This window comes from Streptomyces sp. SID14515, from assembly GCF_010548505.1.
Taxonomy (GTDB): Bacteria; Actinomycetota; Actinomycetes; order Streptomycetales; family Streptomycetaceae; genus Streptomyces; species Streptomyces caviscabies.
The window spans coordinates 113,801-170,325 of record NZ_JAAGMH010000134.1 but is presented as its reverse complement, the minus strand read 5'-3'; the positions used below and the strand labels follow the sequence as shown (position 1 = coordinate 170,325).

Below are 56,525 nucleotides of genomic sequence, written 5' to 3'. Positions count from 1 at the left end.
TCCCGCTTCCCGTCGGCGCGGAGCACGGACACCGCGCTCGATCCGTCGGGGGCCGAGACCAGAGCGGTGACCGGCACGGCGAAGACCTTCCCCCCGCTCTGTGCGGCGGCGACGGTGACGCGCACCTCCCGGCCCGACAGGGCGTCGTCGAGCGGGCGTCGCGCCTCGACCCGGACCAGGTAGCCGGGTGGACCGGTACGGGGGTCCGGCCCCTCCGGCTCCTCCTCCGCGCCCGTCGTCGTCTTCGTCTCCGCCCGGTCCAGCGCGTCCGCCACGAAGGAGATCCCGGCCGGAATCGGCTCCCGGGCCTGCTCCGAGTGGATCTCGGCTCCCTGGCCGACCTTGAGCAGTCCCACCTGGGACTCGGGGATACGGGCCGTCACGACGAGTTCGCCGCTGGACAGCGTCATCGCACCGCCGGACACCGCCGAGCCCACCGCGACGGACACCGACTCCACCCGGGCCGGGAATTCCGCGACGTACACGACCTCGGAGACGGGCAGCAGAGGCCCCTGCCGCCGTTCTTCCTCGGCCAGCGCCTCACGGGCCTCGGCCAGATCCCGGGCAGCTCGTGCGGCGGCTGTTCCGAGCTCCGCGAGCGGGTCGTCGTCCGTGGCCCCGGGGCCGCCCGGGGTGCCTGCGCCGCCCTCGGTGCCCGGCGCGGGAAGACGGTCGGCGGACGGTGCGGGCCGGGGCGTCGACGGAAGCCGGGGCACGGGCGCGGACGTGGGCCGGGCCGCTCGGGCCGCCGCGGCAGCGGTGTCCTGCGCCAGACGCTCCGCTTCGGTGACGGCCCGGCGGGCCGCCGCCACGGCCTCCTCGCCGTCCGGTCGCGCCGCTCGCGGTTCGTAGCCGCGCTTGCCGTAGAAGCCGGACAGGGCCTTGCCGGTACCGGGGCCGAAGGTGCCGGGCCGATCGGGAGCGGTGCTGTGGCCGAGGTCCCGCAGCGCCTGCTGGAGCTGCCCGACGTCCTTGCCCCGGGCTCCCGGCTTCAGGTCCCGGTAGGCGGGGATCCTCCCCGGCAACGCGAGGACAGGCCTGCCGGAGACCTCCAACAGGACGTCACCGGCCCGGACGCCGTCCCCGACGCCCTTGGTCATGCCGGTCACCACGGACCGGCCCGACGCCCCGCCGGACTCCGCAGGAGCGACCTCGACGACCTGGGTCGCCGCCACCGTGCCGCGAATGATCACGGTGTCCTTGAGGACACGCCTCTCCACCGGGGCCGTCAGGACGTCCGGGGGCGGTGCCTCGGCTGCCGCGGCGGCCTCGGCCGGAGAGGTGATCCGGGCGGCGGCGACCACGCCGGAGGCCGATACGACGACGGCCGCGACGGCTGTCGCCAGCGCCCAACGCCGGCGGCGGGCCAGCGCGGAGGCGGTGGCCGTACGCTCGCGAGGTGCGGAGGCGGCGGCCCGGCCCTCGCCCGGTCCGACGCCTTCGGCGTCGGCTCCTTCGTCGACCGGCGTGGTCCCGCCCTTGCCGGGGCGCAACTCGTCCACGTACGTGACCTCCCCGAGTACTCAGCTGGTCCGGACGCCGGCGGCCCGGTCCATCCAGCCGGCTATCGCTTTCCTGACCTCGGCGAAGGTCTCCGGCTTCGCCTCGATGTACTGCTTCTGATAGGCGACGTCCACGGCGTTCCAGACGCCGACGACGTTGTACTGCTTCTTGCAGCGGACATCGGCCACCGCCACCGCGATCTCTTCCTGAGACGCCGTGACATTGCGGTCCCACGCGGGATCGTTCAGCGGTTCGAGGGGCGTGGCGTACGCGAAGCCCTCCTTCTTCATGCACGCCGACCACTGCTTGAACACGGCAGTCACCCGGGGGTCCTCGGCGGCCTTGAACACGGAGTCGATGTTGGCGTTGACCACGGTCTCGGAGTCGTCGGCCACCCGCTCGGCCGACCCGGTGAGCGCCTTGTTCGCCTCGCCGAAGCAACCGTGCTTCGGGACCTTCTTCCCGTTGACCGTCTGACCACCCGGCCCGAACTTCTCGCTGCCCTCCGACCCCGTCAGCACGGTCAGCGACCCGGCGCTGGGCTCCTGCCCCTTGTCGGCGGCCCGCGGAACCCTCTTGTTGCCCCGCGTATAGCCGTTGATCTCCACGTCGGCGGGGTCATTGGCTCCGTAGCGCCACAGCGCGAGCCGGTCCGGGATGCCGGGGTCCTTCTGCCGTACGGGCCTCGGGTGGTCGAAGCCGAACCGTTCCATGCACCGTACGGTCAACACGTCGTGGGCCTTGAGGAGTTGCAGCCGCTGATCGGGGGAGAGCAGGTAGGGCTCGACGGGCAGGGACACCTGGTCGGTGGCGAGCAGCTTCTGCACCCTGCCGACCGGAGGAGCCTTGGTCCCGCTCTCATCGCTCCGCCCGGCCCCGTCGCCCCCGCATCCGGCGACGAGCAGGAGAGGCAGGCAGACCAGTGCGGGTCCGGCGAGACGTGCGGTGCGCATGACTGAGGACTCCCGAGGAAGGAAGGGGCGACGCGGCCGGGGGAACGACGGCATGTGAACGGTGGCCGGTGGGCGGCGCACGGCGCGCGCCGCCCACCGGCCGAACCCGTCAGAGACCCGTGGGCCTGCCGGAGGCGTTGTTGTTCTTCAACGACGCGTTGAGGTTCTGTGCCCCGGCGACGCCGATCGTCTGGCAGGCGACCTCACAGTTGAAGTTGCGGTTGTAGTACACGGTGAACTCGTAGTTGTAGTCGAAGCTGTTGACCGAGGCGGCGTTGTTCTTGACCGCCTGGCCTGCGCCCGCGCTGCCGTTCGTGCTGGCGACGTAGGTCTTCCCCGCGTAGTCGGCGACCTGGCCCCACTGCTTGTAGATTCCACCCTGGTAGTTGGAGTTGTAGTGGAGACAGGTGTAACCGGCCGTGCACTGCGCGGCGGCCATCGCCGGCGGGGCGAACGCGATCCCCGATCCAAGAGCAGCCGCGAGAGCGGCCGCTGCGGCAAAGCGTCGAGACGTGGACATGACTCTCCCTGAGCTGATGCGGACACAGAGACATAGCGGCTCAAACAGGAGGAAACCTCTCCTCCCGGGCCACCAACGCAGGCTAGGCAGCAGCTTCAGGCGGAAGAAATCATTCCAGGATTGGTCTCGACCAATGAGATAACAGACCGGCACGAAAAAGTTGAATCCTCGCAACTGACACAGAAGGAGACATCATGGCATCAGGCCCTCAACTCGGCAGCGCCGCACCTGACTTCACCCTCCCCGGCGGAGTCCTCTCCAGCTCGGGCGACACCTTCGAACGCGCCGACTACCAGCTGTCGTCCGCCCGCGGCCGGTCCGTGGTGCTGGCGTTCTACCCGGGGGACAACACCAGCGTCTGCACGAAGCAGCTGTGCTCGTACTCCTCGGGCATGGAGGCCTTCGAGGGGCTCGACGCCGACGTCTGGGGAATCAGTCCACAGGGTGTGGACAGCCATGAGTCGTTCGCCCGCGCCTTCGACCTGCGCATGCCGCTGCTGGCGGACGAGGGCCGGGAGATCGCCAAGGCGTACGGGGTTTCCGCGCCGGGCATCGGGGTGCGGCGGGCGGTGTTCCTCATCGGCCCGGACGGAGTCCTGCGCTGGAAGCACGTGGCGCTGCTCGGAGCGACGTTCCAGTCACTCTCCACCCTCACCGACCGCCTGTCCGGCATCAAAGAAGCGTAAAGATTGCCGGAACCCGGCAGTGACCGAAGCGGGTGGTGTATGGGATCATCCAGCCAGATCGACGGAAAACACTCGGGGGAAGTCGACAACAGGGGAGTGATCGCGTGACCTTCTTTCTCGGTCTCGGCATTGCGGGGATCGTGCTGCTCGCGCTCTCCCTGATCTTCGGCGGGGTCCTCGAAGGACTCTTCGACGGCGCGCTCGACGGCCTCTTCGACGGGCTGCTCTCACTCCCGGTGATCGCCGGCTTCATCTCGATGCTCGGCTTCGGCGGAGCGATCGTGCTCGGCGCGACCGGTGCGGGAACGTTCGTGGCCACCGTCGTCGGCGTCTCCGCCGGTCTGGTGGCGGGCTGGCTGACCTGGAAACTCAGCAAAGCCCTGATGCGCGACCAGACGCACGCCACTCCGCGCGACAGCGACCTGGTCGGCACCTCGGGATCCGTCGTGACGGCCATCCCGGCCGAGGGCTACGGCGAGGTGCTGCTGCGGCTGGGAGACCAGCCCGTGAAGTACGCGGCGAAGTCGGCCACGCCCGTGGCGCGCGGGACCGAGATCTGGGTGGAAGAGGCACTGTCGACCACATCGGTCGCGGTCCGCCCGGTGGAGCGCTGACCACGCACCGCCGTACACATCCGCCCTCCTGACAACCCACCGTCACACAACACACCCCGCACCGATCAACTCCCTTCCCATTCCCTTTCTCTTTCCCATTCCCTGGCACCACCCCGCTCCACAACAATCTGCCGTCCCCCCACGGGAGGCAGGGGGGACACGTCTCATGAGTCCAGTAGTCATCGCCGTCATCGGCATCGTCGTACTTCTCGTCCTGCTCGGCCTCGTCGTCATCACGCGCTACAAGGTGGCCGGGCCCAGCGAGGCGTTCATCATCACCGGCCGCCGCGGCAAGAAGTCGACGGATCCGGTCACCGGACGCACCAGCATCGACAACAGCGGCCAGAAGGTCGTCGTCGGCGGCGGCGTCTTCGTCGTGCCGTTCGTCCAGCAGAAGTTCACCCTGGACCTCTCCAGCCGGCACATCCCGATCGCCGTGCGCGGCGCGGTGACGCTGCGCGGCGTCAAGTCGAACCTCGAAGGCGTCGCGATCGTCAAGGTCGGCGGCAGCGAGGACGCGATCCGGGCCGCCGCCCAGCGCTTCCTCCAGCAGCAGGACGGCATCGTCGGCTTCACCCAGGAAGTGCTCTCCGGCGCGCTCCGCGCGATCGTCGGCCGTATGTCGGTCGAGGACATCATCCGGGACCGGGCCGCGTTCGCCGGGCAGGTCGCCGAGGAGGCAGAGGCGAGCCTCTCCGGCCAGGGCCTGATCCTGGACGCCTTCCAGATCCAGGACATCACCACCGAGGGCTCCTACCTGGAGGACCTCGGCCGCCCGGAGGCCGCCCGCGCCAAGCAGGAGGCGGACATCGCCGAGGCCATCGCGAAGCGGGCCTCGGAGCAGGCCCGGCTGAAGGCGGCCGAGGAGATCGCCATCGCCGAGCGGACGTACTACCTGAAGCAGGCCGAGATCAAGGCCGAGACGGAAGCCGCGGCCGCCAAGGCCAACGCCGCCGGCCCGCTCGCCGAGGCCGCACGCCAGCAGGAAGTCCTCCAGGAGCAGGAGAAGGTCGCCGAGCGCCAGGCCGCGCTGACCGACCGCGAGCTGGACACGAAGGTCCGTAAGCCCGCCGACGCCGCCCGTTACCAGGCCGAGCAGGAGGCGGAGGCCCGCCGCATCGCCCAGGTCAAGGAGGCCGAGGCCGACGCGGAGCGCTCGCGCCTGACCGGTCAGGGCGAGAAGCTGCACCGTTCGGCGCTGGCCGACGCGGTCCGCATCGAGGGTGAGGCGGACGCCGCGGCGATCGCCGCCAAGGGTGCGGCCGAGGCCGAGGCCATGCAGAAGAAGGCCGACGCGTTCGCGCAGTACGGCGACGCGGCCGTCCTCCAGATGCTGGTCGAGGTCCTCCCGAGCGTCGTGGCCAAGGCCTCCGAGCCGCTGAGCGCCATCGACAAGATGACGGTCATCTCCACGGACGGCGCGAGCCAGCTGGCCCGCACGGTCACCGACAACGTCGCGCAGGGCATGGAACTGCTCACCTCGACGACCGGCGTGGACATGACGTCCCTCCTCCAGAACCTGAAGAGCCGCGTGGGCACGGTGCCCGCACCCGCGACCTCGGACGCTCCGGAGACGGACTCCTCGACGTCGAAGAACGGCGAGATCGAGATCAAGGGCTGATCCGCGGGGCCTCCACGAGGGGCTGAGCCCGTTCACCCGTCACCCGTGCCCGGCAGCGACCTGTTCGCCGCCGGGCACGGGCGCGTTCGTGCGGCGCCGAGAAGGCGCGAGCACCGGACAGCGGAACACCCCACCCGCCCGGGCGACTTACCGATTCCGGAGCCGCATGCGCAGGACGGACCACGCACCGACGCCGTTGGTGACGACGGACCCGGCGCAGGGCCTGACGAAGGAGCAGGTGGAGGAACCGCTGACCTGACGGCACGCGTAATCCGCATGCGGTCGCCCGGGGCACAGTGATAGACATCCGGCGTGCACACCACTCTGGACTTCCCTGACCTGCTGCGACTCATCGACGAACGGTCAGCCGCCTTCCGCGCCGCGGTCGCCGCCGCACCCAGCCTCGATGTTCGGGTACCGACCTGTCCCGAGTGGACGCTGTTCGATCTGGTGCAGCACCTGGGCCAGGGGCGCCGCGCCTGGGCCGCCACCATCGCCGCAGGACCTGACGCCACGGCCAAGTCCGCCCCGCAGGGCGACCCGTCCGCGCCCCGGGACCGCGAGGCCCTGCTCGCCTGGCTGGCCGCGTCGACGCAGGAGATGCTGGACGCCCTGCGGGAGGCCGGCCCCGACCGGGGTTGCTGGACCTGGTGGGGCAAGTCGCAGTCGCCGCGGACCTGCGGTGCCGTCGCCCGGCACCAGCTCCACGAGATAGCGGTGCACACCTACGACGCCCAACTCACCGTGGGCGCCCCGCAGCCGCTGCCGGACGAGGTGGCACTCGACGGCGTCGAGGAGTTCCTGACCACCATCTGCACGACGACGGTCGCCTGGCCGCACGACCCGGCCCATGTCGATTACCACGCCACCGAGGGCCGCTCCTGGCGCAACGGGCTCTCCGCCGACGGCGCACGGCTCGACCGCCTGCCCGAACCGGGCACAGCGCCCACTGCCGACGAGCAGCCCGACGCGGCCGACGCCTCCGCCCGGGGCACGGCCAACGAACTGGTCCTCGGCTTCTACGGCCGCATTCCGTTCGACTCCTTGAAGATCGACGGCAACGGCCGCATCTTCGATCAGCTGGTGGCCTGGGACCCGGAGCAGTAGCCTGCCCCGTCGACGGACGCCACGGCACACGCCAGGTCCACCAGTTGCGTGGCCAGATCCAACCGGCGCTTCTCCCCCGTGGCCGGAGAGCGCACACCATGGCCGGCGACATCCTCGATGTCGCCCAACGCGCCCCTGACGGTGGCACTGTCGATCACATCGCCGATCCGGAGTTTCTCCGCTGATTGGCATGGAAGCGTGCCTTCTTCTGACGATTCCCGCACGTGTTCATGTCGCACCACTTACGGGTGCGGCTCTGGCTGGTGTCGAAGAAGGCGGCTCGGCAGGTCGGCGACGCGCACAGGGCCAACTTTCCGTCGCGCTCACCCGCGATGATGCTGATCGCGTCGGCGGCGATCACGCCGAGGGCGTCTTCCACGCCGGAGGCCGAGCCGAGTCGCCAACGCCGCTCGCCCTCGGGCGTGAGGATCGCCGCTGCCCGACCCCGAGCGCTGAAGTCGTTGATGACCTGGACGGCAGGCGCGGGCAGAGCGTCCTGGAGCGCGGCCGCGGTCGCAGCGGCGTGGATCGACTCCCTCAGCTCCCGGGCGCGGTCGAGCTGGGCAGAGGTGCAGGAGTCCACGGCGAGGCCGTTCACCGCCAGCCAGTCGACGAGTCGCTGCGGCACAGGGATCCGCTCGACAGGGTCGCCACGCCGCTCCGACAGAGTCCCCGTGAAGCTGGTCGCCAGCACGCTGCCGAGGCGGAAATCAGGAAACCGATCACGCATGGAACCACCTTAGGTGGTTGCAGCGCGGCGGGGGCCACTGCTAGAACCGTCTTAGACGGTTCCAAGACGCGGTTCCACGATGGCAGGAGGTCTCATGACCCGTCCAACCAGCGACGTGCACGCATTCGAAGCCCACGCAACCGACGCCGACCTCGACGATCTGCGCGCACGACTGGCCGCGGCACGATTGCCGGAGACGGAAACGGTCCACCGCGCCGGACCGGGCCCCCTCCGATGGGAACAGGGCGTACCCCTCACCGACCTGATCGCCGTCGTGAACTACTGGCGCACCGAATACAACTGGCGATCGTTCGAGGAGCGCCTCCACCAGATCGGCCAGTTCCGCACGACCATCGATGATCTGGGAATCCACTTCCTGCACCGCCGGTCCGCCCGCGCAGATGCCACTCCTCTGATCCTGACGCACGGCTGGCCGGGCAGCATTGCCGAGTTCATCGACGTAGTGGACGAACTCGCAGATCCGAAGGGCGCAGACACACCGGCCTTCCACGTCGTGGTTCCGTCCCTTCCAGGCTTCGGCTACAGCGACAGACCGGCCACCACCGGGTGGGGAACGGAAAAGATCGCGGCCGCCTGGGTGGAGCTGATGAAAAGGCTCGGCTACGACAAGTTCGTTGCCCACGGCGGCGATTGGGGAGGCGTGATCACCACGATCCTCGGCGGCAGGTTCCCGGAGCACGTGCTCGGCATCCACACGACGACCGCGCAGGCACCACCCGGGCTGACCACGGACGGGCTGACGGCGGTAGAGCGCAGGTGGACCGAGGAAACCCGAGACTTCTGGCTCCACCGCGCGGCGTACGCGAAGCAGCAGGCGGCCCGCCCGCAGACCATCGGCTACTCGCTCGTCGACTCACCGGTGGGACTACTCGCCTGGATCCTCGACAAGTTCGCGGAATGGTCGGACACCGAGGACAGCCCGTTCGAGAAAATCTCCCTCGACAGAATCCTCGACGACGTCACCCTGTACTGGCTGACACGCACCGGCGCGTCGGCAGCCCGTATCTACTACGAAAGCCACAACTCACTCGACCCCGAACTCCGGGTCGACGTACCGTCGGCCATCACGGTGTACCCCCGCGACATCGAGAAGAGCCCACGCCCCTGGGCACAGGAGCGGTTCCGCCGGATCGTCCACTGGAGGTCGCCCGAAGCCGGGGGCCATTTCCCGTCGCTGGAGGTTCCCGAGTACTTCGTCGAAGACCTGCGGGAGGGCCTGGCGGCAGTACTGGCGGCGGCAGCCGATCGGTGAACGCGGCCGGCCGGGAGGAACGGCGACTCCCCGCGCGCTCACCCCACCAACACCTGAAACCCCCTGCTGTTCGCGCTAGTTGACCGCCTCCGCAGCCCATCCGTACCGTGCCGTTCATGGGACCCGACACCGCTCGCATCCACCACGTGGGCCACATCGTCGAGGACATGACGGAGGCGATCGGCCTCTACGAGCGGCTCGGTTTCCTCGTACCCCCGCCCAGCTGCCCGGCGATGTCCCGGCACGAGGGCGGCGAGCCCGAACCCTTCGGCGCGGCCAACACCCATGCGGACTTCCCGCGTTCGTTCCTGGAACTCGCGACCCGCGTGAAGGACGGCGACACCGGACGCCTGCCGACCGACACCCGCCTCGTTCCTCTGCAGGCCCCGCCCGAGGTGCTGCCCCTGCTCATGGAACGGATCGGCGAGACCAGCGCCAACCTGGCCGCGTGCCTGGACCGTTTCCAGGGCCTGCACATCCTCATGTTCTCCTCGCCCGCCATCGACGAGGCAGCCGCGCGTCTGACCGCCGCCGGTGTACGGCACGGCGGAGTCAACACGGTGCGGCGAGCGGCACCCGAGGGCGCCAAAACCCCTGTGGAGACGGTCCGTTACCTGGAGATCGACGCCCAGGAGCCAGGTGGCCGCCCGGGCACGGCCCCGGAAGGCCGGGTCGGCCTCGTGGCCGACCTCGACCCGGACATCCAGGGCGCCCGCCTCCTCGACCACCCCAACGGCGCTGCCGACCTCGTCGAAGCGATGCTCTGCGTCGAGGACCAGGACCTGCCGACAGCGCAACACCGGTACGAGACCTACCTCGGCCGCCCGGCACGCCAGGAGGGCCCTGCTCGGGTCTTCGACCTCGACGGCGCCGCGCTGACCCTCGTACCAGGCTCGGCCCTGGCGACGGCCCTACCGGGCGAACACCCTCCGGCGCTCCCCGCACTCGTCGGCTACACCGTCGCCGTACACGACCTCGCCCTCACCCGCGACCTGCTGCGCCGCAACGGGCTCCCGGTGCGGGAGACACCGTCGGGCGACACGTTCGTACCGGCGGATGCGGCCCTCGGCGCAGCCGTCATCTTCCGTTCGGCATAACTCGATATGCGTCCGTGGACGACCTGCGAGTCGAGGAGAAGCAGAAGCACCCGCTCCCGTACGGCACCGACGCCGGCACGTACGCTGCGATCATGGACGACCCCGTACTCACAGCCCGCGAACTGGTGCGGGACCGGTTTCCCGCCGCCCGGGCGGCCTTCCTTGCCGGCAGCGTATTGACCGACCGCCGAACACCCACGTCCGATCTGGACATCGTGGTTCTCTTGGACGACCCGTCCGCCGCCGGCCGGGAGAACCTCGTATATCGCGGCTGGCCGGTGGAGCTGTTCGTACAGACAGAGGCCCGCTGGCACAGCTTCGCCGACCAGGAGACCGCGAAGCGGAGTTCACCGCTGCTCGCCATGTGCGCCGAGGGCCTGCTCCTGGTGGACACGGACGGGCTGGGCGCCGCGCTCCAGGACGAGGCACGCACGCGCTGGGCCGCGGGCCCGCCGCCGCTCTCGGAGCACGAGCACAACTACCAGCGGTACATCCTGACCGACCTGCTCGACGACCTACGGGGCTGCACGGATCCCGCGGAGCGGGTGTACCTGGTCACGCACATGCTGCAGCGCGCCTCGGAGCTGGTCCTACTGGCCGGCGGGCACTGGCTCGGCAAAGGCAAATGGCTCTCACGGCGGCTGGCCGCAGCCGCCCCCGAGGTACACCGCGCGCTGTCAGAAGCCGCCGCGCAGGCGATCACCGGGGACACGAAGGCCTTCGCGGAGGTCGTGGCGGGGGTGTTGGACCGGTCCGGTGGCGCCCTGTGGGACGGGTACGCCATCCGGTGAGCCGGTAAACCCGGGTCTCCTTCGACGTCAGCCGAGCGCCTTCTCGATGGCGTCGAAGATATCGGCGTCGGTCTCCTGCTGCCAGACCGGGAGACCGGGCCAGTCCGCGACGTAGCCCGGCTTCGGCTCATCGAAGTGCTTGAACATCTGGGCTGTCCAGCAGATCGCGACGAAGCGCCCGCGCTGTTCACGCGAAAGCCGGGAAGCACTGCCACCGCTGATCTTCGCCTCCAGCTCCGCCATCCGGTGGTCGCGGCTCAAGTGGCCGAACTCGTGGCACAGGCCCAGGGGTTCACGGGCGACATACCCGGATCCGGAGGCTCGGGCCAGGGTGACGGCCTCCTCGCCCGGAAGAGGCTGGTGGCCACCGGCGCCCCGCCATCGGGCCCCGGGTCGTGCACGGTGTCGGAATCAACCAGGTCGAACCCGTGCTCGTCCAACAACTTCCCCCATACCGAGGCCCCCAGAACCCACCGTTGCATCGTGCCGGGACCGCCATCAGGCATACGGGTCGCGATGTCGGCGGGTCGACACTGCGTCTCGGGTGGCGCGCCCGTTCGGTAGCGCGCGAGCGTGGAGAACACCAGGAACCCACCGGGCCGGAGCGCCGCCGCAGCGGCCGGGAGCAAGGCCCGTGGGTCGGTGAAGTCGAGTGCGCCGAAGACGCTGTAAGCGACGTCGAGGCTGCCCGGGTGGGCCCGGAGGTAGGCGGCAGCGTCGTCGAGGACGAAGTCCAGGCCGCACACGTCTCCGTAGACGTTGTTGCTGCGGGCATGCTGAGCGGCTGAGCTGTCGATCGCGACGACCCGCGCAGCTCCCAACTCGGCCGCCACATAAGCAGCCTGATGACCGGCTCCGGCGCCCAGCTCCGCGACGGTGCGACCGGTGAGGTCGCCCAGCAGTTCGTCCCCGGGTCCGATCCGTTGGTACCAGTCCCAGTAGAAGCGGCCGACGGAACGGCTTTTGTTCGAGGCTGCAGCTCCGTAGTGGTGCCAGCGGTCAGGCCCCGTGGTCGGGGAAGTCGAGGTCACAGCCGACAGACTGGCCCAACCATGGTGATCAGTACGGGACTCTCGCCGTATTCACCCGTACGCGATCGAACCTGGTCTCCTGTTCTTGGAGGCCCGGCACCCCGCCCCTCAGCACTCCCCCCGGTCCCGCCCCGCCGAGTACAGATAGCTGTCCCGGAACTGCTCCGACCCCAGTGTCCGCCCCACCATGATGACCGCCGTCCGGATCACCCCCGCCGCCTTCACCTGCTCCGCGATCGAGTCCAGCGGGCCGCGCAGGACGAGCTCGTCCGGGCGGGACGCCATCGCCACCACCGCCGTCGGGCAGTCCGCCCCGTAGTGCGGGAGCAGTTCCTCGACCACCCGGTCCACGTAGCGCGCCGCCAGGTGCAGGACGATCAGGGCGCCGCTGCGGCCCAGCGTGGCCAGGTCCTCGCCCTCCGGCATCGCCGTGGCGCGCTGCGCGATGCGGGTCAGGATCACCGTCTGGCCGACCGTCGGGACCGTCAGTTCGCGCTTCAGGGCCGCGGCCGCCGCCGCGAACGCGGGGACGCCGGGGACCACCTCGTACGGCACGCCCGCCTCGTCCAGGCGCTTCATCTGTTCGTTCACCGCGCTGAACACCGACGGGTCGCCCGAGTGCAGCCGCGCCACGTCGTGGCCGTCCTCGTGGGCCCGGATCAGCTCCGCCGTGATCCGGCCGATGTCCAGGTTCGCCGTGTCGATCAGGCGGGCGTCCTTCGGGCACTCGGCCAGGAGTTCCACCGGGACCAGGCTGCCCGCGTACAGGCAGACCGGGCTGGCGGCGAGGATCCGGGCGCCGCGCACCGTGATCAGGTCGGCAGCGCCCGGGCCCGCGCCGATGAAGTACACCGTCATGATCGATCTCCCTTGTCCGAACGTGCCCCGGAGCCCGAGGGCTTGGTTACCGACCACTGCGTCACGGGCATGGCCTGTCGCCAGCCGGTGAAGCCACCGACCGGGACGGCGTGGGCGACCGCCAGGCGGACCAGCTCGCCGCCGTACGCCTTGTGCCGTTCGGCCAGCAGCGCCTCCGACTCCAGCGTCACCGTGTTCGCGACCAGCCGGCCCCCCGGCCGCAGCGCCTCCCAGCACGCGTCCAGCAGGCCCGGCGCGGTCAGCCCGCCGCCGATGAACACCGCGTCCGGCGCCTCCAGTTCGGCCAGTTCGGACAGTGCCGCCGGGGCCGGGCCGGTGACGACCTTCAGCGCCGGGACCCCCAGGCGCTCCGCGTTACGGGTGATCCGCTCCGCCCGTACGGGGTCCCGCTCCACGCTCACCGCCCGGCAGGACGGATGGGCCCGCAGCCACTCGATCGCGATCGAGCCGGAGCCGCCGCCCACGTCCCACAGCAGCTCTCCGGGCGCGGGCGCCAAGGTCGCGAGCGTGGCCGCCCGGATGTGGCGCTTGGTGAGCTGGCCGTCGTGCTCGTACGCCTCGTCCGGCAGACCCGGGACCGTGCCGAGCCGCAGCGCTTCCGCCGCCGCCCGGCAGTCGATGGCGATGACGTTCAGGCGGTCCCCGGGCGCGTGCGCCCAGCTCTCCGCGATGCCGTCCGCGTGCGCCTCCGCCTCGCTGCCCAGCTGTTCCAGGACCCGCATGACGCTCGGGCCGAAGCCGTGGGCCGTGAGGAGGGCGGCTACCGTGGCGGGCGTGCTCGCGTCCGCGCTGAGGACCAGCAGCCTGCGGCCCTCGTACAGCGAAGCCGCCAGTCGTGCCGCCGGGCGGCCCACCAGCGTCACGACCTCCGTGTCCTCCAGCGGCCAGCCGAGGCGCGCGCAGGCGTACGAGACGGAGGACGGGTGCGGCAGCACGCGCAGCCCCTCCGGCCCCAGCTCCTCCGCCAGCGCCCGCCCGATCCCGTAGAACATCGGGTCCCCGCTCGCCAGCACCGCGATCCGGCGCTCCCGGTGCTCGGCGAGCAGCCGGGGGACGGCCGGCCTCAGCGGGGACGGCCAGCCCACCCGTACACCGGCGCACTCCGGCGGAAGCAGGTCCAGCTGGCGCGCCCCGCCGATCAGCACCTCCGCCTCCCGCAGCGCCTCCCGCGCCGTACCGGACAGGCCCGGCCAACCGTCCGCACCGATCCCCACGACGGAGACGGGGACGGAGACGGGGTGCGGAAGCGCGGCCGGGGACGCGGGTGCGGGTGCGGGCGGGGGCGAAGGTGTGGGCGGGGGCGGAGGTGTGGGTGGGGGCACGGGCCGGGACCTCAGTGGTTCGGAGCGGGGAAAACGGGTCTGACGAGCGGGAACGAGGCGCAGCCGAACTTTACTGAACGCCCCGTTCCGACCCCTCCAGCGGGTGAATCCGGCGACGCATCCGGAGTGAATCCGAAAAAGAACCGCGCGTGGTGTCGAGAAACCCGCCCCGGCCCCGACGTCCCCTGTGCAAGAGGAAGAAAGACCACGGAGCGAACGAGCGACCAGGAGGCGACGGTCATGAAGTATCTGGTGATGGTCCAGGGCAGCCAGAAGGACTACGACGCGCAGGCCGGCAAAGGGAACCCCGACAGTCCGGCCTGGGACGAGAAGGCCATGCAGGAGATGTTCGCCTACATGGGCAGCATCAACGACGACCTCGCCGAGTCGGGCGAGCTGGTGACCGGCTACGGGCTCACGGAGCCCGCGCAGGGGCGGGCCGTGAGCGTCGACGCCGAGGGGCGGCCGGTGGTCTCGGACGGGCCGTACAGCGAGACGAAGGAGCTGCTCGCCGGGTTCTGGATCCTCGAATGCGAGAGCCTGGAAAGGGTGACCGAGATCGCCGCCCGCGTGGCACGCTGTCCGCAGCCGGCCGGTGCGCCCGAGTACCCGGTGCTCATCCGGACCATCGGTGGCGGGATCGACTGATTCGACAGGAGCGACCACTGAGGGCGGACCGTACGACCGACGACCGCATCGAGGACCTGCTGCGCCGCCACGCGCCGCAGGTCCTCGGCGCGCTCGTACGCCGGTACGGGCACTTCGACCCGGCCGAGGACTCCGTCCAGGAGGCCCTGATCGCGGCCGCCGAGCAGTGGCCGAAGGACGGGATCCCCGACAACCCGCGCGGCTGGCTCATCCGGGTCGCCTCCCGCCGCCTCACCGACCGGCTGCGCAGCGACGAGGCCCGGCGGCGGCGCGAGGAGACGGCGGCCGCCCTCACCCCGGCCGACGCGTTCGTCGCCCCGCCGCCCGGCGAAGGCCCCTCCGGTCAGGGCCGGGCGCCCTCCGAGGACGACACGCTCACCCTCCTCTTCCTCTGCTGCCACCCCGCGCTCTCCCCCGCCGCGCAGATCGCGCTGACTCTCCGCGCGGTCGGCGGCCTCACCACGGCGGAGATCGCCCGCGCCCATCTCGTGCCGGAGGCGACGATGGCGCAGCGGATCAGCCGGGCCAAGCGGACGGTGCGCGGTACGCAGTTCCGGCAGCCGGACGCCCAGGACCGCGACCAGCGGCTCGCCGCCGCCCTCCAGGTCCTCTACCTGATCTTCAACGAGGGCTACACCGCCACCGCGGGCCCCGACCTCCACCGCACGGACCTGGCGCGCGAGGCGATCCGGCTCACCCGGGCCGTACGTAGGCTCCTCCCCCATGAGGGGCGCGTAACCGGGCTGCTGGCGCTCATGGTCCTCACCGAGGCGCGCACCCCGGCGCGCACCGGGCCCGACGGCGAGCTGATCCCGCTCGACGAACAGGACCGCGGCCTCTGGGACCGTACGGCCATCGCCGAGGGCACCGCGCTCGCCGAGGAGGCGCTCGCCCAGGGGCCCGCCGGGGACTACCAGCTGCAGGCCGCCGTCGCCGCCCTGCACGACGAGGCGGAACGCGCCGAGGACACCGACTGGCCGCAGATCCTCGCCCTCTACGACCTCCTCGTGCGCCGCACCCCCGACCCCGCCGCCGCGCTGGGCCGTGCGGTGGCCGTGGCCATGGTGCACGGGCCCCGGGCGGGCCTGGCGGCGGTCGACGCGCTGGCGGGAACGGTGGAGCCTCCCTACCGCCTCGACGCCGTACGCGGACATCTCCTGGAACGGGCCGGGGAGCCGGCCGCCGCCCGCACCGCGTACCACGCGGCCGCCGACGCCACCCTCAGCGAACCCGAGGCCCGCTATCTGCGGATGCGGGCGGGGCGGCTGCCCACATAAGGACCACCCCGGCAAACGGAGTTCACTCCCGCCGCCCGAAGAACTCGATCTCCGCCACCGCCGTACGCCGGTCCTCCCCGGAGCCGGAGCCGGAGCCGTACGCCGCGTCGACCGTGAGCCGGGCCCGTACGGTGTCCGAACCCCGTACTTCTTCGAACGTCTGCTGGCGCGCCGACGTCCCGGAGAACACCTCGGTATTCATCATCCGTACCGGCGGCACGGACGGCACCCCTCTCACTCCCGTCGACTACTCCCGTCGCCCGCTCCCGTACGCCACACCCTCCGGCTACTCCCTTCGGCCGACAGGGAAGAGGCCATCGGCCCAGCCCCGGTCGCCGTCGTCCGCCGGGCTCGCGATGATCGGCAGCATGACCACGAGCGACAGCGGCAAGGACATCACCCTGCGGATCGCCCAGAATCCGGAGGCCGACGAGCTCCTCGGCCGCAGCCCGCTGGCCGCTCTGGTCGGCATGCTGCTGGACCAACAGGTGCCGATGGAGTGGGCGTTCACCGGCCCGTACACCCTCGCGGAACGGATGGGCACCGACGACCTGGACGCGGGGCGGATCGCCGCGTACGACCCGGACGCCTTCACCGAACTGTTCACCGCCAAACCGGCCCTGCACCGCTACCCCGGCTCCATGGCCCAGCGGGTGCAGCAGCTGTGCCAGTTCCTGGTGGCGGAGTACGACGGCGACGCGAGCGCGGTGTGGCGGACCGCCACGACCGGCGACGAGCTGCTGAAACGGCTCAAGGCGCTGCCCGGCTTCGGCGAGCAGAAGGCCAGGATCTTCCTCGCGCTGCTCGGCAAACAGCTCGGCGTACGTCCGACGGGGTGGCGGGAGGCGGCGGGCCCGTACGGGGAGGCCGGATCGCATCGGTCGGTCGCCGACATCACGGGCCCGGAGTCGCTCGTCGAGGTGCGCGCGTACAAGCAGGAGGCCAAGGCGGCAGCCAAGAAGGCGAAGTCGGCCAAAGCGGCGAAGAAGACCGGACCCGCGCGGAAGAAGTGACGCGTACATGCGCAGGAACAGGCCGACGCCCCCGTCCGACCGATCAGAACCGGCCACACCGGTTCACAGGCGTCACGCCACTCGCTAGCTTTCGCAGCACATTCGTTCAGCCGTTTCGGACCGGAAGGACTCCTGTGCACGCAACACGTCGCAGAGCCATGGCTGTCGTGGCCGCCACCGCTCTGGCCACACCGCTCCTCCTGGCCGCGTCCCCGCACCCCGGACGCCCCGCACCGCACGACCCCGGCAAGGAAGCGGCCAAGCTGTCACGGGAGTTGGTGAGGAACGCGTCCGCGCGCGACGCCCACCGCCACCTCCGGCAGTTCCAGGCGATAGCCGACTCCGCCGAAGGTCACCGCGCCGCGGGCTCGCTGGGCCACGACGCCTCGGCGGCGTACGTCTACCGCCAGCTCCAGCGGGCCGGGTACAAGGTCTCTTACGAGAGCTTCCGCTTCACCTACACGGAGACGCTGGCCGAAAAGCTCTCCGTGGTGACGCCGACGCCCCGCGACGTCACGATCAAGGCCATGACGTACACGCCGTCGACGAAGGTGGGCGGCCTGACAGCAGAGCTCCTCGCCGTGCCCGACGACGAGACCCCGGGCTGCGAGGCCGCCGACTACGCCTCCGCGAACTTCACCGGCAAGATCGCGCTGATCAAGCGCGGCGCCTGCTCCTTCGCCGAGAAGCAGGCGGCCGCCGCCGAGGCGGGCGCGGCCGGAGCGGTCATCTACAACAACGTCGAGGGCGCCCTGTCCGGCACCCTCGGCGAGGTCGCCGCCGGCAGGATCCCGACCGGCGGCCTCACCCAGGAGGAGGGCGAGAAGCTCGTCGCCGACCTCGCGGGCGGCGAGGTCACGGTCTCCTTCGAGATCCGCGAGCTCCAGGAGGACCGCCCCACCCGCAACGTCATCGCGGAGACGCCCGGCGGCAACGCGGCGCGGACCGTGATGCTCGGCGCCCACCTCGACTCGGTGACCGAGGGCCCCGGCATCAACGACAACGGCTCCGGATCCGCCGGTCTGCTCGAAGTCGCCCTGCAACTGGCGAAGTCGAAGAGCAACCCCGCCAACAAGGTGCGGTTCGCCTGGTGGTCGGCCGAGGAGAACGGTCTGATCGGCTCGGAGAAGTACGTCGAGGCGCTCTCCGAGAAGCAGCGCGAGCAGATCCAGCTCTATCTGAACTTCGACATGATCGCCTCGCCGAACGGCGTCCAGTTCGTCTTCGACGGCGACGACTCCGACGAGGTCGGCGAGGGTCCCGGCCCGGAGGGCTCGGCCCAACTGGAGCGTGACATCAACGAGTTCCTCGACGGCAAGGGCAAGCCGCACGAGGGCACGGACTTCACCGGCCGCTCGGACTACGGGCCGTTCATCGAGGCCGGCATCCCCTCCGGCGGTACGGACACCGGGGCGGAGGGCATCAAGACGGCGGCCCAGGCCGAGGTGTACGGCGGCGAGGCGGGGATCGCGTACGACCCCTGCTACCACGCGGCCTGCGACGATCTGGACAACATCGACATGGGCCACTTCGACACCAACATCGACGTGATCGCCAACGCCGTCGGTACGTACGCCCACGACCTGCGCTCGCTGACCCGCCCGGTCACCCCTGACACCGGCACCGGCACCGGTACGCCGGGCAGCGGAGGCAGCGGAGGCGGCCTGCGCGAGGGCCACGGCCGAGTCGCGCGGTAGCTGACGCCCGGAGCCCGGTACGGAATGCGTACCGGGCTCCGGGGTTATCGGGGATATCCGTCTGACGGCCCCTGTCCTGGTATCCAGCCCTATTCGGCGCTATACGGCCTTTGCGCCGCCGTCGTGACGCATCACGGTGAGGTTCCGTGGCTGCGCCCGGTGGCCCTTGCCCGGTAGGCTTTCCGTGTGATCTTCAAGCGCATCGGAAATGGGAAGCCATACCCCGACCACGGCCGGGAATCCACCCGCCAGTGGGCGGATGTCGCGCCGCGTCCGGTTCGCCTGGACCAGCTCGTGACCACCAAGGGCCAGCTGGACCTGGAGACCCTCCTCGCCGAGGACTCCACGTTCTACGGCGACCTGTTCGCGCACGTCGTGAAGTGGCAGGGCGACCTCTACCTGGAGGACGGGCTGCACCGGGCGGTCCGCGCCGCGCTCCAGCAGCGCCAGGTGCTGCACGCCCGCGTCCTCGACCTGGGCTGACGCCGCCCGGTCACCCCGCGCTCTCCGCCGCGAGGCACCGCACACCCCACTGGCCACCGGCGTTCCGACGAGCCCGGCGGCGATCGACACGGTCGACGGGGGTCGGCGGGGTTTCCGCATCCCACCGAGACCCTGATTCGGGCTTTCGGGTGCTTTCACGCTCATCCGGGTGCCATACGTTGATCATTTAGTACGCATCATCACCGGGTCGCACTACGCTGCGTCCATGAGCATGCTCACTCCCCCCGGCATGGGCGGAAAGTACCGCATCACGGGCGACACCTACCCCCGCATGCGCCGCCCCCGGCACCGCCGCAGGCTGGTCCTCGCCGGCATCGGCGCCGTCGTCGCCCTCGGCCTGGCCGGCTGGGGCACTCTGCAGCTCATCGACGTCTTCACCGGCGGCGACAAGAGCGCCAGCGCGGCCGACCACAAGCGCGACTGCCCCACCGCGAAGCCGTCGGCGGCCCCCGTCAAGGCGCTGCCTAAACCGGCCGCGATCAAGGTCAACGTCTACAACGCGACGACGCGCAGCGGGCTGGCCAAAACCGCCGCCGAAGAGCTCAAGAAGCGCGGTTTCACCATCGGCGAGGTGGGCAACGCGTCGAAGGAGTACGACAAGAAGGTGCCGGGAACGGGCGTGCTGCTCGGCGCACCGACCGCGACGAACGGCAGCTTCACGGTGCTCGGCACCCAGCTGGCGGGCACGGTGCAGAAGACCGACACCCGCAAGACGGGCGAGGTCGATCTGATCCTCGGGGCGAAGTTCAAGGCGTTCAGCACCCCGCAGGAGGCCACCGCGGCGATGACGGCCCTGACGAAGCCGGCCCCCGCGCCTTCCCCCTCCTGCTGAACCTCGTCCCGCCCCCACCCCCGGGCACACGAAAGCGCCCCGCCCCGGCACCGTACGAGAGTGAGACCGTACGACGCCGGAACGGGGCGCGAGAATCGCGGGAAAGGCGGCCCTATTCGGCCGTGCCGTACATCCGGTCGCCCGCGTCCCCGAGGCCCGGCACGATGTAGCCGTGCTCGTTGAGCCGCTCGTCGACGGAGGCGGTGACGACGGTGACCGGGGTGCCGGCCAGCTCGCGCTCCATCACCTCGACGCCCTCGGGCGCCGCGAGGAGGACGACGGCGGTGACATCGTCGGCACCGCGCTTGATCAGCTCGCGGATGGCCGCGACGAGAGTGCCGCCGGTGGCCAGCATCGGGTCCAGGACGTAGACCTGGCGGCCGGAGAGGTCCTCGGGCATCCGGGTCGCGTACGTCTCCGCCTGGAGGGTCTCCTCGTTGCGGATCATGCCGAGGAAGCCCACTTCGGCGGTCGGCAGCAGCCGCACCATGCCGTCCAGCATGCCCAGACCGGCGCGCAGGATCGGGACGACCAGGGGCCGGGGGTGCGAGAGCTTCACCCCGGTCGTGGGCGTCACCGGGGTCTCGATGTCGACCTGCTCGGTGCGCACATCCCTGGTGGCCTCGTAGGCGAGGAGGGTGACCAGCTCGTCGGCGAGCCGCCGGAAGGTCGGGGAGTCGGTGCGCTTGTCGCGCAGCGTGGTGAGTTTGTGCGCCACCAGCGGGTGGTCGACGACGTGGATCCGCATGCGTCAACAGTAACCGTGCCGTCCGGCACTCTGCGCTGGCATCAACCACCTGTTCGGGGGGAAGGTGGGGGCATACGGACCCAGCACTGGGGTGGTGTGTCGATGGCTGACGGGGAACTGCGGCGCAACCAGGCCTCTGGCGGGCCGCGCGACGGGCGCGACGCCGAGGGCGTGGCAGGTGCGACGGCTGACGTCGAGGACGCGCAGGAGAGTGATGCGGCCCGCCGCCGCCGACGCGCCCAGTTCCTCCGCGAGCTCCACGAGGCCAAGCAGCTGCGCGACCGGGTGCAGCCGCGCCGGGCCCGCGCCGCCCGTATGCGGCAACAGATGCGGATGCGCACTTTCCGCTGGTGAGACGGTCTCCCGGGCCCTCTCGCACGCCGCTCTGTACCACCGGCGCACCCCCTCGCCGATCGGCTCGTCAGGGAGAGGGCCGACCAGGCACTCCTGGAACTGATGGCCGACGCAACGGTCGAAGAGGTCTCGCACGGCGCTTGTTTCTGCCACGATGCCGATTGGGCGGGGCTCAGGACGGACGGATCACCGTTCGCCCTCCCGTCGGACCGATTCGCCTATGACCAGTGGGAGAGTCACGGTGTACTTCGCCGCACTGCTCGCGCGCACCGAAGACGGGTGGGAAGCGAGCGATACAGAGCTCGACGATGTGGAGACCCTGTCCGATCTGACGGATCTGGCCCGGGAGGCCTCGGTGGACGAGGACACGGTCCTGGTCTACATCGAGCAGGAGGACGCCTGGTTCGGCGTCGTCCGGGTGGACGGTGAGGAGGACCCCCGAATCTACGTCTCGGACGCGTCCGCCGCCGCCCGCTCCTCGTACGGGGAGATCCTGCTCACCGACGAAATGCTCGGCCGCGAACCAGGGGCCGGGGACGAGATCGCCGCCCTGGAGGAGCTCGTCGACCTCGACGGCACGGAGGACGGCGAACCGGAACGGCCCGCCCCGGCGGCCGTCGACCCGGACGACGACGCCCCCGACCCGGACGCCGTTCCGGCGGGGCCGATCGGTGAGCTCGGGGTCCTCGCCGACCTCGGGATGTCCGAGAAGGAGCTGCTCACCCTGCAGACCGACGCACTCGCGGAGATCGCGGAGGCAGTGGGAGCGGCGGAGGTCCTGGAGTCGGTCCGCTAGGCCGGCCGTTGCGCGCGCCCCTCCTTCCCTCCCTCTCTTCCTCCACCTGTCCCGTCCGTTAGGGTCCGCGGGTGATCGCACGACCGCCGAACCCCTCACCCGAGCCCGTCCCGGGTCCTGTACGCGCACCCGAGCCCGACCCCGTACGCGACCCCTGGAAGACACCGATGCGCCGCGCCCTGGCCGAGGCCGCGCAGGCGGCGTCGGCCGGCGATGTGCCGGTCGGCGCCGTCGTTCTGGGCCCCGACGGAGCCGAGCTCGCCGCCGCCCACAACGAACGCGAGGCCACCGGCGACCCGACCGCGCACGCCGAGATCCTGGCCCTGCGCCGAGCATCCGAGGCGGTGGGCGAGTGGCGCCTGACCGACTGCACGCTGGTGGTCACCCTGGAGCCCTGCACGATGTGCGCGGGCGCCCTGGTCCAGTCGCGCGTCGCCCGCGTCGTCTACGGCGCCCGCGACGAGAAGGCCGGCGCGGCGGGCTCCCTCTGGGACGTGATCCGCGACCGCCGCCTGAACCACCGCCCGGAGGTCATCGCGGGCGTCCTGGAGGACGAGTGCGCCGAACAGCTGACGGCGTTCTTCCGCACGCTCTGACCGGGTACGGGCCTGCGGTCTGACCGGCTACGCCCCGACGCCCGACCGGGTACGGCCCCGCCATCCGACCGGGCACGGCCCCGACGCCGGACCGGCTGCGGCCCCACCCCCGAGAACCGATTTCTGTCCACGCCCCGGGATGGTCTAAGCTCTCTCTCGGTAGCGTGTCCGAGCGGCCGAAGGAGCTCGCCTCGAAAGCGAGTGTGGCGTAACCCGTCACCGTGGGTTCAAATCCCACCGCTACCGCTGTAGACGAAGGGCCCGGTTCACTGAACCGGGCCCTTTGCTTTGTCCTCCGCCTCGGCCGGCCGGTACGAGCGCCCCCGGCGGGCCCGCCGTCATCGCCCCCCAGCCAGCCGCTTCCCGGATGAGGCCGTCGACCTGCCGCACCATGCCCGTACGCCCGGTGTCGACCATGTGCTGATAGCACGGCGTGCGACTGGGTGCCGACGGTTTGCGCTGAGGGGGGGGCAGTGCCCGGCCTTCCGCCCGTCCGGGTTGCCACACCCGCGTTATGTAGCACGGGCGCGGCTCGATAAGGAGGGGGATCAGCCGACGCACATCCTCACCAGCTACTACCACCCCGAGCACGTTGAAGGAATACGGCTTATCGACCCGACGCCGGGTCCGGCTGGCACGGGCGGCGGATATCGCGTGCTCTAGGACGCGGGATACGAGATCGACCACATGCGGGAGCAACTGTTCGCGCGCGCCGCAGCGTCGGAGAAAGCGGAGCTCCTGCAGGCGATGCCCGGTGAGTGGGTTGCAGAGCTCCGTCGGACCGGGTGCGCCGCCGATGGGACCGTAGTGGAGTTCACCATCGGTATTCACGCCGCGAGCCGCTTCGCCTGGGCGTACGACTTCACTTGGGCGTGGCTAACGTGACCATGAGCCTGTACTGGCGCGGAAGGTTTCCCCTGATCGTCTTCGCGGGAGCCACCAGCCAGCTGCCTCGCGATCGGGTGCCCTGAAGAGAAGCTGAAGTATCGGCATTCCCGAACGCCATATCAATTCCCCGTCCGATTTCCCTTGGGCCTTCCAAGCTTGGCCAACTCTGTTTCAACCGAACATAGATATGCAATTACTTCGCCGGCACTCTTCTCAAACTCAGCACGCGCAACGACCTCGTCAGCTTCAATCCAGTCAAGCACCTCGTCCAAGAGCTCCTTCTTAGCCCTCCGCAAATCCGCCTTTCCTTCGATGGAAAAAACTTCCTGAACCTTATCTTGAAATACTTCTGGGTAGTAGTCCTCAAACCTCTCGCTCTCCCAAGAATTGAACCGACTGCTCGGCCAATCTTGAAATTTTTGACTCAATTTAGAGATCACTTCCACACCGCTGTCATCGCCATCAACGACAACCCACGCCCTGCCCTTATACATGGGTTCAAGGTGTGCAAAGAGAAGCATTTCGACAAAGTCGGTGAAGATGGGTTCCACTCGGCTTGTACCACCCGCAGCGACAGTGCGAATACCACGCAGCCCTGAGGCAAACCACGGAATTAGGTACTGGCGTACCAATCGTTCAGCGCTCGACTCTTCGAAAATCATCCACCCGTCACTCAGGTGCAAGTCTGAGATCTCGTATCCTAGTTCCTGCAGTACGTCCACTCTACGGCTTGGTGTAGAAACAACCTCGTATGAGGTGGAGGGAGGAATCTGTTCATCTGTTGAAGTATGCAGAACAACCGATGTTTCCAAGCTTCCAAGCTTTGCTAGGACGATACTACTGTGCGTGCTGATGATAAACTGATTAAACTCGCTGGCCGCCAAAATGGCATCGAGCAATGCTTTCAGAGCGTACGGGTGAAGGTCGTTCTCCAGCTCTTCGATCAGAAAGAGCTTCCCTCTCGCACCGCAGAGACTAACAATGAGATTCAGTACGGCAGCTACACCTGTACCCATTGAATCGATATTGATGCTGCTAAACCTGTCAACCTGCATTCCGAGGTGTTGCCCATGATCCCCTGGGATTACGCTGATTTCGAAACCCAGCACATCTCGACATAGCTGACGAAATTGCACCGCTTCTGCAAACTGGGCCGTGGCAAGCGAGGCAACACGCGCGACAATGTTTCCGTCGTGCGGCCATACGGCGAGCATGCTTTGACGATCGACTTGCCCTGCGCTGGCCCTTTGTACTCGGCCAGCAAAAACGGGGTAGATGACATTATCAGGAACCTTCCCCGGAGCCAGTCCGATAATGTAGCCGCCGCCATCCTGGGCTGCGTTAAGCTGAGACCCAGAATTTGTCAGAGTTAATTGGATATGCTTTTCCGCTACCCCTCCCGGCGATTGCGTATTTCGCAGTACCGGCAGAGGAATGTCACCCTGATAAGATAGTAGAATTCGGGAGGATTCTTCACCTACTCGAATGTCTGATTCTCGAAATTGGGAACCTTCTTGCAGTAGATAAATTGCATGCAGGAGTGAAGATTTTCCCGTATTATTTCGGCCGATAATAAGCGTGATCGGGCCTAGTGGCAGGGTACCGCTTTCCGCGATGGATCTGAAGTTTGACACTTCAATGGAAGTGAAGATCACGGACTCCCCCGTCATGCTTGCGGAATAGGTTGGCATTCTAAGGCACCGACGCAGTCATGAGCAGGAAGATACGCAAGTTCGCGGCCAGCCGAAGATCATCGCTGGGTCTTCCGCACCTTCTGGTCCCGCACCGCCCACGACAACGAATGGTGGAACACCTACCTCGCCACCGAGAACGCCACCCAGGCGGTCAGCTCCGCGCCCGACGCCTCGATCCCCGACGCCGCTTCCCCGCCGCCCTGGGTCCCGGCCGAGGACACTCCGCCGCCGCCCGTACCCGTGGGCCCCGGCACGGAACTGGCCCCCGAACCCACCGGCGTACCGCAGCAACGCACCCCGGCCCAGGCGCCGGACGCCGAGCCCGCGTCGCCCGCCCCCGACACGGTTCCCGCGAAAGCCAGCCCCGCCTACCTCGCCCTGGCCCGCCTCGGCCGCGACGACCACCGACTCGCCCTCTCCGCCGACGACTGCGCCGCGCTCGAACCACTGGCGGCGAAATGGCTCGCCCGGGGCGTGACCGTCGACTACCTGGCCGGTGCCCTGACGGCAGGGCTTCCCGCCCAGGTCGGCTTTCCCGTCGGCCTTCTCCGCCGCCGCCTCATCGACAAGATGCCGCCCCGGCTGCCGGGCCCGAACATGTCACCGGAGCCCTCCGACCCCGCTCGCCGCATCCTCCTGGAATGCACCGACTGCGGCCGCCCAGGCCACCCCGAAGCGCTCCCCGACGGGCTCTGCCGCCCCTGCCGCGAAACCCACAGCCCTGAGAACGACAAGAGCCCGATCCCACCCGCCGAGGCCGCCGACGTCAGAGCGCGCATGACCAACCTCCGCGAACTCCTCAAAGCCGTCTGAGAACCAAGCCCACGGTTGGCTCACACCTCCCGGCCAGCAGAAGCCACCAGCAGAAAGCAAGAAAAACATTCGCCTCCGCGAGATCCCGAACACCATGATGAACGCCTCCTCCTGGAAAGGAATTGAAACGCCCCACATGGCCGACGCAGGGCTGAATCAGTTCAGACATACCCAACTTCAGGCAAGAGTCGTTCACTACAGGTTCTGATACCGAGAAAACCGGAAGCGACGCACTTCTGTGCCGTCCTCGCCAGCAGGCTTGGTTATGCGTTCGCTTCCCAGTCGATCCTTGCTTCAACGAGCATTTGGCGGGTGTCGTCAAGCCGCGCGGCCTGCTCCCGTAGCTTGTCGGCAATGTCTGCCAGGTCAGCGGGTCCGAGATTCTCCATCCAGCGCCCCTCCACCACCTCTAGGTCGACGTGTGGTACACGGGAGGCCGGGTCGCTGTCGAAGGGGCGTACTTGCAAGTGTCCGCGAAGAATCTCTTCGGGCTCGGCCGGGTCCTCGTACCCAGGACCGGCCACGTTCATCTCGACGCCTTCGATAGAGAGCCAGTGATCAATGTCCACCAGCAAGCCGAGTCGGTCAGCGCGTAGCGGTTTCTCCGCGAAATCTGCGGCGGAGCTGCGCTCGATCCACGGAGGAAGATGCCCGGAAATCTGCCCGCCCCCTTCAATGGCGATCGTCCAGGTGCTTGGCTTCTTCGCAGTGATGGCAGTCGGATCAGGCGAGTACGTCCCGGCCTGAAGCTGGTCAGCAAGTGCCATCACTTGGCCGGCGAATGCGCCGACCCGCACGGCATGGGCACGCAGCCCGGCGATGTCGAAGTCATCGCTTTCGCCCTCGTAGGTGACGCTGGCGGTCAGCTCGCCGTCGCCATTGAGATCGTGGAGCCAGGCACGCACGTGAGGGAGCGATCCCTGACGGGTGCTCGACACGTCGGCGACAACGCCCATGTGCGACTCGTGGTCGCCGCTGTCCGTGCACCAGGTGTAGGCGGAACACGAAGAGGTGGCGGTGATCATGGGAAGCGGGACCGACTCAACGGTGGTGGCGTTCATGCCGGAGGTATTAGCCCTACGTGTGTCGTCCATGCGCCCCAAGACGCGGTCCACCCTGCCGAGTGATTTATGTGTGAGGGGAGGGGCCGTGGGCTTCACCCTCCGCATGGCGCATCGACAGAGATCCCGCGTTCGCCAGAAGCACGTTGACCGGCAGTACATGGTTCAGCGTGATCTCAGTTCTGGTCTCATTCGCCCCCGGCCGACGAGGTCCGCGACCGCGTCGGCGACGTGGTCCACCTCCTCCTCGGTGTTGTAGTAGTGCGGCGACAGGCGCAGGCACCATTCGACGCCCTTGTCCGCGAAGTCGAACTGTGCGAACTCGCGGAAGCTGAGAGCCGAGTTGATGCCACGGGCGTCCATGGCCTCCTTGAACGGCTGCGGCTGCCAGCCCTCCACGCCGAAGGTGACCAGCGCGGCGAGACGCGGGCCGCGGTCGAGCACGCGCACCCCGGGTACGGGTCGGAGCCGGTCGCGCAGTCGGGTAGCGAGCGCCGGTGTGCGCTGCTCGATGGCCTCGATGCCGACCTTGCGGGCATAGCGCGTCGCGGCGGCGCTGCCGAGCACCGTGGCGTAGGGGAACTCCCACTCCTCGAACCGGGCCGCCGTCCCGACGGGCTCGTAGCCGCCCGGCCGGTTCCAGCGGGCGCCGTGCATGTCGATGAACAGCGGTTCGTAGCCGGCGCGCAGGACGCGGTCGGAGACGTACAGGAATCCGGATCCGCGCGGGCCGCGGAGGAACTTGCGGCAGGTGGCGGTGAGAAGGTCGCAGCCGATCTCTTCCACGTCGATGACGAACTGGCCCACCGACTGGCAGGCGTCGACCAGGTAGAGCAGGTCCAACTCACGGCAGTGGCGGCCGATTTCGGCGATCGGCGAGACCAGGCCGGAGTTGGTCGGGACATGAGTGGCGGACACCAGGCGCGGGCGGTGGCTCCGCATCAGCGCGGCCATCGCCTCCACATCGACCCCGCCCTCGGGTGCGTCGGGCGCGTGGACGATGCGTACGCCGAAGCGCTTGCGCAGGGACAGGAAGGCGATCTGGTTGGAGACGAAGTCGTCGCGAGTGGTGAGGATGACGTCGTCGGCCTCGAACGGGATCGACGACAGGGCGTTCGCGTAGGCGTGGGTGGCGCTGCCCGCGAAGGCGATGTTGTCGGGCGTGGTGTTGATGAGGGCGGCGATCTCCGTGTAGAACTCGCGGACTTCGCCGGCTCGGGCGGCCGACGCCTCGTAGCCGCCGATCCGTGCTTCGAGGTTCAGATGGCCGACCATCGCGTCGAGAACCGGGGCGGCCAGCAGTCCGCAGCCCGCGTTGTTGAAGTGGATGACCTGCCGGCAGCCCGGGGTGTCCGATCGCAGGGCGGCCACGTCCAGGTGAACTGCTTCCCGTTGACCTGCTTCCCGTTGACGCGCTTCCCGCTGAAGTGCTTCCGGGGCGGATCCAGTAGCGCTATTCTCATCTCTCATGAACGACGGTAGCACTTCTGGCGAGTTGGCCGACAGCATCCGTACGCTGCTCTCCCGGCTTTCGCCCGGCGACCGGCTGCCGAGCAGCCGGGAGCTGATCAAGGAGTACCGCGTCGGCCCCGCGACCGTGGCGCGGGCCATCGCCGCGCTGGCCGCCGAGGGCGCGGTGGTGACCCGCCCCGGCAGCGGTACGTACGTGGCGCAGCGCGCCAGGCCCCGCGACGAGGTCACTGCCACCGACACGGCCTGGCAGACGGTCGCCCTCACCGACCGGGCCGTCGACACCCGCCTGATCGCCGACCCGCTCGGGCCGCCGCCGGCCGGGACGATCACCCTGGACGGCGGTTACGTGCACCGCTCCCTCCAGCCCACCCGAGCCCTGAGCGCCGCCCTGGCGCGGGCGGCACGCCGTCCGGACGCCTGGGACCGCGCCCCGGTCGGCGGTCTGGCGGCGCTGCGCACCGTGTTCGCCCGGATCGTCGGCGGCAGCGTGACAGCGGAGGACGTGCTGGTCACCGCGGGAGGGCAGAGCGCCCTGTCGATCGCGTTCCGGGCCATCGCCGGGCCCGGCAGCCCGGTCCTGGTGGAGTCGCCGACCTATCCTCGGGCTCTGGCCGCGGCCCGCGCCGCGGGGCTGCGGCCGGTGCCGGTGCCGCTCGACGCCGACGGCGTACGACCCGACCTGCTGGCCGACGCGTTCGCGATGACCGGCGCACGGTTGCTGTACTGCCAGCCGACCTACCAGAATCCGACCGGCACCGTGCTGGCGCCCGAACGTCGCGGCCAGATCCTCGATGTGGCGCGCGCTTCGGGCGCGTTCGTGATCGAGGACGATTTCGCGCGGCACCTGGGACACGGCGGCCCGGTGCCTCCACCACTGGTGTCCGACGACCCCGACGGCACGGTCGTCCACGTGACCTCACTCACCAAGCCCGCGGCGCCGAGCCTGCGGATCGGGGCGCTGGTGGCGCGCGGGCCGGTGATGGAGCGCATGCGGGCGGTGCGCCTGGTCGACGACTTCTTCGTCACCCGCCCGCTGCAGGAGGCCGCGCTGGAGGTGCTCAGCTCCCCGTCCTGGGACCGGCACGTACGGTCTCTCGGCGTGGCGCTCCGGGAGCGGTGCGCCACGCTGGCCGCCGCGGTCGCCCGGGAAGTGCCCGGTGTGGCCTTGAACGCCGTGCCCGCGGGCGGGCTCCACCTGTGGGTCCGCCTGCCGGCCGGCGTGGACGACACCGTACTGACGAACGCCGCGCGGCAACGCGGCGTCGCCGTGAGCGCCGGCAGCCGCTACTTCGCCACCGAGCCGCCGGCGGCCCACCTGCGTATCGGGTTCGCCGCCGCCGCCGACCACACCGAACTGACCGAGGGTGCGCGTCGGCTGGGAGCCGCGCTGGCGGATCTCCGCCCCGGGCAAGGGTGAGGCGCAGGCAAAGCGCCGGGCTCTGCCGCAGATCCATGCTCTGGTGCAGCTGATCTCTCGTACCTCCGCCGGCGCTCCCACCGGGCCATACGCCGCAGCCGCAGCCGCCGACCCCGGCCGTTCAGGAGCGCACGGCGGAACCCGAAGGCGCCGCCCAGCCGCGCAGCGTGGCGAGGATCGTCGACCGGAAGGCGCTGTCGGCGGTGGGGGCGTCGAAGGCGCCGGCGAGTTCGAGGGTCACCAGCCCGTGCAGGGCCACCCAGAGCGAGACGGCGATCTCCGTCCCGTCGCCGTCGAGGACGGCCTGTTCCACCGCGCGATCGATCGCCGAGATGAGCGGCCGGACGGGGTCACCGGCTCCGACCGCCCCTGACGGATCGAAGGATTGCACTCCGCCGAACAGCACCGCGTAGAGGTGGCTGTGCTCGACGCCCCATCGTCGGTACGCGGCGGCCAGCGCGTAGATGTCGGCGAGGGGGTCCTCCGAGGCCGGCACCGCGGTCAGGGTCCGGAAGAGGCCGGCCACGGCTCGGTCGCGGACCGCTCCGATCAGACCTTCCTTGCCGCCGAACAGGGAGTACACCGCCGCCGTCGACGTCTCGGCGGCCGTCGCCACGGCGCGGACCGTGACCGACTCCTGCGGGCGGGTGGCGAGCAGTTCGGTCGCGCACTCCACGAGTCGCTCCCTGACAGTCGCGTCGTTCGTCCTCGGCCTACCCATGACGAGAAGCGTACCTCCTCTGATAACGTCGTTTTGAAACAGCGTTTGGAAACTTCGGAGGTTCGCCGTGCCCACGCCCGTCACACGTCTCGCCCGCATACGTCTCGCCCGCATACGTCTCGCCCGCATACGCCTCGCCCGCTTCACCGGCCGCTTACTGCTGGTCCTGGCCGCCGTCGCGGCACTGGCCGTCGTCTTTCTCGGGACGCTCGTCCTCACGGACGGGGCGGGCTCGGGGCTCGGCGCATGGCTGGTGACCCTCGGAGTCGGGACCGCCGTCATCCTGTGGCGGGGCCGGCGTCGTACCCGGGCGGGGGCGGCGCGGCTCATGCCGTTCCTGCCGGTGGTCGTCGCGGCGGCGTTGACGGCGTCGGTCTGCGTCCCGAGCGCGCCCACCGCCCGACAGCCCCCGCCCGACCTGCCGTTCGTGGCGACGCAGCACTGGAGCCTGGCCACCGGCAGCCGGGTCGCGGTGTATCACCACCCGCCCGCGACCAGCGGCCCCCGGCACTCCGTTCCGCTCGTCTACCTCCACGGCGGGCCGGTTCGCAGCATCTCGGTGCTCGACCACCGGTTCCTGCGGCTCCTGGCGCGCCGGGGCTACGACGTCTACGCCTACGAACAGGCGGGCGGCGGGCGGAGCGGCCTGCTCCCCATGGAGCAGTACACGATCTCCCGCTCGGTGCGTGACTTCTCCGCTTTCGTCGACCGCCTGGACCGGGGCAGGGTCGACGTCCTCGGTTTCTCCTCGGGCGGGGCCGTGCTCACCCGGGCCCTGGCCGACCCGCGTACCGCCACCCGCCTGAACCGGGCGATCATCGCCGAGCCCGGCCCGATGGACGGCCCCACCGCCCGTATCGCCGGACACCAGGGCCGGCCGTCCGCACGCGGTCTCGCGCCGGACGTGACCGGACCGCGGTCGACCCATGTCCCGCGGTACGCCGTCGCGTTCGGCCTCATACGGCTCGGGCTCCTCACCCCCGAAACCGGGCTGATCGGACAGGCCGAAGGCGCCAACGCGTTCACCGCCGCAGACCTCGGCGGCGACACCGCGGCCAGCTACTGCGCGCGCGACGCACACCGCATCCCGACCGAGGACACGGCGGAGAACTTCTCCTTCAGCGCCGCCGCCAGCCTCCGCGTCCAGCAGACCATCAAGGACTCGCCCTCCATCGCCCCGCAACTGCGGCGCTCCCGGACCCCCGCGATGCTGATGATCGCCGAGTGCTCCTCCCAGGTCCGCCAGTGGGCGACCGCCGTCCTCGCCGACGACCCCGCGATCCAGCGCACGCAGTACCTGCCCGGAGTCGGACACCACATGTGGAACGGGCTCGACGACAACGACGACCGGGCCGCCGACGTCATCACCGCATTCCTCCAGGACGAGCCCGCGCCCCTGCCGGACCATCCGACCCGCGAGGAGATCCCCGCCTTCCTGCGCGACCACCGGTGAGGGGTGAAGCCCGGGCGGTACGTCATCCCCGGCGGGCGCGGCCCAGGCGGAGGGCGGAGACCAGGAAGAAGACGCCGCCGAGGAAGGCGTAACCGGCCAGGTTGTTCAGGGAGGCGCCGTCCTTGCCCGCCTGGGCGATGAACGAGGCGCCGGCGAGCGTGGAGATTCCGCCGCTGGCGATCATGGCCCACTGGCCGCCGAGTTGGCGTCGGGCGGCGCCGACGACGAGCTGGACGATGCCCGCGGTGACCGCCCAGACGCCCCAGACCCGCAGGACGGCGGGGATGCCGGAGGTGGCGGCGACGGCGAGGCCGATGCCGGTGAGGGCGCTGAGCGCGATGTTCACGTACAGGGCGCGCACCGGTTGGCCGTTCGCCCGGGCGGACCGGATGTCGACGACCGCGCAGGCCACGTCGAACAGCGGATAGAGCACCAGCAGCGTGGCGGTGAGCGCGCCCAGCGTGTCGGCGGTCGCGAACAGCAGGGCGGCCCACACCGCGGCGAACGCGAAGCGCAGGAGGTACAGCTTGCGCAGGGCGGTGGGAAAGCCGGCGGGAGCGGTACCGACGAGGGTGTCCATGGAAGTTCCTTTCAGGAAGGCCGAGTTGATAGCGGTCGGCGGGCACCGGAGGCCCTCCACCTAGCGAGGGAGAACGTTCGGTCTCGCTATCCATTCAAAGGAACGCGGCCACCCCTGTCAAGACCGAACGTTCTCCCTCACGCGTGCGGTAATCTGGCCGTATGAGCGAGGGCACGGGAAGGGCCAGTACGTCGGCGGCGCGAGCGCGACTGCTCGACACGGCGACCAGGATCTTCTACGCGGAGGGCATCCACTCCGTCGGCGTCGACCGGATCATCGCGGAGGCGCAGGTCACCCGCGCCACGCTCTACCGGCACTTCACCGGCAAGGAAGAGCTCGTCCTCGCCTACCTCGACCAGGCCGACCGGGGCATCCGGGCGGGCATCGAGGCCGCACGGGCGGGCGAGCCGTCGGCGGCCGACGCGGTCCGGGCGATCGGCCGGTTCATCACCGGAGGCATTCAGAGCCCCGGCTTCCGCGGCTGCGCCTTCCTCAACGCGGCGGCCGAATACCCCGACCCCGCCCACCCCATCCACCAGGCCGTCCTGGCCCACCGCCAGTGGTTCCTGGAGACCGTCACCGAACTGCTGGCGCAGATCGGCGACGAGCCCGCCGACGGGGCCGGCCGACACCTCGTCATGCTCCGCGACGGCGCCATGGCCGCGGGCTGCCTCTCCGACCCGAAGCCGATCGCCGAGACCTTCCTCCTGGGCGTCGAAGGAATCCTGCGGGCACGCGGGGCCTGAGGGCCTCCGGCCTATACAGGCAGGTCCCGCGTACGCGGCCCGGCTCCGTCCGGAACGGATGTCGTCAAAGGCATCTGGCCCCCCGGCACGTTCACTTAGCCTGAAAGCCGGGGAAACGGGCCGCAGCCGCGGGCCGACCGCTTCACGGGGCAGGGACGTCATGGACGCGGAGATCATGCAGTGGGTGGACCAGGCCGGGCCGTACGTGGCAGCCGCCGTCGGCGCCTACGGGACGGCCGTTCTCACCCGGGCGGAGGGGACCGCGGTGGATGGCACTGTGGCCCTGGGACGCCGCATCCTGCAGACCCTGTGGCGCCGCCAGAACTCGTCCGGGCGGACCGAGCTGGAACAGGCCGTGGCCGAGGCCGCCGACCGGCCGGGGGACGCGGACGCCACCGCCGGGCTGCGACAGCAGCTGGAGCGGGCACTGCGCGAGGACGTCGAGCTGCGGGGTGAACTGGCCACCTTGTTGGGGGCGGCGATGCCGGGGGTACGGACGGGGGACCACAGTCCGTCCGTCTCCCACAGCGAAATCGGCGGGGACAACATCCAGATCGGGCAGGCGGGCGGAGCCGTACGGATCGGCCGGACCTGACCGGTGTCGTCGGCGGGTTCGGGGGGGAGCGGGGGCAGCACGGGTGGACCGCCCGTCCGTGGACAGCTCGTGGATCGGCGGTCACAACATCCAGATCGGGGAGGTCACCGGCGACCTGTCCATCCTTCTGGAACGGCCCTCGTTCCGGTTGGAGCTTCTCAGCCCGGCGCAGTCGCCCGGGCCGCCGACGAGCGTGCGGCATCAGCCGAGCTACCTGCTGCATCCGGGAAACCGGGTGGTTCCCTACTCCCCGCCGATCGCCGACCTGCGGGCACTCACCGTCTGGCGGGACGGCCCGGAGAGCCTCTCGGTGCTTCTCCTCCACGGACCGGGCGGGCAGGGCAAGACGCGTACCGCACAGCATTTCGCCTCCCGCACCGCTGCCGATGGGTGGTCCGTCGCGCAGGCCAGGGACCTCACGACACCGGTACCGGCGTTGCCTCTCGCCCGAGGTGAGATCGGCGAACAGCTGCTGATCGTCGTCGACTACGCCGAGCGCTGGCGCTACACGAGCCTGCTGGAGATGCTCGCATCCGTACGTTCCGCCGGACGGGACCACACCGTGCGGGTCCTGCTGCTGGCCCGCTCCCACACTCACCTCTGGGATCAGCTGGAGGCCGAGCTCGACGGCCTGGGTATCGCGTTCGCTCCGCCGGCCGCGCTGACCGGCTTCCCTGAACGGTCGAGGGAGACGCTCTTCCACGAGGCGGCCGCCAGCTTCGCTCAGGCCCTGGAGCTACCCGGCCTGTCACCGCCCGCCCCGGACGACCTGGCAGCTCCCTCGTACGCCTCACCACTGACCCTTCACATGGCGGCGCTGGCCGCCGTTGTCGCGGCGGGCAACGACGATGGGCGCCCCGGCGACATCTCCCGCTATCTGTTGCTGCACGAGCAACGTCGCTGGAATGCCTCGACCGATGCGGACACCATGCGGGCGCTCGTGGCCCTGGCGACCCTCGTCGGCCCCTTCGCCACCCGGAACTCGGCGCGTGAACTGCTGATCGCCGCCGGAGTCACCGACGGGCAGGCCGAAGCCAACCGAGCGCTGACGGCCCACCGCCTCCTGTATCCGGGCGACCAGCACCTGGTGCCGCTGCGCCCCGACCGATTCGCCGAGGACTTCCTCGGCTGGTACCTGGGCCGCGACGACGAGTTCGCCGACGATCTGGCCATGCTCCTGCTCGGCGGCGAAGTCCTGCGGGACGGCGATGTCCGCCAGGCCCTGCTCGTCCTCGCGAACGCCGCGCGTCATGAGGCCGTACGGGACCTCCTGGACCGCGTGATCATCCGGCGGCCGGAACTCGCCGAAACCTCGCCCGCTCTCATGCTCGCGGTGGCTGAGCACCTTTCCCTGGGCACTGTGCTGGTCGTCGCCATACGTCCGGACCCGGGCGTGGAACTGGCATACGCTCGACTCAAGCTGACGCAACGCATCGTCGAGGCAGTACCCGAGGGAGAGTCCGACGCCGGTGCAATCCTGGTGTGGGGGATGCTCGGCAGCCGACTGCTGGCCTGCGGTGAGAACGTCGAAGCAGCCCGGGTGCTGGGCGAGGCCGTACGGCTCGCGCGGGAGAACCTGGATCTGCTGGACATCACGTCCCTGGCCGAGCTGATCGATCTCCTCAACCTCTATTCCGAGGCGATCGGGAGGATGGGCGGGAATCCGATACCGATCACCGCTGAGGCGATCCAAATCCTGCGGGACCATGCTGACGAAGCCGCAAGAAGAGCGGGGGAAGACGCCACCACCTACAAGGCCGCCCTGGCGAAGAGTCTGAGCAATCATGCCAAGGCGCTCGTCGACTCTGGGGACCCGCAAGGTTCGCTCACCGCCGCTCTCGAAGCCGAGGAGCTGTACCAGGAGCTGGCGGCACGGAACATCGAGCGCTTCACCCCGGCATCGGTCCGCGCCACTGCGAGGATCGCCAGCCTGATGCACGAACTGGACCGCCCCCACGAGGCGGTCCAGTTTGGCATCCGGGCAGCCGACGCCCTGCGCCGGCTGTCCGCCGATGATCCCCCGACGCACCAGCCCGACTACGCCAGCACGCTGCACAACCTGGGGTTGAGCCTCGGACAGGTCGGCCGGACCGGAGAGGCCGCCGCCGCTCTGGCGAAGGCCGCCGTGCTTCTACGGCACCTCGCGGAGCATGTGCCGCTCCGCTACCGGGAAGAACTGGGCGGATGCCTTTTCGCGCTGGTGGGCGTGCTGGAGGAGGTGGAGACCACCGACGAGCTGATCAAGGTCCGGCGTGAGCTGGTGGGGGTGGAACGGCAGCTCAGAGAGGCCGGGATCTCACAGGACGATCGCAGGTTCGCCATCACCATGGTCCTGCTCGGCCAGAACCTGGTGTCGGTCACGAACTACGCGCAGGCATTGCCGGTCCTCACCGAAGCGATCGAGCTGCTGCACACCGCGTTCCCGGTGTTCTCCGACGCGCTGATCACGCCCCTGGCACAGACATACGTGAATCTCAGCCAGGCGCAGAACGGTCTCGAAGACAGATCTGCCGCGGCAGATTCCGCCCGAGAGGCGGTCCGCATACTCCGCGCGCTCACCACCGACTCCGACTGCTCCGAAGGCTCCGACGACTTCGACGCGGCGGTCGGGCAGCTCGGACTGGCGTGGGAGCAGTTGGCCTTCTGCCTGCCCGAAGGCGATCCTGAACGCGCCGCCGCCTGGTCGGAGTTCCACCGGATCTTCGGGGCGGATCCTCAGGAGGCCGAGGACCACGCGGAGGAGCGGTCCGCACCGGACACATGACCCCGGGCGGGTCCCGGTTGTGCGAAGACACGGCCGCCCGGCCCCGGGAGCCCACCGCCGTGAAGGGCGGGAGCTGCCCGGTCCGGGCGAGCGGGTCGAACCGGAGTGGCGTGGACGCCCCTCAGCCGTGGTCCGCCGCGACGGCCGTCTCGGCGCGGGTCAGCCGGTGCAGTGCCAGGGCGATGCCCGCGGCGAGGGCCGCGCAGATCGCCAGGGCCAGGAAGCCGTGGCCGACGCCGGCGGTCGTGGCCCGGGCGACGGACGAGCCGGACGTGGTCTCGCGGTGCAGGGTGGTCGCCAGGATCGTGCCGATCACCGCGATCCCGAGGGCCGCGCCGCTCTCGTTGAACGTGTTGAGGAGGGCCGAGCCGACACCCGACTCCTCGGGGCGTACATGGGAGGCGCCGATGCCGTACAGCGGGACGAAGCAGGTGGGCAGGCCCGCGCCGATGACGATCAGCGCGACGACGGCCGTCGGGACGCCGGACGGGCCGGCCGCGAGCAGGGCGGCGCCGATGATCTGGGCGAACGCCCCGGCCAGGTAGGCGCCGCCCGGACCGGCCCGGTCGATCAGGCTCGGCACGAAGAGGGCGAAGACCAGGGAGGCCAGGCCCATCGGCAGCAGGGCGAGGCCGGTGGCGAACGCGCTCATGCCGTGGGCGCCCTGGAAGTAGTTGCTCGCGAGGTAGGAGCTGCCCATCATCACCACGGCGGCGAGCAGCAGACCCAGGCTGCTGAGCCAGTACGTCGGTATCCGCAGCAGGTGCAGCGGCAGCAGGGGGTCGGACTTCCCGAGCTCCGTGCGGGCCACCACCGTGAGCAGTACGGCGGACAGGGCCATGCTCGACCACGCGGTGGCCGAGGTTATCCCGTCGTGCAGCCGGATGAGCCCGAAGGACAGGCAGGCCAGGCCTGTCGTGGCCAGGAAGGCCGTGGGCAGGCGCAGGGGCCGACGGCCGGCCGGCGCCATGGCGGGCAGGCTGCGCAGCGCCAGGACACCGGCGGCGAGGCTCACCGGAACGTTGATGAGGAAGGCCCAGCGCCAGCTGACGGCCGAGACGACGAGACCGCCCAGCACCGCGCCGAGGATGGCCCCGATGACGCCCAGGCCGCTCCAGAGCGCGAGGGCCGCCTTGCGCTGCTCCTCGTTCCCGTACACCGTCAGCACGATCGACAGCGCCGCGGCCGACAGCACCGCCGCACCCAGGCCCTGCAACGCCCGTCCGGCGATGAGGAGTTCCTGGTTCCCGGCGAGACCGCACAGGACGGACGCCACGGCGAAGGCCAGCAGTCCGGCCAGGAAGGCCCTGCGCCGCCCAATCACGTCGGAGACCCGGCCGCCGAACAGCAGCAGGCTCCCGTACAGCAGGATGTACGCGCTGATCACCCACTGGAGTGCGGACGGTCCGGCGGGCAGGTCGGCGCCGATCGAGGGCAGGGCCACGTTGACGACCGTCACGTCGAGCATGACCATCAGCTGCGCCACGCCCACGGCGGCCATCGGCAGCCAGGACGCCTTGGCGGGAATCCGGTCCCCGCCTGGTCGGACATCCGTGAGTACTGGGGCTTCGGGCATGGGTGTCTCCTGGTCCGCGAGATAATTACATTCATGCGAATGAATCGATAATGTAGTGCGGGCGGACCTAGACTGCCAAGCGTGGCGAACAATCCTCTTTCCGACCGGTGGCTGTCCCTGGTGCGCGTCGGCGCCCTCATGAACCAGCGGATCGAGCACGCCCTGTCCGAGAAGTACGACCTCTGCGTCAGCGCCTACGAGATCATGGAGGTGCTGTCGCACGAGGCGGAGTGGATCCGCCCGGGAGAGGTCAGCACCCGCACCTCGCGCAGTCAGCCGCAGGTCTCCCGGCTGGTGACGCAGATGATCGACGCGGGGTACGTGGCCCGTGAGCCCTCCCCCGGCGACGGCCGCAGCTCCCAGATCCGGCTCACCGATTCGGGGCACCGGATCTTCGCGGACGCCGCCGCGACCGTCGAGGACGTGCTCGGCCGGATCGCCGAGGAGAACGCCGACGCCCGTGCGTTGATCGGTTGATCGGTTGGCCGGTTGGCCACTTGGTCGGTGATCGGGCGGTCAGCCGGTCAGGCGGTCTGCTGATCGGACGGGCCCCGCGCCGCGCGGATCCCGTCCACCAGCACCGTCGTCGCCGCCGCGAGGAAGACGAGCTGCGTCAGGGTGCGCGGGATCAGCTCGTCCCACCAGGTCTCGGCGGTGTCCGCCGCGTACACGTTGGCCGGGAACATCGCGATCAGCAGGAAGGTGAGCAGCCCGGCCGCCGGAGCGGTCGTCCGGCGCCACAGCAGGGCCAGGGCCGCCGCGATCTCGGCGACGCCGGTCACCGTGACGAGCAGACCGGGGGCCGGCAGGGCGGGCGGCACCATGGCGACGAGTTCGTCGCGCATGCCGATGAAATGGGCTCCGCCGGTCAGCAGGAACATGACCGCCAGTCCGCCGCGCAGCGCGACGGGCAGCCGTCGGAGGCCATGGACCCCGCACGCTCCGACGATCAGCGCGAGGCAGGTGGTGCCGACCAGAGCGATGAGGGGTTCCATGGGGCAGACATTCCTTTCGGGGTGGTGGCCGGGTGGGACCGCGGGCGGTGTCCTCAGGGCCGGGGCGCGTTCGCCGCCGCCGAGCGTCGGACCGTGGCCCGGTCGATCTCCTGGATCTGGACGATCACACCGTCCGGGTCCGTGACGCGGATGCTGCGGCCGAAGTTCTCGTCGACCAGGTCGTAGGCGTAGCCCGCCACCGCCAGGCGGTCCGCCACCGCCTCCAGGGGCTCATCGGTGGCGAAGCCCAGTTCGGTGGTGCCGGGCGGGCGGCCCTGGGAGACCGCTGCGTCATGGATCCCCATTTCCCCTGCTCCAGCGGAGAGTTGGGCCCAGACATCGACGCTCTGTTCGGGGCGGAGGACGAGTCCCAGGCCCGTGTAGAAGCGTCGTGACGCGGCCACGTCGGCGACGTACCTGATCGGGAGTACGGTCAGCATGGTGGTGGGTCCTCTTTCACTGTCTCTCTGCGCTCCCGCGTGTCCTCGGCGGGCACACGGGTCCGTGGTCATCGGCAGTGTCGGTCCGGGGCCGGCCGAACAGGACGTGATCCACGCGGAGTTCGCGGTGATCGGACACGGGGAGGGGTGCTGGTGACGGAAACGGTCACGCTCGACGCCTTGGACCGTCGGCTGATCCACGCCCTCCAGCTCGACGGACGACTGCCGTTCAGCCGTATCGCGGCCGCCGTCGGCGTACCGGAACGCACGGTGGCACGCCGCTACCACCGGCTCCGGTCGCGGCTGGCCCTGCGGGTGGTCGGGCTGGTCGACGGCGGCCGTACCGGGATGCTGGACTGGATCGTCAGGGTCCGCTGTGCGCCCGAGGCGCTGGAAACGCTCGCCGTCCAGCTCGCACGGCGGGACGACACGTCATGGATCGCGCCGCTGGTGGGCGGCACCGAACTCACCTGCATGATCCGTACGCCGCAGCCTGGCGACGACGGTCGGCGCTCGTTCTTCGAGCAGCTCGCCCGGACGGCTGGGGTACGGGAGGTCGACGCGGCCTGCGTGCTGCGGCCGGTCGCGGGTGTCGGCGGGTGGGCCGGGCGGATGGACGCCCTCGACGAGGCGGAGCAACGCCTGTTGCGGCCGCCGCGGCAGGGCAGCGTGCCGCCGACGGGCTCCGCGGAAGCCGCGGCGGGGGCCGTGGAAGCGGTGGCCGCCTCCGCGGAAGCGGAGCATGCGCCGGCGACCGTGCTCAGCGCCGCCGACAACGCCCTGCTGCGCGCCCTGTCGCAGGACGCGCGGGCGGACCTGGGGCGGCTGGCCGCGGCCACGGGGTGCTCGGAATCCACCGTACGGCGGCGCATCGGGCAGCTGCGGGACTCCGGGGTCCTCGTCTTCGAGGTGGAGATCGACCCCGCCCTGTTCGGGTATCCCATCGAGGCCCTCCTGTGGCTCGACGTCCCTCCGGCCGGTCTCCGGGCCGTGGCCGACGCGCTGGCCGGGCACCCTCAGGTCGCGTTCGCCGCTCTCACCACCGGGCGGAGCTCCGTCTTCGCCATGGTGGAGTGCCGCAGCGTGAGCGGGCTGCACGCCTATGTGACCGACGAGTTGGCCGCGCTGCACGGCATCACCGGCATCGAGAGCGCGGTGACCCAGCGACGTACGAAACGAGCCGGTCCGCTGCTCGCGCCCCTGGCCGAAAAGCGTGCGGGTACGGCGTCCGGCAGAGCTGCCACGCCGTAGCGGCCCTGGGGATTCCGGGGGCTGCGCGGTGCTTTCGGAGGGCTTGTGGGGCTCTGCGTATCACATGAGTTTTCGGACAACCCTGCGCCACTCGGGGGACGGGAGACAACCCGACCCACCCCCTGCCGCCTCTCACAGGCCGGACACAGCGTCGCCACAGGTGAGTTGGGGCCGTGCTGAACGTCCACGTTCCATCACGCACTCGGAAGTCCGGAAGTACGAGGAATGATGACCAGATCTCAGCAGGGCCGCACACACCGACTGACCCGCCCGTCGATCGCCATCGCCGCGGCCGTCGCCGTGACGGCGGGCGTCGTCGCCGCCGCGCCCGACGCGAAGACGGCGGAGCCGACGCCGAAGCTCGGCCTCGTCGCCGCCTCCACCTCGGTGACGCTCGACTCGTGGAAGGAAGATCCCGGCGTCTATCTGGACCTCGGGACGTATCTCACCTCCGAGAACGGCGCCTTCGAGCTCAAGGTGACCCGTAAGTCCTACAAGGACCCGGTGGTCGCCAAGCAGATCCTGCGGAACGGGAAGAAGACCACGACCAAGGTGCTGCCCGCCGGGCTCGTGAAGGACTTCTCCGGGCTGCCGGACTTCGCGAAGATCGCGGTCACCGACTCGGCGGGCAAGACCGTGCTGAGCAAGACCGAGGCCTTCTGCCCGAACAACGCCTCCGGGCGGATCCGGCCGGACGCCCCCGCCAACTCGAAGTATCCGCAGAGCTGTCCGGTGAACCCCTTCACCCTCGGCTCGGTGTGGGGCGTCGAGAACGGCTGGGCCTCCAACACCTACGCCGGGTACTACTCCGATCCGGTCCAGCTGGCCGCCGGCACCTACACCGCCAAGATCTCGGTGACGAAGAAGTACCGCGACCTGTTCGGCATCGCCAACAAGCCGCAGACCGTCAAGGTCGTCGTGCGCGAGCGCAGTTGGGAGGAACAGGGCGAGGGCGTCGCCGCCGAGCCGCGCAGCGCGGCCCCGAAGTCCGGTGCTCCGAAGTCCGGCGCGTCCAAGTCCGCCGCCTCCGGGCACGCGGGGCACACCGGGCACGAAGGGCACGGGCAGGCCGCCGCCGAGTCCGCCGAGCCCTCGGCCCACGCCGGGCACGGCGCTCCCGCCCGTACCGAGGCACCCGCCACCCGGACGACCGGCGCCGGCGCCACGTTCAACGTCGGCCACGGCCCCTACCCGCCGGCGCCGCCCGCCCTGCCCTGGGCGCTGAAGAAGGAGTCCCTCCAGCGGCAGGCCTTCTCCGCCGCCAAGGTCGGCGACCGCGCCGGGCAGACCGACGGGTCGCGCCAGGCGCCCGGCGCACGGCCCAACGCCAAGCGGCCCACCGGCAAGGCGACCGTGCCCGACGTGCCCAAGCCGGACCTGCGCTCGCTGCCCGCGTACGGCATCACCGTCAGCGACGGTTACGAGGACGTGCCCGGCAAGGACTACCTCGCCTTCAGCGCCAACGTGTGGAACGCGGGCCCGGCCAAGCTCGTCGTGGACGGCTTCCGCTCCCCGGGCAAGGAGCTGATGGACGCCTACCAGTACTTCTACGACGCCGACGGCAAGCAGGTCGGCTACACCCCGACCGGCACCATGGAGTGGGACCCGCGCCCCGGCCACGAGCACTGGCACTTCACGGACTTCGCCAGCTACCGGCTGCTGAAGGCCGACCAGAAGGAGACCGTGCGCAGCGGCAAGGAGGCGTTCTGCCTGGCCAACACCGACGCCGTCGACTACACGGTGAAGAACGCGAACTGGCACCCGGACAACACCGATCTGTCCACCGCGTGCGGCCAGGAGAACTCGATCTCCGTCCGCGAGGTGCTCGACGTCGGCTCCGGTGACACCTACACCCAGGACCTGCCCGGCCAGTCCTTCGACATCACGGACCTGCCGAACGGCACGTACTACATCCAGGTCCTCGCCAACCCGGAGAACCGGCTCAAGGAGACCAACCACAACAACAACAGCGCCCTGCGCAAGGTCGTCCTCGGCGGCAAGAAGGGCGCCCGCACGGTGAAGGTCCCCGCCCACCACCTGGTGGACGCCAACTGACCCTCCGCACAGGCACAGTGAGCTGTACGCCGGCCCCGGGAAAGCCTTTTCGCAGGCTTTCCCGGGGCCGGTGGCGTGCGGGGCTCGGAACGCGCTCGGACCAGGAGACGCCCCCTCACTCCAGCGCGTCGACCGCGGCCCGCACCGCTCCGTGCCGCCCCAGGAAGTCCGTGCTGTCCGCCCACTGGTCCACGCTCCCGGTCAGCGGCAGGGCCCGCAGTTCCGGGTCGGTGACGGTGCGGGCCAGCGCCCCGGCGAAGCGCTCGGCGTGCAGCACCTGGAACGGGCGGCTGTGGTACGGCCGCCGCCCGGGGTCCACCGTGTCCGCGAGACCCGTGCGGTTCTGCAGCGCGGCCACGGCCTCGTACGCGTCGCAGAGGTGCCGTTCGCGCGCCGGGTGGTCCGTGGCCGCGACGGCCCCCCGCAGCGCGGGCAGCAGCTCACCGGCCACGGGCAGCCGGGCGAAGGCGCTGCCCAGCCACTTGCCGTACGGCGCGTACCGCCGCGCGAGGAGGAGGCACAGGCGCATCAGGTCACGCACGAGCCGCCCAGCGACCACCGCCGACCCCAGCTCGTCCCCCACCTCCGCGCAGCGCCCGACGAACGCCTCCTCCTGCGAGATCCGCTGCCACTGGCAGGCCAGCAGATAGCGCCACACCTCGTCCGGATACCAGGCCAGCTCCTGCCGCGCCCGGGTCAACGCGCCGACGCCGTCGTGGAACACCGCGCCTTCCGCGGTCTCCGCCAGCCTCTGCTGCGGCATGGCCAGCCAGTCGCGGACCACCGGCTGCCCGGGTTCCCCGCCGGGGCCGGGGCGCAGCCCGAGCCGGTCGTGCAGCCACCCGCCGACGTCCCCGACGGAGACACGGTGGTGGACCGGTCCGTCGGTCAGGGCCATCCGACCGATCGGGTCCGCCGGGTCGCCGTGCCGGAAGTGCGTCGGCCAGCCGCGCACGTGCTTGGGCAGCCGCTCGGCGAGCAGGCCGTGCAGCCGTTCCCCGTACGCGGCGGAATCGGCCGGTTCCAGGAACAGTTCCAGGCGCGGGCCCCACTCGTGGTCCGCCGACCGGGCGGTGTCGAAGCCGAGCACCTCGGAGCCGGAGCCGATCCGGGCCGCCGCGTACCGCAGCCCGGGATACTCCGCTTCGAGGACCGGCCGGACGGCCTCCTCGTAGAGGATCCGGGACAGGTCGAGTCCGGGCAGGAACGCGCGATCGGGCATCGTCATGCGGTCACTCTGCGCGGCGCGGGCGGCGCGGGCCAGCCGATTTCCACGCCGCGCCCGGCCGTGCTGCCGGGCGCGCCGTCGGGCCGTGCGGACGTACTGCCGGGCCGTCGGCGGGCCCCGCCGTCCTGCCTCGCGTCAGCCGGTTCCGGCCGCCTCCCCCACCGGCCGCCGGTCCACGATCCGGGCCGTCGCGTCCGCGTCCAGATGGGCGGTGCCCTCCGCGCCGGTCACCGTGACCCGGACCCGGGGGCCCGCCCCCGTACCCGTGCCCGTGCCCCGCGCCACGTCGATGCGCCAGGACTTCGGATCGCGTACGCCCAGGGTCGTGCGGGCCTCGCGGACCAGGGCGGGGAACAGTTCGTACGGGAGCGTCTGGAGGTGCACGGTCCCGCCGGGCGGGCGGGCGGAGTCGCCGCGGATCTCCATACGGCGTGCCTCGATCGTGATCGCGGTGACGTCCGAAGTGCCCGCCCGGGCCTCCAGCTTGGTGGCCGTCTCCCGCATCCGGCCGAGGGCCAGCATCGAGGACGAGGGCCCGGAGACCGTGGTGGACATGGTGAACGTCCGGGAGGAGGAGAAGGAGGAGGACGTAGTGGACGACGGCTTCGATGAGGCTCCCGTATCGCCGTCCTCGGACGTGAACAGCTCGGCCCGGAACAGCAGGACCACCAGCGCCGCGCCCGCCAGCAGCGCGAGGAAACCCAGCAGGCACCATGAGCCGCCCCCGTCGTCGGGGTCCTTGACCAGGGTGGATTCCGGGGCGGAGTCGATCTCCGCCGCCTCGGCCCGGCGGCTCCACTCCGGGGTCGGGCGGGTGACGATCCGCACCTCCCAGGGCTCGTCCGGGCGGTACTCCACGACCGCGATGCCGCGCGGCCGGTAGGCGGGGATGTCGACGAGGTTGATCTGCTGGCTGAACTTCACCCGGTACGCGGGCCGGCCGTCCTCCGGCTCCGGCGCCACGGTCAGCCGGAACTTCACCGGTACATCGGCCATTTCGCCGCTCGTGGCCCGCAGGTCCTCGATCCGGGCGAGGGCGGTCCTGGTCACCGGCGGCTTCCGGCGGGCCGCCTGCCGCCGCCCGTCGAGGACGACGAGGAGGATCAGCAGGACGAGGACGCCGCCCCCGGCGAGGAGGAGCGGCACCCGCTCCAGCATCGCGCCGACCACGAGGGCCGCGAGCGCCGCGCCGGTCACGCCCGAGACGAGCACCAGGCGGAGAACGGAACCGAGCGCGCCCGCCACTGAACTACCTTGCGCAGCACGTCCGTTGACCTCATCGGCGCCCTGCTCGTCCGACGCCCGCCCCGTTGTCCCCATGACCGTGATTGTGCCGGTCGGAGACGATCCGGGGCAGGTGCCGGACGCAGAAAGGCCGTGCGGGCCGGCAGGCGAGGAGTGTCAGTCCTCCCCCTCCAGGTTCCCTTCCGTCTCCAGGTACACCTGGCGCAGCGCGTCCAGCACCGCCGGGTCCGGCTTGGCCCACATGCCGCGCGACTCGGCCTCCAGGAGGCGTTCCGCGATGCCGTGCAGGGCCCAGGGGTTGGCCTCCTGGAGGAACTGCCGGTTCTCCGGGTCGAGCACGTACGTCTCGGTGAGCTTGTCGTACATCCAGTCGGCGACGACACCGGTCGTGGCGTCGTACCCGAAGAGGTAGTCGACGGTGGCCGCCAGCTCGAACGCGCCCTTGTAGCCGTGGCGGCGCATCGCCTCGATCCACTTCGGGTTGACGACGCGGGCCCGGAAGACGCGGGACGTCTCCTCGACCAGCGTCCGCGTGCGGACGGTCTCGGGGCGGGTGGAGTCGCCGATGTACGCCTCCGGGGCCTTGCCCTTCAGCGCGCGCACGGTGGCGACCATGCCGCCGTGGTACTGGAAGTAGTCGTCGGAGTCCGCGATGTCGTGCTCGCGGGTGTCGGTGTTCTTCGCGGCGACCTCGATGCGCTTGTAGGCGCTCTCCATCTCCTCGCGGGCCGGGCGGCCGTCGAGCTCGCGGCCGTAGGCGTAACCGCCCCAGACGGTGTAGACCTCGGCGAGGTCGGCGTCGGTGCGCCAGTCGCGGGAGTCGATGAGCTGGAGGAGGCCCGCGCCGTACGTGCCGGGGCGGGAACCGAAGATCCTTGTCGTGGCCCGGCGTTCGTCGCCGTGCTCGGCCAGGTCGGCCTGGGTGTGCGCCCGTACGTAGTTCTGCTCGGCCGGCTCATCGAGCGAGGCGGCCAGCCGTACGGCGTCGTCGAGCAGCCCGACCGTGTGCGGGAACGCGTCACGGAAGAAGCCCGAGATGCGCAGCGTCACATCGATCCTGGGGCGGCCCAACTCCTCGTACGGAATGGGCTCCAGGCCGGTGACGCGGCGCGAGGCGTCGTCCCAGACGGGCCGGATGCCGAGCAGGGCGAAGGCCTCGGCGATGTCGTCGCCCGCCGTGCGCATCGCGCTGGTGCCCCAGAGGGAGAGGCCGACCGAGGTGGGCCAGTCGCCGTTGTCGGTGCGGTAGCGGGTGAGGAGCGAGTCGGCGAGCGCCTGGCCGGTCTCCCAGGCGAGCTTGGAGGGCACGGCCTTCGGGTCGACGGAGTAGAAGTTCCGGCCGGTCGGCAGCACGTTCACCAGCCCGCGCAGCGGTGAACCGGAGGGCCCGGCGGGCACGAAGCCGCCGTTCAACGCGTGCACGGCGTGGGTGAGTTCGTCGGTCGTGGCCGCCATGCGCGGGACGACCTCGGTGGCCGCGAAGGTGAGGATGTCGGCGACCGCGTCCGGCAGCCCGGCGGCGACACCGGCGACGGCCGCCGGGTCCCAGTCGGCGTCGTCCATCGCCTGGACGAGGGCGCGGGCCTGCTCCTCGATCTCGTCGGCGGCGGTGCGGGTGGCGGCCGACTCGTCGAGCCCGAGCGCCTCGCGCAGCCCCGGCAGCGATGCCGTACCGCCCCAGATCTGGCGGGCGCGCAGCACGGCGAGGACGAGGTTGACCCGGTCGTTCCCGGCGGGCGGGTTGCCCAGCACATGGAGGCCGTCGCGGATCTGGACGTCCTTGATCTCGCAGAGCCAGCCGTCGAGATGCATGATGAAGTCGTCGAAGCCCTCGTCCTCCGGCCGGTCCTCCAGGCCGAGGTCGTGGTCGAGCTTCGCGGCCTGGATCAGCGTCCAGATCTGCGCGCGGATCGCGGGCAGCTTCGCCGGGTCCATGGCGGCGATCTGGGCGTGCTCGTCGAGGAGTTGCTCCAGGCGTGCGATGTCGCCGTAGCTGTCGGCGCGGGCCATCGGCGGGACGAGGTGGTCGATGAGAGTGGCGTGAACGCGGCGCTTCGCCTGCGTTCCCTCGCCCGGGTCGTTCACCAGGAACGGGTAGACGAGCGGCAGATCACCGAGGGCGGCGTCCGGGCCGCAGGCCGCCGACAGACCCGCGTTCTTGCCGGGCAGCCACTCCAGGTTGCCGTGCTTGCCCAGGTGGATCATGGCATCCGCACCGAAGCCGTTGTCGTCGGCGGATGCGGCGATCCAGCGGTAGGCGGCCAAGTAGTGGTGCGAGGGCGGCAGATCGGGGTCGTGGTAGATCGCGATCGGGTTCTCGCCGAAGCCGCGCGGCGGCTGGATGAGGATGAGGAGGTTGCCGCGCCGCAGGGCCGCGAGGACGATGTCGCCCTCCGGGTTGGCGGACCGGTCCACGAACATCTCGCCGGGCGCCGGGCCCCAGTGCCGCTCGACCGCGTGGCGCAGCTCCTCGGGGAGCGTGGCGAACCAGCGGCGGTAGTCGGCGGCCGGAATCCGGACCGGGTTCTTGGCCAACTGCTCCTCGGTCAGCCACTCCTGGTCGTGACCGCCCGCCTCGATCAGCGCGTAGATCAGCTCGTCGCCGTCGCCGGAGACCAGCCCCGGGATGTCCTCCTCGGGCCCGAAGTCGTACCCCTCGGCGCGCAGCCGCCGCAGCAGGGCGACGGCGCTGGCGGGCGTGTCGAGCCCGACGGCGTTGCCGATCCGCGAGTGCTTGGTCGGGTAGGCGGAGAGCACGAGCGCGATGCGCTTCTCCGCGTTCGGGATGGTGCGGAGCTTGGCATGCCGTACGGCGATCCCGGCGACCCGGGCCGCGCGCTCGGCGTCGGCGACGTACGCCGGGAGCCCGTCCTCGTCGATCTCCTTGAAGGAGAAGGGGACGGTGATCAGCCGCCCGTCGAACTCCGGCACCGCGATCTGGGTGGCCGCGTCGAGCGGGGAGACGCCCTCGTCGTTCTCCTCCCAGGCGCTGCGCGGGCTGGTGAGGCAGAGCGCCTGGAGCACCGGCACGTCGAGCCCGGTCAGCGCGCCCGCGTCCCACGACTCGTCGTCACCGCCGGCCGACGCCTCGGCGGGCTTGGTGCCGCCCGCCGCGAGGACGGTGGTGACGATGGCGTCGGCGGCGCGCAGCGCGTCGATCAGCTCGGTCTCCGGCGTACGGAGCGAGGCGACGTACAGCGGGAGCGGCCGGGCCCCCGCGTCCTCCACCGCGGTGCACAGCGCGTCGATGAACGCGGTGTTCCCGCTCATGTGGTGGGCGCGGTAGTAGAGAACGGCGACGGTCGGCGCACCCTCGGGCACCGCACGGGCCTCCCGCTCCAGCGGGCCCCACGCGGGGGCCGGGGCGGGCGGCTCGAAGCCGTGTCCGGTCAGCAGCACGGTGTCGGACAGGAACCGGCCCAGCTGCTCCAGGTTGGCGGGCCCGCCGTGCGCGAGGTAGGCGTGCGCCTCGGCCGCGATGCCGATCGGCACGGTGGACGCGGCCATCAGCTGCGCGTCGGGAGCCTGCTCACCGGTCAGGACCACGACCGGCCGCCCGGTGGCCAGCACCGCGTCGAGGCCTTCCTGCCACGCCCGTACGCCGCCGAGGAGGCGTACGACGACGAGGTCGACGCCGTCCAGCAGCTCCGGCAGTCCGTCGAGGGAGAGGCGGGAGGGGTTGGCGTAGCGGTAGCTGACGGGCCCCTCGGAAGCGCGGGCGCTCAGGAGGTCGGTGTCGGACGTCGACAGGAGCAGGATCATGCTGCGTCAGGCCTTCCTCGGGGTGTCCACGCCCCGGGCGGTGTCGGAGGGGTCTCCCCGCGTCCGGCGCGAAACCGGGCGCTGCGCCCGGCTCGGAAACCGGGCGCTCGGGGAAGGGAGTTCCTGACTCGCCCGGCCGGTGGTGGCGGCCGTGCTCACAGTGGCGGGACCGCGCCGGAATCTCACCGGGCTTCCTCCCCTGTCGCCGTCTGGCGATGGCGGCCTGAACGGACCACCGCCTGCATCCTAAGCGGCGGAGGTGGGGCGGGGCAGAGGGCGGGGGTGCGGTGGTGATCACTGTTTGCGGGCGGTGCCGTGTACGGGGTGCCTGTCGGCGGGGCGGGGACGGCGGGCACGGTCCGACGGGCCGGTGCGGTCCGGCCGCAGGCCGCTGTCCCGCAGGTCAATGGTCCGGCCGCCGGCCGCTGTCCCGCAGGTCACAGGAGCGACCCCGTCGCCCGGAGCGGCCCGGTCGGTATGCTCGCCGCCATGCCCGATTCCGCCTCCTCGCCCCTTTCCGCGGGCGGCGTCTCCCCCCGCAGCGGCGGCGACGCCTGCCCGGGAACGCTGCGGCTGCACCGGGCGGACGACGGTGCGCTGGCCCGCGTACGCATCCCCGGCGGCGTGCTGAGCGCGGACCGGGCGGACGCGCTGCTCGCGGTGGCCGACCGGTTCGGGGACGGTGAGCTGCATCTCACCTCGCGGGGCAACGTACAGCTGCGCGGCCTCGACGCCCGGTGCGGCGGTGAGCTCGCCGGACTGCTCACGGCCGCCGGACTCCTGCCCTCCGCCGCGCACGAGCGGGCCCGCAACATCGTGGCCTCGCCGCTCGCCGGACTGGACGGTTCGCCCGCGCTCGGCCCGTGGCTGACCGAACTGGACGGTCTGGTGTGCGGATCGGCCGCCGCCGCAGCGCTCTCCGGCCGCTTCCTCTTCGCCCTCGACGACGGACGGGGTGATGTGGACGCGCTGGGCGCGGACGTGACCCTGATCGCGGAGGGCGACAGCTGCCTCCTGCGGATCGGGGCCGGGGACGAGGTGTTCCGGATACCGGCCGGGAAAGGCCCGCGCGCCGCGCTCCTGGCCGCCGAGGCGTTCCTCCGCGCCGCCCGGGACTCCGGCGCCTGGCGCGTGAAGGATCTGCCCGACGACGTACGGGCGGAGTTCGTCCACGCCATCGGGTCGGCGGCGGGCGAGGCCGTGCACCGCCCCCGCCCCCGTACGGCGAAGGTTCCGGACCCGGGCCTCGTCACCGGACCGCATGGCAACGCGGCAGAGACAGCAGCCACCACCGCGACCAGCGCAGCGGCCACGACCGCGATCTGTGTCGGCGTACCGCTCGGGCAGCTCACCCCCGCCCGGTGGCGGCTGCTGACCGACACGGCCCGGCGGTACGGCGGCGAGCTGCGGCTCACCCCCTGGCGCGGCGTCGTCATCCCCGGCGCCTTCGGCGAGAGCGGCGCGGCGGAGGCACTGCGCGCCCTGGCGGCGGCCGGGCTGATCACCACCCCCGAGTCCCCGTGGACCGGCGTCGGCGCCTGCATCGGCCACCCGGGCTGCGCGAAGTCGCTGTCCGACGTACGGGCCGAAGCGGGGGCCGCTGTCGGACCGGTCGGGCGGCTCCCTGTGTACTGGTCCGGGTGCGAACGCCGCTGCGGCCACCCCCACGGGGAGTGGATCGACGTGGTCGTCACGCCCGACGGACACCGGATCTCGCACGTACGGGGCGAACGCCGGGACCCCCCGGCCACGGTCCGGAACGACCCGGCGGCACTCGCGGCGACGGTGGCCGCGGCACGCGCCTGAACACGCTCCCCTTCCCCATCCATCCCCATCCGTCCCACCCCATACCGGCAGAAGAAAGCGACAGCACTGTGCACCAGTACGAGAAGGACGGACCGGCGATCTACCGCCAGTCCTTCGCCACCATCCGCGCGGAGGCGGATCTGACCGGGCTGCCCGCCGATGTGAGCCAGGTCGCCGTCCGGATGATCCACGCCTGCGGCATGGTCGACCTCGTACGCGATCTCGCCTTCTCGCCGAACGCCGTGGCCGACGCCCGCGCGGCCCTGCGCTCCGGTGCGCCGATCCTCTGCGATGTGGCGATGGTGGCCAGCGGGGTCACCCGCAAGCGGCTGCCCGCGGACAACGACGTGGTGTGCACACTGTCCGACCCGTCCGTGCCGGAGCTGGCCGCGAAGATGGGCACGACCCGCAGCGCGGCGGCCCTGGAGCTGTGGCGGGACCGGATGGCGGGGGCGGTGGTGGCGGTGGGCAACGCCCCGACCGCGCTGTTCCGGCTGCTGGAGATGATCGAGGAGGGCGCCCCGCGCCCGGCCGCCGTGATCGGCGTCCCGGTCGGCTTCGTCGGCGCGATGGAGTCCAAGGAGGCCCTGGCCGAGCACCCGTCGGGCCTGGAGCACCTGATCATCCGGGGCCGGCGCGGCGGCAGCGCGATAGCGGCGGCGGCGCTCAACGCCATCGCGAGCGAGGAGGAGTAACAGTGACTTCTCCGGTGAAGGACACCCGTACCGGCAAGCTCTACGGCGTCGGACTCGGCCCCGGCGACCCGAATCTGATGACCCTGCGGGCCGTCCAGGCCATCGGCGAGGCGGATGTCGTCGCGTACCACAGCGCCCGCCACGGCCGCTCGATCGCCCGCTCCATCGCGGCGGCGCACCTGCGGCCCGACCACATCGAGGAGGCCCTGGTCTACCCCGTCACGACGGAGACCACGGACCACCCGGGCGGCTACCGGGGCGCGCTGGAGGAGTTCTACGAGAAGGCCGCGGCCCGCCTCGCGGCGCACCTGGACGCGGGCCTGACCGTCGCGGTCCTCGCCGAGGGCGACCCGATGTTCTACGGCTCGTACATGCACATGCACAAGCGCCTGGCCGACCGCTACCCCACCGAGGTCATCCCCGGCGTGACGTCCGTCAGCGCGGCGGCGGCCCGCCTCGGCACCCCGCTGGTCGAGGGCGAGGAGATCCTGACGATCCTCCCCGGCACGCTGCCGGAGGAGGAGCTGACGGCCCGTCTCGCCGCCACGGACACGGCGGTGGTGATGAAGCTGGGCCGTACGTTCCCGGCGGTGCGCGGGGCGTTCGAGGCGTCGGGGCGGCTGGCGGAGGCCCGGTACGTGGAGCGGGCGACGATGGCCGGGGAGCGCACGGGCGAACTGGCGGACATCGACCCGGCGTCGGTCCCGTACTTCTCGGTGGCCGTGCTGCCGAGCCGTATCGACGCGCCGCGCCCCTCCGGACGGACCGGCGGCGAGGTCGTGGTCGTGGGCACCGGACCGGCGGGCCCGCTGTGGCTGACGCCGGAGACGCGCGGAGCCCTCGCGGCGGCGGACGACGTGGTCGGCTACACCACCTACCTGGACCGGGTGCCGGTCCGCCCGGGCCAGGCGCGGCACGGCTCGGACAACAAGGTGGAGTCCGAGCGCGCCGAGTTCGCGCTGGACCTGGCCCGGCGGGGCCGCCGCGTCGCGGTGGTCTCCGGCGGCGACCCCGGGGTCTTCGCCATGGCGACGGCGGTGCTGGAGGCGGCCTCGCAGGACGACTACGCGGACATCCCCGTACGGGTCCTGCCCGGCGTCACCGCGGCCAACGCGGCGGCGGCCCGTGCGGGTGCACCGCTGGGCCACGACTACGCCACGATCTCCCTCTCGGACCGGCTCAAGCCGTGGGAGGTCATCGCGGAACGCCTGCGCGCCGCGGCCTCGGCCGACCTGGTGCTGGCGCTGTACAACCCGGGCTCCAAGTCCCGTACGTGGCAGGTCGGCAAGGCCCGCGACCTGCTCCTGGAGCACCGCTCGCCGGACACCCCGGTCGTCCTGGCCCGGGATGTGGGCGGCCCGACGGAGTCCGTACGCACGGTGCGGCTGGCCGACGTCGACCCGGCGGAGGTGGACATGCGGACGCTGCTGATCGTGGGCTCGTCGCAGACGCGCTGGGTACGGCGGGGCGATGCCGGAGCGGACCGGTCCATCGTCTGGACACCGCGCCGCTACCCGGAGGCGTAGAGCTGCCGCTACCGGAGGCGGAGAACTTCCGCTACCCGAAGGCGGAGAGCTTCCGCTACCCGGAGGCGGAGAGCTTCCGTACGACCCACTCCACGGCCTCCTCGGGCGTACGGGCCACCGGCACCCCTTCGGGCACCGGTGGCCGCCGCACCACGACGACGGGAATCCCGGCCTCACGGGCGGCGGCGAGCTTGGGCGCGGTGGCGTCCCCGCCGCTGTCCTTGGTGACGAGCACATCGACGCGATGGAGCCGAATGATCTCCCGCTCGCCCTCCAGCGTGAACGGCCCCCGATCGAGCAGGACCTCCATCCGGGCCGGGCAGGGCGGCTCGGGAGCGTCGACGGACCGCACGAGGAACCACAGGTCGTCGAGTCCGGCTCCGGCGAAGGCGGCGAGCCCCATCCGCCCGGTGGTGAGGAAGACCCGCTTCCCCAGCCCGGGCAGCAGCTCGGCCGCCTCGGCGAGCGATCCGGCGGTGTGCCAGCGGTCACCGTCCTGGGCGACCCAGCCGGGCCGGCGGAGGGCGAGGAGAGGAACATGGGCCTGCGCGGCGGCCTCGGCCGCGTTCCGGCTCATGGTCGCGGCGAAGGGGTGGGTGGCATCGACGAGAGCGTCCACACCGTGCTCACGCACCCAGGCGGCGAGCCCGTCGCTGCCCCCGAAGCCGCCGACCCGCACCTCGCCGGGCGGCAGTCGCGGGGCGGAGACGCGCCCCGCGAGCGAGGTGGTGACCCGGACACGCCGGTCATCGGCGAGGCTCTCGGCCAGCCGACGCGCCTCGGTGGTACCCCCCAGAACAAGAACGTGCACGTGCATCATCGGAACGGACTCTTCTCATGAACGCTGAGGCGCGGGGCGGTCGCAGTGCCCAACTCAAGCACACCGGTCTGCGCCCCGGCTGGACGACCGGCGCCTGTGCGACGGCGGCGACGACGGCCGCGTACACGGCGCTGCTGACCGGCGACTTCCCGGACCCGGTGAGCATCACGCTGCCGAAGGGCCAGACCCCGGCGTTCGCGCTGGCGGTGGAGGAGCTGGCGGCCGGGCGGGCGAGCGCCGGGGTGGTCAAGGACGCGGGCGACGACCCGGACGTGACGCACGGGGCGCTGGTGAGGTCGACGGTACGGAGGCTGCCGCCCGGCTCCGGCGTGGTGTTCCGGGCCGGCCCGGGCGTCGGTACGGTGACGCTCCCCGGCCTGCCGCTGGAGGTCGGGGAGCCCGCGGTGAACCCGGTCCCGCGCCGGCTGATGCGCGAGCACGTGGAGCGGGTGGCGGCGGAGCACGGTGACGCGGGGGACGTGGAGATCACGGTCTCGGTGGACCACGGCGAGGAGATCGCCCGCTCCACGTGGAACGGCCGCCTCGGCATCCTGGGCGGCCTGTCGATCCTGGGCACGACGGGGGTGGTCGTCCCCTACTCCTGCTCGGCCTGGATCGACTCGATCCGCCGGGGCGTGGACGTGGCACGGGCGGCGGGCCTGACCCATGTGGCGGGCTGCACGGGCTCGACGTCGGAACGGACGGTGCGCGCGGAGTACGACCTGCCGGACATCGCCCTCCTGGACATGGGCGACTTCGCGGGCGCGGTCCTCAAATACGTACGCCGCCACCCGGTCGACCGCCTCACGATCTGCGGCGGCTTCGCCAAACTCTCCAAGCTCGCGGCCGGCCACCTCGACCTCCACTCGGCCCGCTCCCAGGTGAACAAGCCCTTCCTCGCCGACCTGGCCCGGACGGGCGGCGCGGACGAGGACCTGGCCACCCGGATCGCCACCGCCAACACGGGCCTGGAGGCCCTGCGCCTGTGCGAGGCGGCGGGCGTCCCCCTGGGCGACCTGGTGGCGGCCCGCGCCCGCGACGAGGCCTTGGCGGTACTGCGCGGCGCACCGGTCGCGGTGGACGTGATCTGCATCGACCGGGCGGGGGTGGTGGTGGGGCGGGGGTAGTTGGCCGCACACGGCTACTGGACGCCCGCACTTACTGCTTCATTGGGCGCATGCACCGAGAAGACGGCGACCGCCCACCGAGGGCACCCGCACCCCGCCCCCTGCTCCTCCTGGACGTGGACGGCGTCCTGAACCCCTTCGCGGCCCCGGCCTGCCCACCCGGCTACCGCGAACACGGCTTCTTCCCCGACGACGACCCTCCGGTCCGCCTGAACGACTCCCACGCCCCGTGGCTGGCCCTGCTCTCCACCCGCTTCGACCTGGTGTGGGCCACCGGCTGGGAGGACGAGGGCAACACCTACCTGGCCCCGCACTTCGCCCTGCCCCCGCTGCCGGTGATCCGCTTCCCGCCGGCCCCGTTCGCCCCCGCCGCGAAGGTCCCGCCGATCGCGGCCTTCACGGGGGACCGCCCGGCGGCCTGGGTCGACGACGCGCACACGGCGGAGGCCCGGCTGTGGGCGGAATCCCGTGCGGCCCGAACGCTGTTGGTGGCCACGGACCCGGCGCGGGGCCTGACGGAGGAGACGGTGAGGACGCTGCTGAGCTGGTGAGAGAGGGAGAGCGACAAACCAACACGCTTCGCAAAGAGGCCAGTTACGGTAATGCGATGCCACACGACACAACACGCCTCCACCACGTGGGCCACATCGTCGAAAACCTGGCAGAGGCGAGCGTCCTGTACGAACGACTCGGGTTCGTCGTGCCGCCGCCGAGCTGTCCGGCGATGCCACAGAGCGAAGGCGCGGCGCCCGAGCCTTTCGGGGCGGCCAATACGCACGCGGACTTCCCGGACTCCTTCCTCGAACTCGCGACCTGTGTGAAGGACGGCGACGGCGGACGTCTGCCCGCCGACACGCGCCTCGTCCCCTTGGAGGCCCCGGCCGAGGTGTTGCAGCAACTGGTGGAGCGGATCGGGGGGACGAGCGCCAACCTGGCCGCCTACCTCGACCGCTTCCAGGGCCTGCACATCCTCATGTTCTCGTCGCCCGTGATCGAGGAGGCGGCCGCGCGTCTGACGGGGGCGGGTGTACGGCACGGCGGGGTCAACACGGTGCGGCGGGCGGCACCTTCGGGAGCCGACTCGGCGATCGAGACGATCCGCTACCTGGAGATCGACGGGCAGGAGCCGAACACAGCCACGGACCTCGGCACCGTCCCGGAGGGCAGGGTGGGCGTCGTCGCCGACCTCGACCCGGGCATCC

Annotated in this window: 51 protein-coding genes, 1 tRNA gene, 3 pseudogenes and 1 riboswitch (2 of these 56 running past the window's edge); of the genes and pseudogenes, 33 read left to right on the top strand and 22 right to left on the bottom strand. The window is 71.0% G+C overall.

Features of this window, described 5'->3' with window-relative positions:
* The 3 genes from G3I54_RS32170 to G3I54_RS32160 all read right to left on the bottom strand — a co-directional run.
* Positions 1-1,502, bottom strand: the 5' portion of a protein-coding gene (locus tag G3I54_RS32170; RefSeq protein ID WP_164619846.1) for a peptidoglycan-binding protein. It extends 145 nt beyond the left edge of the window; the window shows 1,502 of its 1,647 coding nt (coding positions 1-1,502); its start codon is at positions 1,500-1,502; its stop codon lies beyond the left edge, outside the window.
* A gap of 21 nt (positions 1,503-1,523) precedes the next feature.
* A complete protein-coding gene (locus G3I54_RS32165; protein ID WP_164619844.1) occupies positions 1,524-2,456 on the bottom strand; it encodes a hypothetical protein in 933 nt (310 codons plus the stop codon).
* A 109-nt stretch (positions 2,457-2,565) separates the two neighbouring features.
* Positions 2,566-2,976, bottom strand: coding sequence for a hypothetical protein (locus tag G3I54_RS32160; protein ID WP_164619842.1), 411 nt, complete (start codon positions 2,974-2,976; stop codon positions 2,566-2,568).
* A gap of 194 nt (positions 2,977-3,170) precedes the next feature.
* Between G3I54_RS32160 and G3I54_RS32155 the strand changes: the two genes are divergently transcribed.
* From G3I54_RS32155 to G3I54_RS32140, 4 genes are all read left to right on the top strand, one after another.
* Entirely contained in the window at positions 3,171-3,662 is a 492-nt protein-coding gene (locus G3I54_RS32155; protein WP_164619840.1) for a peroxiredoxin, read from the top strand.
* Positions 3,663-3,766: 104 nt separating this feature from the next.
* Positions 3,767-4,276: a hypothetical protein gene (locus G3I54_RS32150; RefSeq protein ID WP_164619838.1), complete on the top strand. Its 510-nt coding sequence runs from the start codon at positions 3,767-3,769 to the stop codon at positions 4,274-4,276.
* Between the two features lie 166 nt (positions 4,277-4,442).
* The gene (locus G3I54_RS32145; RefSeq protein ID WP_164619836.1) at positions 4,443-5,897 is read left to right on the top strand and encodes a flotillin family protein; all 1,455 of its coding nucleotides are present in this window, start codon (positions 4,443-4,445) and stop codon (positions 5,895-5,897) included.
* A 312-nt stretch (positions 5,898-6,209) separates the two neighbouring features.
* Positions 6,210-7,004 carry a maleylpyruvate isomerase family mycothiol-dependent enzyme gene (locus G3I54_RS32140; protein WP_164619834.1) on the top strand — a complete coding sequence of 265 codons (795 nt, stop codon included), beginning with the start codon at positions 6,210-6,212 and terminating at the stop codon, positions 7,002-7,004.
* A gap of 154 nt (positions 7,005-7,158) precedes the next feature.
* Here the strand turns inward: G3I54_RS32140 and G3I54_RS32135 are convergent, their stop codons facing one another.
* Positions 7,159-7,734, bottom strand: a complete 576-nt coding sequence (locus G3I54_RS32135; protein WP_164619832.1) for a CGNR zinc finger domain-containing protein — start codon at positions 7,732-7,734, stop codon at positions 7,159-7,161.
* 94 nt (positions 7,735-7,828) lie between these two features.
* Here G3I54_RS32135 and G3I54_RS32130 point away from each other — a divergent pair, with 94 nt between their 5' ends.
* The 3 genes from G3I54_RS32130 (at position 7,829) to G3I54_RS32120 (ending at position 10,895) form a co-directional block, all read left to right on the top strand.
* The gene (locus G3I54_RS32130; RefSeq protein WP_164619830.1) at positions 7,829-9,007 is read left to right on the top strand and encodes an epoxide hydrolase family protein; all 1,179 of its coding nucleotides are present in this window, start codon (positions 7,829-7,831) and stop codon (positions 9,005-9,007) included.
* Positions 9,008-9,123: 116 nt separating this feature from the next.
* Complete coding sequence (locus G3I54_RS32125; RefSeq protein ID WP_164619828.1) at positions 9,124-10,104, top strand: VOC family protein; 981 nt, start codon at positions 9,124-9,126, stop codon at positions 10,102-10,104.
* A gap of 92 nt (positions 10,105-10,196) precedes the next feature.
* The gene (locus G3I54_RS32120; RefSeq protein WP_164619896.1) at positions 10,197-10,895 is read left to right on the top strand and encodes a nucleotidyltransferase domain-containing protein; all 699 of its coding nucleotides are present in this window, start codon (positions 10,197-10,199) and stop codon (positions 10,893-10,895) included.
* A 27-nt stretch (positions 10,896-10,922) separates the two neighbouring features.
* Here the strand turns inward: G3I54_RS32120 and G3I54_RS32115 are convergent.
* The 4 genes and pseudogenes from G3I54_RS32115 to cbiE all read right to left on the bottom strand — a co-directional run.
* Positions 10,923-11,120: pseudogene (locus tag G3I54_RS32115) on the bottom strand (hypothetical protein); the annotation flags it as partial.
* Between the two features lie 32 nt (positions 11,121-11,152).
* Complete coding sequence (locus G3I54_RS32110) at positions 11,153-11,926, bottom strand: class I SAM-dependent methyltransferase (protein WP_164619826.1); 774 nt, start codon at positions 11,924-11,926, stop codon at positions 11,153-11,155.
* Between the two features lie 108 nt (positions 11,927-12,034).
* The gene (gene cobM, locus G3I54_RS32105) at positions 12,035-12,784 is read right to left on the bottom strand and encodes a precorrin-4 C(11)-methyltransferase (protein WP_164619824.1); all 750 of its coding nucleotides are present in this window, start codon (positions 12,782-12,784) and stop codon (positions 12,035-12,037) included.
* Positions 12,781-14,019 carry a precorrin-6y C5,15-methyltransferase (decarboxylating) subunit CbiE gene (gene cbiE, locus G3I54_RS32100; protein ID WP_343240482.1) on the bottom strand — a complete coding sequence of 413 codons (1,239 nt, stop codon included), beginning with the start codon at positions 14,017-14,019 and terminating at the stop codon, positions 12,781-12,783. Before cbiE ends, cobM begins: the two co-directional genes overlap by 4 nt.
* Positions 14,020-14,367: 348 nt before the next feature.
* Between cbiE and G3I54_RS32095 the strand changes: the two genes are divergently transcribed.
* Together G3I54_RS32095 and G3I54_RS32090 are read left to right on the top strand one after the other, a co-directional pair.
* Positions 14,368-14,775, top strand: a complete 408-nt coding sequence (locus tag G3I54_RS32095) for a YciI family protein (protein WP_164619820.1) — start codon at positions 14,368-14,370, stop codon at positions 14,773-14,775.
* Positions 14,658-16,052 (top strand): DUF6596 domain-containing protein, encoded by a 1,395-nt coding sequence (locus G3I54_RS32090; RefSeq protein WP_239144677.1) that lies wholly within the window; start codon positions 14,658-14,660, stop codon positions 16,050-16,052. Before G3I54_RS32095 ends, G3I54_RS32090 begins: the two co-directional genes overlap by 118 nt.
* A 22-nt stretch (positions 16,053-16,074) precedes the next feature.
* Here G3I54_RS32090 and G3I54_RS32085 read toward each other — a convergent pair whose 3' ends face one another.
* Positions 16,075-16,254: a hypothetical protein gene (locus G3I54_RS32085; protein ID WP_239144676.1), complete on the bottom strand. Its 180-nt coding sequence runs from the start codon at positions 16,252-16,254 to the stop codon at positions 16,075-16,077.
* A gap of 166 nt (positions 16,255-16,420) precedes the next feature.
* On the opposite strand from G3I54_RS32085, the gene G3I54_RS32080 reads away from it, so the two are divergent.
* The 4 genes from G3I54_RS32080 (at position 16,421) to G3I54_RS32065 (ending at position 20,098) form a co-directional block, all read left to right on the top strand.
* On the top strand, positions 16,421-17,065 hold the full coding sequence (locus G3I54_RS32080; RefSeq protein WP_164619818.1) for an HhH-GPD-type base excision DNA repair protein: 645 nt from the start codon (positions 16,421-16,423) through the stop codon (positions 17,063-17,065).
* 158 nt (positions 17,066-17,223) lie between these two features.
* Positions 17,224-18,762, top strand: a complete 1,539-nt coding sequence (locus G3I54_RS32075) for a M28 family metallopeptidase (protein ID WP_164619892.1) — start codon at positions 17,224-17,226, stop codon at positions 18,760-18,762.
* A gap of 186 nt (positions 18,763-18,948) precedes the next feature.
* Positions 18,949-19,245, top strand: coding sequence for a type II toxin-antitoxin system VapB family antitoxin (locus tag G3I54_RS32070; RefSeq protein WP_003967677.1), 297 nt, complete (start codon positions 18,949-18,951; stop codon positions 19,243-19,245).
* 250 nt (positions 19,246-19,495) lie between these two features.
* Positions 19,496-20,098 (top strand): LytR C-terminal domain-containing protein, encoded by a 603-nt coding sequence (locus G3I54_RS32065; protein ID WP_164619890.1) that lies wholly within the window; start codon positions 19,496-19,498, stop codon positions 20,096-20,098.
* 112 nt (positions 20,099-20,210) lie between these two features.
* Here G3I54_RS32065 and upp read toward each other — a convergent pair whose 3' ends face one another.
* Entirely contained in the window at positions 20,211-20,846 is a 636-nt protein-coding gene (gene upp / locus G3I54_RS32060) for a uracil phosphoribosyltransferase (protein WP_018513622.1), read from the bottom strand.
* A 102-nt stretch (positions 20,847-20,948) separates the two neighbouring features.
* Between upp and G3I54_RS32055 the strand changes: the two genes are divergently transcribed.
* From G3I54_RS32055 to G3I54_RS32035, 5 genes and pseudogenes are all read left to right on the top strand, one after another.
* Complete coding sequence (locus tag G3I54_RS32055; RefSeq protein ID WP_164619816.1) at positions 20,949-21,200, top strand: hypothetical protein; 252 nt, start codon at positions 20,949-20,951, stop codon at positions 21,198-21,200.
* A 241-nt stretch (positions 21,201-21,441) separates the two neighbouring features.
* Positions 21,442-21,996: a hypothetical protein gene (locus tag G3I54_RS32050; RefSeq protein ID WP_164619888.1), complete on the top strand. Its 555-nt coding sequence runs from the start codon at positions 21,442-21,444 to the stop codon at positions 21,994-21,996.
* Between the two features lie 167 nt (positions 21,997-22,163).
* Positions 22,164-22,592, top strand: a complete 429-nt coding sequence (gene tadA, locus G3I54_RS32045; protein WP_164619886.1) for a tRNA adenosine(34) deaminase TadA — start codon at positions 22,164-22,166, stop codon at positions 22,590-22,592.
* A 158-nt stretch (positions 22,593-22,750) separates the two neighbouring features.
* A tRNA-Ser gene (locus tag G3I54_RS32040) sits at positions 22,751-22,838 on the top strand.
* A 270-nt stretch (positions 22,839-23,108) separates the two neighbouring features.
* A pseudogene (locus G3I54_RS32035) lies at positions 23,109-23,477 on the top strand (UTRA domain-containing protein); the annotation flags it as partial.
* Between the two features lie 122 nt (positions 23,478-23,599).
* Here the strand turns inward: G3I54_RS32035 and G3I54_RS32030 are convergent.
* Positions 23,600-25,135 (bottom strand): AAA family ATPase, encoded by a 1,536-nt coding sequence (locus tag G3I54_RS32030; RefSeq protein WP_164619814.1) that lies wholly within the window; start codon positions 25,133-25,135, stop codon positions 23,600-23,602.
* Positions 25,136-25,225: 90 nt separating this feature from the next.
* On the opposite strand from G3I54_RS32030, the pseudogene G3I54_RS32025 reads away from it, so the two are divergent.
* Positions 25,226-25,987, top strand: a pseudogene (locus tag G3I54_RS32025) (MarR family transcriptional regulator); the annotation flags it as partial.
* Between the two features lie 263 nt (positions 25,988-26,250).
* Here the strand turns inward: G3I54_RS32025 and G3I54_RS32020 are convergent.
* Together G3I54_RS32020 and G3I54_RS32015 are read right to left on the bottom strand one after the other, a co-directional pair.
* On the bottom strand, positions 26,251-27,048 hold the full coding sequence (locus G3I54_RS32020; protein ID WP_164619812.1) for a hypothetical protein: 798 nt from the start codon (positions 27,046-27,048) through the stop codon (positions 26,251-26,253).
* Positions 27,049-27,213: 165 nt separating this feature from the next.
* Complete coding sequence (locus tag G3I54_RS32015) at positions 27,214-28,419, bottom strand: aminotransferase class V-fold PLP-dependent enzyme (protein ID WP_343240481.1); 1,206 nt, start codon at positions 28,417-28,419, stop codon at positions 27,214-27,216.
* Positions 28,420-28,516: 97 nt separating this feature from the next.
* On the opposite strand from G3I54_RS32015, the gene G3I54_RS32010 reads away from it, so the two are divergent.
* Positions 28,517-29,938 carry a PLP-dependent aminotransferase family protein gene (locus tag G3I54_RS32010; protein ID WP_164619808.1) on the top strand — a complete coding sequence of 474 codons (1,422 nt, stop codon included), beginning with the start codon at positions 28,517-28,519 and terminating at the stop codon, positions 29,936-29,938.
* A gap of 121 nt (positions 29,939-30,059) precedes the next feature.
* On the opposite strand, the gene G3I54_RS32005 is transcribed toward G3I54_RS32010, so the two are convergent.
* Entirely contained in the window at positions 30,060-30,659 is a 600-nt protein-coding gene (locus tag G3I54_RS32005) for a TetR-like C-terminal domain-containing protein (RefSeq protein ID WP_164619806.1), read from the bottom strand.
* Positions 30,660-30,726: 67 nt separating this feature from the next.
* Between G3I54_RS32005 and G3I54_RS32000 the strand changes: the two genes are divergently transcribed.
* Positions 30,727-32,112: an alpha/beta fold hydrolase gene (locus G3I54_RS32000; RefSeq protein WP_343240480.1), complete on the top strand. Its 1,386-nt coding sequence runs from the start codon at positions 30,727-30,729 to the stop codon at positions 32,110-32,112.
* A gap of 22 nt (positions 32,113-32,134) precedes the next feature.
* Here the strand turns inward: G3I54_RS32000 and G3I54_RS31995 are convergent, their stop codons facing one another.
* Positions 32,135-32,692: a hypothetical protein gene (locus G3I54_RS31995; protein WP_164619804.1), complete on the bottom strand. Its 558-nt coding sequence runs from the start codon at positions 32,690-32,692 to the stop codon at positions 32,135-32,137.
* A 161-nt stretch (positions 32,693-32,853) separates the two neighbouring features.
* On the opposite strand from G3I54_RS31995, the gene G3I54_RS31990 reads away from it, so the two are divergent.
* The 3 genes from G3I54_RS31990 (at position 32,854) to G3I54_RS31980 (ending at position 36,797) form a co-directional block, all read left to right on the top strand.
* A complete protein-coding gene (locus G3I54_RS31990; protein ID WP_164619802.1) occupies positions 32,854-33,438 on the top strand; it encodes a TetR/AcrR family transcriptional regulator in 585 nt (194 codons plus the stop codon).
* Between the two features lie 160 nt (positions 33,439-33,598).
* Positions 33,599-34,033, top strand: coding sequence for a tRNA-dependent cyclodipeptide synthase (locus G3I54_RS31985; RefSeq protein ID WP_239144674.1), 435 nt, complete (start codon positions 33,599-33,601; stop codon positions 34,031-34,033).
* 58 nt (positions 34,034-34,091) lie between these two features.
* Positions 34,092-36,797 carry a tetratricopeptide repeat protein gene (locus G3I54_RS31980; protein WP_203687445.1) on the top strand — a complete coding sequence of 902 codons (2,706 nt, stop codon included), beginning with the start codon at positions 34,092-34,094 and terminating at the stop codon, positions 36,795-36,797.
* Between the two features lie 121 nt (positions 36,798-36,918).
* Here the strand turns inward: G3I54_RS31980 and G3I54_RS31975 are convergent, their stop codons facing one another.
* Positions 36,919-38,373 carry an MFS transporter gene (locus G3I54_RS31975; RefSeq protein WP_164619798.1) on the bottom strand — a complete coding sequence of 485 codons (1,455 nt, stop codon included), beginning with the start codon at positions 38,371-38,373 and terminating at the stop codon, positions 36,919-36,921.
* 81 nt (positions 38,374-38,454) lie between these two features.
* On the opposite strand from G3I54_RS31975, the gene G3I54_RS31970 reads away from it, so the two are divergent.
* The gene (locus tag G3I54_RS31970; protein WP_164619796.1) at positions 38,455-38,850 is read left to right on the top strand and encodes a MarR family transcriptional regulator; all 396 of its coding nucleotides are present in this window, start codon (positions 38,455-38,457) and stop codon (positions 38,848-38,850) included.
* Positions 38,851-38,897: 47 nt separating this feature from the next.
* Here the strand turns inward: G3I54_RS31970 and G3I54_RS31965 are convergent, their stop codons facing one another.
* A complete protein-coding gene (locus G3I54_RS31965) occupies positions 38,898-39,368 on the bottom strand; it encodes a hypothetical protein (RefSeq protein WP_164619794.1) in 471 nt (156 codons plus the stop codon).
* A 53-nt stretch (positions 39,369-39,421) separates the two neighbouring features.
* Positions 39,422-39,808 carry a VOC family protein gene (locus G3I54_RS31960; protein WP_164619792.1) on the bottom strand — a complete coding sequence of 129 codons (387 nt, stop codon included), beginning with the start codon at positions 39,806-39,808 and terminating at the stop codon, positions 39,422-39,424.
* 153 nt (positions 39,809-39,961) lie between these two features.
* On the opposite strand from G3I54_RS31960, the gene G3I54_RS31955 reads away from it, so the two are divergent.
* Together G3I54_RS31955 and G3I54_RS31950 are read left to right on the top strand one after the other, a co-directional pair.
* The gene (locus G3I54_RS31955; protein WP_164619790.1) at positions 39,962-41,059 is read left to right on the top strand and encodes an AsnC family transcriptional regulator; all 1,098 of its coding nucleotides are present in this window, start codon (positions 39,962-39,964) and stop codon (positions 41,057-41,059) included.
* Between the two features lie 225 nt (positions 41,060-41,284).
* A complete protein-coding gene (locus G3I54_RS31950) occupies positions 41,285-43,114 on the top strand; it encodes a lysyl oxidase family protein (protein ID WP_203687444.1) in 1,830 nt (609 codons plus the stop codon).
* A gap of 115 nt (positions 43,115-43,229) precedes the next feature.
* Here G3I54_RS31950 and G3I54_RS31945 read toward each other — a convergent pair whose 3' ends face one another.
* The 3 genes from G3I54_RS31945 to cobN all read right to left on the bottom strand — a co-directional run bounded on the left by G3I54_RS31945 (position 43,230) and on the right by cobN (position 49,349).
* The gene (locus G3I54_RS31945; RefSeq protein WP_164619786.1) at positions 43,230-44,342 is read right to left on the bottom strand and encodes a DUF4037 domain-containing protein; all 1,113 of its coding nucleotides are present in this window, start codon (positions 44,340-44,342) and stop codon (positions 43,230-43,232) included.
* 135 nt (positions 44,343-44,477) lie between these two features.
* Complete coding sequence (locus G3I54_RS31940) at positions 44,478-45,662, bottom strand: hypothetical protein (protein ID WP_203687443.1); 1,185 nt, start codon at positions 45,660-45,662, stop codon at positions 44,478-44,480.
* Between the two features lie 81 nt (positions 45,663-45,743).
* Positions 45,744-49,349 (bottom strand): cobaltochelatase subunit CobN, encoded by a 3,606-nt coding sequence (gene cobN, locus G3I54_RS31935; RefSeq protein ID WP_164619783.1) that lies wholly within the window; start codon positions 49,347-49,349, stop codon positions 45,744-45,746.
* Positions 49,350-49,466: 117 nt separating this feature from the next.
* Positions 49,467-49,546: riboswitch (cobalamin riboswitch) on the bottom strand.
* A gap of 280 nt (positions 49,547-49,826) precedes the next feature.
* Here cobN and G3I54_RS31930 point away from each other — a divergent pair.
* The 3 genes from G3I54_RS31930 to G3I54_RS31920 all read left to right on the top strand — a co-directional run bounded on the left by G3I54_RS31930 (position 49,827) and on the right by G3I54_RS31920 (position 53,376).
* Positions 49,827-51,155, top strand: a complete 1,329-nt coding sequence (locus tag G3I54_RS31930) for a cobalamin biosynthesis protein CobG (RefSeq protein ID WP_164619781.1) — start codon at positions 49,827-49,829, stop codon at positions 51,153-51,155.
* A 68-nt stretch (positions 51,156-51,223) separates the two neighbouring features.
* Positions 51,224-51,850, top strand: coding sequence for a precorrin-8X methylmutase (locus tag G3I54_RS31925; RefSeq protein WP_164619779.1), 627 nt, complete (start codon positions 51,224-51,226; stop codon positions 51,848-51,850).
* A gap of 14 nt (positions 51,851-51,864) precedes the next feature.
* Entirely contained in the window at positions 51,865-53,376 is a 1,512-nt protein-coding gene (locus G3I54_RS31920; protein WP_164619876.1) for a precorrin-2 C(20)-methyltransferase, read from the top strand.
* A 55-nt stretch (positions 53,377-53,431) separates the two neighbouring features.
* Here G3I54_RS31920 and G3I54_RS31915 read toward each other — a convergent pair whose 3' ends face one another.
* The gene (locus G3I54_RS31915; RefSeq protein ID WP_164619878.1) at positions 53,432-54,193 is read right to left on the bottom strand and encodes a cobalt-precorrin-6A reductase; all 762 of its coding nucleotides are present in this window, start codon (positions 54,191-54,193) and stop codon (positions 53,432-53,434) included.
* 20 nt (positions 54,194-54,213) lie between these two features.
* Between G3I54_RS31915 and G3I54_RS31910 the strand changes: the two genes are divergently transcribed.
* The 3 genes in view from G3I54_RS31910 to G3I54_RS31900 are tightly spaced (at most 56 nt apart) and all read left to right on the top strand, a layout consistent with a single transcriptional unit that may run on beyond the window.
* A complete protein-coding gene (locus G3I54_RS31910; RefSeq protein WP_164619777.1) occupies positions 54,214-55,323 on the top strand; it encodes a cobalt-precorrin-5B (C(1))-methyltransferase in 1,110 nt (369 codons plus the stop codon).
* A gap of 50 nt (positions 55,324-55,373) precedes the next feature.
* A complete protein-coding gene (locus G3I54_RS31905) occupies positions 55,374-55,874 on the top strand; it encodes an HAD domain-containing protein (protein ID WP_164619775.1) in 501 nt (166 codons plus the stop codon).
* Between the two features lie 56 nt (positions 55,875-55,930).
* On the top strand, positions 55,931-56,525 hold the 5' portion of the coding sequence (locus G3I54_RS31900; RefSeq protein ID WP_164619773.1) for a VOC family protein. The gene runs 392 nt beyond the window's last position; only the first 595 of its 987 coding nucleotides appear in the window; the start codon lies at positions 55,931-55,933; its stop codon lies beyond the right edge, outside the window.

Coding starts and splice junctions, on each gene's coding strand:
- cobM (WP_164619824.1), bottom strand. CDS start 12,784: ATGACGGTGTACTTCATCGGCGCGGGCCCGGGCGCTGCCGACCTGATC.
- G3I54_RS31985 (WP_239144674.1), top strand. CDS start 33,599: ATGGACGCGGAGATCATGCAGTGGGTGGACCAGGCCGGGCCGTACGTG.
- G3I54_RS32075 (WP_164619892.1), top strand. CDS start 17,224: ATGGCTGTCGTGGCCGCCACCGCTCTGGCCACACCGCTCCTCCTGGCC.
- G3I54_RS31915 (WP_164619878.1), bottom strand. CDS start 54,193: ATGCACGTGCACGTTCTTGTTCTGGGGGGTACCACCGAGGCGCGTCGG.
- G3I54_RS32080 (WP_164619818.1), top strand. CDS start 16,421: ATGACCACGAGCGACAGCGGCAAGGACATCACCCTGCGGATCGCCCAG.
- G3I54_RS32155 (WP_164619840.1), top strand. CDS start 3,171: ATGGCATCAGGCCCTCAACTCGGCAGCGCCGCACCTGACTTCACCCTC.
- G3I54_RS31945 (WP_164619786.1), bottom strand. CDS start 44,342: ATGACGATGCCCGATCGCGCGTTCCTGCCCGGACTCGACCTGTCCCGG.
- G3I54_RS31950 (WP_203687444.1), top strand. CDS start 41,285: ATGATGACCAGATCTCAGCAGGGCCGCACACACCGACTGACCCGCCCG.
- G3I54_RS32055 (WP_164619816.1), top strand. CDS start 20,949: ATGGCTGACGGGGAACTGCGGCGCAACCAGGCCTCTGGCGGGCCGCGC.
- G3I54_RS31930 (WP_164619781.1), top strand. CDS start 49,827: ATGCTCGCCGCCATGCCCGATTCCGCCTCCTCGCCCCTTTCCGCGGGC.
- G3I54_RS31995 (WP_164619804.1), bottom strand. CDS start 32,692: ATGGACACCCTCGTCGGTACCGCTCCCGCCGGCTTTCCCACCGCCCTG.
- G3I54_RS32120 (WP_164619896.1), top strand. CDS start 10,197: ATGGACGACCCCGTACTCACAGCCCGCGAACTGGTGCGGGACCGGTTT.
- G3I54_RS31960 (WP_164619792.1), bottom strand. CDS start 39,808: ATGCTGACCGTACTCCCGATCAGGTACGTCGCCGACGTGGCCGCGTCA.
- G3I54_RS31905 (WP_164619775.1), top strand. CDS start 55,374: ATGCACCGAGAAGACGGCGACCGCCCACCGAGGGCACCCGCACCCCGC.
- G3I54_RS32135 (WP_164619832.1), bottom strand. CDS start 7,734: ATGCGTGATCGGTTTCCTGATTTCCGCCTCGGCAGCGTGCTGGCGACC.
- G3I54_RS32145 (WP_164619836.1), top strand. CDS start 4,443: ATGAGTCCAGTAGTCATCGCCGTCATCGGCATCGTCGTACTTCTCGTC.
- G3I54_RS32010 (WP_164619808.1), top strand. CDS start 28,517: ATGAACGACGGTAGCACTTCTGGCGAGTTGGCCGACAGCATCCGTACG.
- G3I54_RS31965 (WP_164619794.1), bottom strand. CDS start 39,368: ATGGAACCCCTCATCGCTCTGGTCGGCACCACCTGCCTCGCGCTGATC.
- G3I54_RS32085 (WP_239144676.1), bottom strand. CDS start 16,254: ATGAATACCGAGGTGTTCTCCGGGACGTCGGCGCGCCAGCAGACGTTC.
- G3I54_RS32005 (WP_164619806.1), bottom strand. CDS start 30,659: ATGGGTAGGCCGAGGACGAACGACGCGACTGTCAGGGAGCGACTCGTG.
- G3I54_RS31990 (WP_164619802.1), top strand. CDS start 32,854: ATGAGCGAGGGCACGGGAAGGGCCAGTACGTCGGCGGCGCGAGCGCGA.
- G3I54_RS31940 (WP_203687443.1), bottom strand. CDS start 45,662: ATGGGGACAACGGGGCGGGCGTCGGACGAGCAGGGCGCCGATGAGGTC.
- G3I54_RS31975 (WP_164619798.1), bottom strand. CDS start 38,373: ATGCCCGAAGCCCCAGTACTCACGGATGTCCGACCAGGCGGGGACCGG.
- G3I54_RS32130 (WP_164619830.1), top strand. CDS start 7,829: ATGACCCGTCCAACCAGCGACGTGCACGCATTCGAAGCCCACGCAACC.
- G3I54_RS32090 (WP_239144677.1), top strand. CDS start 14,658: ATGCGAGAGCCTGGAAAGGGTGACCGAGATCGCCGCCCGCGTGGCACG.
- G3I54_RS32160 (WP_164619842.1), bottom strand. CDS start 2,976: ATGTCCACGTCTCGACGCTTTGCCGCAGCGGCCGCTCTCGCGGCTGCT.
- G3I54_RS32165 (WP_164619844.1), bottom strand. CDS start 2,456: ATGCGCACCGCACGTCTCGCCGGACCCGCACTGGTCTGCCTGCCTCTC.
- tadA (WP_164619886.1), top strand. CDS start 22,164: ATGCGCCGCGCCCTGGCCGAGGCCGCGCAGGCGGCGTCGGCCGGCGAT.
- G3I54_RS32095 (WP_164619820.1), top strand. CDS start 14,368: ATGAAGTATCTGGTGATGGTCCAGGGCAGCCAGAAGGACTACGACGCG.
- G3I54_RS31910 (WP_164619777.1), top strand. CDS start 54,214: ATGAACGCTGAGGCGCGGGGCGGTCGCAGTGCCCAACTCAAGCACACC.
- G3I54_RS32125 (WP_164619828.1), top strand. CDS start 9,124: ATGGGACCCGACACCGCTCGCATCCACCACGTGGGCCACATCGTCGAG.
- cobN (WP_164619783.1), bottom strand. CDS start 49,349: ATGATCCTGCTCCTGTCGACGTCCGACACCGACCTCCTGAGCGCCCGC.
- G3I54_RS32065 (WP_164619890.1), top strand. CDS start 19,496: ATGGGCGGAAAGTACCGCATCACGGGCGACACCTACCCCCGCATGCGC.
- upp (WP_018513622.1), bottom strand. CDS start 20,846: ATGCGGATCCACGTCGTCGACCACCCGCTGGTGGCGCACAAACTCACC.
- G3I54_RS32020 (WP_164619812.1), bottom strand. CDS start 27,048: ATGAACGCCACCACCGTTGAGTCGGTCCCGCTTCCCATGATCACCGCC.